Annotated in this window: 55 protein-coding genes (1 of these 55 running past the window's edge); 35 read left to right on the forward strand and 20 right to left on the reverse strand. The window is 60.3% G+C overall.

The annotated features are described in order from the left end of the window. Positions 1-336: 336 nt before the first annotated feature. A complete protein-coding gene (locus C5750_RS21995) occupies positions 337-528 on the reverse strand; it encodes a hypothetical protein (protein WP_105736811.1) in 192 nt (63 codons plus the stop codon). Between the two features lie 108 nt (positions 529-636). On the opposite strand from C5750_RS21995, the gene C5750_RS22000 reads away from it, so the two are divergent. The 3 genes from C5750_RS22000 (at position 637) to pbpC (ending at position 9,175) form a co-directional block, all read left to right on the forward strand. Continuing rightward, positions 637-1,536, forward strand: a complete 900-nt coding sequence (locus C5750_RS22000) for a LysR substrate-binding domain-containing protein (RefSeq protein ID WP_342588479.1) — start codon at positions 637-639, stop codon at positions 1,534-1,536. A 77-nt stretch (positions 1,537-1,613) separates the two neighbouring features. Continuing rightward, positions 1,614-7,061, forward strand: coding sequence for an alpha-2-macroglobulin family protein (locus tag C5750_RS22005; RefSeq protein ID WP_105736813.1), 5,448 nt, complete (start codon positions 1,614-1,616; stop codon positions 7,059-7,061). A 29-nt stretch (positions 7,062-7,090) separates the two neighbouring features. Then, the gene (pbpC, locus tag C5750_RS22010; RefSeq protein ID WP_105736815.1) at positions 7,091-9,175 is read left to right on the forward strand and encodes a penicillin-binding protein 1C; all 2,085 of its coding nucleotides are present in this window, start codon (positions 7,091-7,093) and stop codon (positions 9,173-9,175) included. Between the two features lie 46 nt (positions 9,176-9,221). Here the strand turns inward: pbpC and C5750_RS22015 are convergent, their stop codons facing one another. The 8 genes from C5750_RS22015 to C5750_RS22045 all read right to left on the reverse strand — a co-directional run bounded on the left by C5750_RS22015 (position 9,222) and on the right by C5750_RS22045 (position 14,200). Continuing rightward, positions 9,222-9,548: an RcnB family protein gene (locus C5750_RS22015; protein ID WP_158531302.1), complete on the reverse strand. Its 327-nt coding sequence runs from the start codon at positions 9,546-9,548 to the stop codon at positions 9,222-9,224. 202 nt (positions 9,549-9,750) lie between these two features. Beyond that, positions 9,751-11,007 (reverse strand): D-amino acid dehydrogenase, encoded by a 1,257-nt coding sequence (locus C5750_RS22020; protein WP_105736818.1) that lies wholly within the window; start codon positions 11,005-11,007, stop codon positions 9,751-9,753. 256 nt (positions 11,008-11,263) lie between these two features. Next, the gene (locus C5750_RS22025; RefSeq protein ID WP_091881096.1) at positions 11,264-11,473 is read right to left on the reverse strand and encodes a cold-shock protein; all 210 of its coding nucleotides are present in this window, start codon (positions 11,471-11,473) and stop codon (positions 11,264-11,266) included. Between the two features lie 364 nt (positions 11,474-11,837). Next, positions 11,838-12,104 carry a hypothetical protein gene (locus C5750_RS22030; protein WP_105736820.1) on the reverse strand — a complete coding sequence of 89 codons (267 nt, stop codon included), beginning with the start codon at positions 12,102-12,104 and terminating at the stop codon, positions 11,838-11,840. A 50-nt stretch (positions 12,105-12,154) separates the two neighbouring features. After that, positions 12,155-12,352 carry a hypothetical protein gene (locus C5750_RS22035; RefSeq protein WP_105736822.1) on the reverse strand — a complete coding sequence of 66 codons (198 nt, stop codon included), beginning with the start codon at positions 12,350-12,352 and terminating at the stop codon, positions 12,155-12,157. Between the two features lie 218 nt (positions 12,353-12,570). Beyond that, positions 12,571-12,711, reverse strand: coding sequence for a hypothetical protein (locus tag C5750_RS26675; protein WP_165401771.1), 141 nt, complete (start codon positions 12,709-12,711; stop codon positions 12,571-12,573). A gap of 46 nt (positions 12,712-12,757) precedes the next feature. Then, positions 12,758-13,024: a hypothetical protein gene (locus C5750_RS22040; protein WP_105736824.1), complete on the reverse strand. Its 267-nt coding sequence runs from the start codon at positions 13,022-13,024 to the stop codon at positions 12,758-12,760. A 246-nt stretch (positions 13,025-13,270) separates the two neighbouring features. Next, on the reverse strand, positions 13,271-14,200 hold the full coding sequence (locus C5750_RS22045) for a LysR family transcriptional regulator (protein WP_105737311.1): 930 nt from the start codon (positions 14,198-14,200) through the stop codon (positions 13,271-13,273). A 119-nt stretch (positions 14,201-14,319) separates the two neighbouring features. Here C5750_RS22045 and C5750_RS22050 point away from each other — a divergent pair, with 119 nt between their 5' ends. The 3 genes from C5750_RS22050 (at position 14,320) to C5750_RS22060 (ending at position 17,378) form a co-directional block, all read left to right on the forward strand. Beyond that, a complete protein-coding gene (locus tag C5750_RS22050; RefSeq protein ID WP_105736826.1) occupies positions 14,320-14,919 on the forward strand; it encodes an NADPH-dependent F420 reductase in 600 nt (199 codons plus the stop codon). A gap of 267 nt (positions 14,920-15,186) precedes the next feature. Beyond that, entirely contained in the window at positions 15,187-16,650 is a 1,464-nt protein-coding gene (locus tag C5750_RS22055; protein WP_105737313.1) for a Ppx/GppA phosphatase family protein, read from the forward strand. A gap of 20 nt (positions 16,651-16,670) precedes the next feature. Then, entirely contained in the window at positions 16,671-17,378 is a 708-nt protein-coding gene (locus C5750_RS22060) for an RlmE family RNA methyltransferase (RefSeq protein WP_105736828.1), read from the forward strand. 8 nt (positions 17,379-17,386) lie between these two features. Here the strand turns inward: C5750_RS22060 and C5750_RS22065 are convergent, their stop codons facing one another. Further along, positions 17,387-18,787 carry an MFS transporter gene (locus C5750_RS22065; protein WP_105736830.1) on the reverse strand — a complete coding sequence of 467 codons (1,401 nt, stop codon included), beginning with the start codon at positions 18,785-18,787 and terminating at the stop codon, positions 17,387-17,389. A gap of 249 nt (positions 18,788-19,036) precedes the next feature. Between C5750_RS22065 and C5750_RS22070 the strand changes: the two genes are divergently transcribed. Next, entirely contained in the window at positions 19,037-20,020 is a 984-nt protein-coding gene (locus tag C5750_RS22070) for an MBL fold metallo-hydrolase (RefSeq protein ID WP_105736832.1), read from the forward strand. On the opposite strand, the gene C5750_RS22075 is transcribed toward C5750_RS22070, so the two are convergent. Further along, positions 20,005-21,375 carry a chloride channel protein gene (locus C5750_RS22075; RefSeq protein WP_105736835.1) on the reverse strand — a complete coding sequence of 457 codons (1,371 nt, stop codon included), beginning with the start codon at positions 21,373-21,375 and terminating at the stop codon, positions 20,005-20,007. The genes C5750_RS22070 and C5750_RS22075 overlap by 16 nt on opposite strands. A gap of 128 nt (positions 21,376-21,503) precedes the next feature. Here C5750_RS22075 and C5750_RS22080 point away from each other — a divergent pair, with 128 nt between their 5' ends. The 3 genes from C5750_RS22080 (at position 21,504) to C5750_RS22090 (ending at position 24,161) form a co-directional block, all read left to right on the forward strand. Next, entirely contained in the window at positions 21,504-21,923 is a 420-nt protein-coding gene (locus C5750_RS22080) for a lysozyme inhibitor LprI family protein (RefSeq protein ID WP_199538021.1), read from the forward strand. Between the two features lie 176 nt (positions 21,924-22,099). Continuing rightward, positions 22,100-23,605: an IMP dehydrogenase gene (guaB, locus tag C5750_RS22085; RefSeq protein WP_105736837.1), complete on the forward strand. Its 1,506-nt coding sequence runs from the start codon at positions 22,100-22,102 to the stop codon at positions 23,603-23,605. 16 nt (positions 23,606-23,621) lie between these two features. Next, positions 23,622-24,161, forward strand: a complete 540-nt coding sequence (locus C5750_RS22090; RefSeq protein ID WP_105736839.1) for a DinB family protein — start codon at positions 23,622-23,624, stop codon at positions 24,159-24,161. Between the two features lie 17 nt (positions 24,162-24,178). Here the strand turns inward: C5750_RS22090 and C5750_RS22095 are convergent, their stop codons facing one another. Next, complete coding sequence (locus C5750_RS22095) at positions 24,179-25,225, reverse strand: SDR family oxidoreductase (RefSeq protein ID WP_245421206.1); 1,047 nt, start codon at positions 25,223-25,225, stop codon at positions 24,179-24,181. Positions 25,226-25,360: 135 nt separating this feature from the next. Between C5750_RS22095 and C5750_RS22100 the strand changes: the two genes are divergently transcribed. Then, the gene (locus C5750_RS22100; protein WP_199538020.1) at positions 25,361-26,242 is read left to right on the forward strand and encodes a LysR family transcriptional regulator; all 882 of its coding nucleotides are present in this window, start codon (positions 25,361-25,363) and stop codon (positions 26,240-26,242) included. Positions 26,243-26,297: 55 nt separating this feature from the next. Further along, the gene (locus C5750_RS22105) at positions 26,298-26,723 is read left to right on the forward strand and encodes an MAPEG family protein (protein WP_105736845.1); all 426 of its coding nucleotides are present in this window, start codon (positions 26,298-26,300) and stop codon (positions 26,721-26,723) included. A 34-nt stretch (positions 26,724-26,757) separates the two neighbouring features. Here the strand turns inward: C5750_RS22105 and C5750_RS22110 are convergent, their stop codons facing one another. Beyond that, positions 26,758-27,687: a hydrogen peroxide-inducible genes activator gene (locus tag C5750_RS22110; protein WP_105736847.1), complete on the reverse strand. Its 930-nt coding sequence runs from the start codon at positions 27,685-27,687 to the stop codon at positions 26,758-26,760. 146 nt (positions 27,688-27,833) lie between these two features. On the opposite strand from C5750_RS22110, the gene katA reads away from it, so the two are divergent. The 11 genes from katA to C5750_RS22165 all read left to right on the forward strand — a co-directional run bounded on the left by katA (position 27,834) and on the right by C5750_RS22165 (position 36,840). After that, complete coding sequence (gene katA / locus C5750_RS22115; RefSeq protein ID WP_105736849.1) at positions 27,834-29,330, forward strand: catalase KatA; 1,497 nt, start codon at positions 27,834-27,836, stop codon at positions 29,328-29,330. 115 nt (positions 29,331-29,445) lie between these two features. Further along, positions 29,446-30,735 carry an RsmB/NOP family class I SAM-dependent RNA methyltransferase gene (locus C5750_RS22120; protein ID WP_105736851.1) on the forward strand — a complete coding sequence of 430 codons (1,290 nt, stop codon included), beginning with the start codon at positions 29,446-29,448 and terminating at the stop codon, positions 30,733-30,735. Between the two features lie 43 nt (positions 30,736-30,778). Beyond that, complete coding sequence (locus C5750_RS22125; protein WP_105736853.1) at positions 30,779-31,237, forward strand: TspO/MBR family protein; 459 nt, start codon at positions 30,779-30,781, stop codon at positions 31,235-31,237. A 1-nt stretch (position 31,238) separates the two neighbouring features. After that, positions 31,239-31,883, forward strand: coding sequence for a 5'-methylthioadenosine/S-adenosylhomocysteine nucleosidase (locus C5750_RS22130; protein WP_425350505.1), 645 nt, complete (start codon positions 31,239-31,241; stop codon positions 31,881-31,883). A 188-nt stretch (positions 31,884-32,071) separates the two neighbouring features. After that, positions 32,072-32,164, forward strand: coding sequence for a hypothetical protein (locus tag C5750_RS26985; RefSeq protein ID WP_342588481.1), 93 nt, complete (start codon positions 32,072-32,074; stop codon positions 32,162-32,164). Positions 32,165-32,169: 5 nt separating this feature from the next. Further along, positions 32,170-32,490, forward strand: coding sequence for a type II toxin-antitoxin system HicB family antitoxin (locus C5750_RS26990; protein ID WP_105737319.1), 321 nt, complete (start codon positions 32,170-32,172; stop codon positions 32,488-32,490). A gap of 129 nt (positions 32,491-32,619) precedes the next feature. After that, a complete protein-coding gene (gene guaA, locus C5750_RS22145; RefSeq protein WP_105736855.1) occupies positions 32,620-34,182 on the forward strand; it encodes a glutamine-hydrolyzing GMP synthase in 1,563 nt (520 codons plus the stop codon). A gap of 213 nt (positions 34,183-34,395) precedes the next feature. Then, the gene (locus C5750_RS22150; RefSeq protein ID WP_245421208.1) at positions 34,396-34,713 is read left to right on the forward strand and encodes a PadR family transcriptional regulator; all 318 of its coding nucleotides are present in this window, start codon (positions 34,396-34,398) and stop codon (positions 34,711-34,713) included. A gap of 2 nt (positions 34,714-34,715) precedes the next feature. Continuing rightward, on the forward strand, positions 34,716-35,084 hold the full coding sequence (locus C5750_RS22155) for a DUF1048 domain-containing protein (RefSeq protein ID WP_105736859.1): 369 nt from the start codon (positions 34,716-34,718) through the stop codon (positions 35,082-35,084). Between the two features lie 34 nt (positions 35,085-35,118). After that, entirely contained in the window at positions 35,119-36,342 is a 1,224-nt protein-coding gene (locus C5750_RS22160) for a serine hydrolase domain-containing protein (protein ID WP_105736861.1), read from the forward strand. A 144-nt stretch (positions 36,343-36,486) separates the two neighbouring features. Next, a complete protein-coding gene (locus C5750_RS22165; RefSeq protein WP_105736863.1) occupies positions 36,487-36,840 on the forward strand; it encodes a hypothetical protein in 354 nt (117 codons plus the stop codon). 15 nt (positions 36,841-36,855) lie between these two features. Here C5750_RS22165 and C5750_RS22170 read toward each other — a convergent pair whose 3' ends face one another. Then, positions 36,856-38,505, reverse strand: coding sequence for a hybrid sensor histidine kinase/response regulator (locus C5750_RS22170; protein WP_245421209.1), 1,650 nt, complete (start codon positions 38,503-38,505; stop codon positions 36,856-36,858). A 193-nt stretch (positions 38,506-38,698) separates the two neighbouring features. Here C5750_RS22170 and C5750_RS22175 point away from each other — a divergent pair, with 193 nt between their 5' ends. Continuing rightward, positions 38,699-39,361, forward strand: coding sequence for a response regulator (locus C5750_RS22175; RefSeq protein ID WP_105736867.1), 663 nt, complete (start codon positions 38,699-38,701; stop codon positions 39,359-39,361). A gap of 21 nt (positions 39,362-39,382) precedes the next feature. Here C5750_RS22175 and C5750_RS22180 read toward each other — a convergent pair whose 3' ends face one another. Next, positions 39,383-40,000: a LysE family translocator gene (locus tag C5750_RS22180; protein WP_105736869.1), complete on the reverse strand. Its 618-nt coding sequence runs from the start codon at positions 39,998-40,000 to the stop codon at positions 39,383-39,385. Positions 40,001-40,341: 341 nt separating this feature from the next. Between C5750_RS22180 and C5750_RS22185 the strand changes: the two genes are divergently transcribed. After that, a complete protein-coding gene (locus tag C5750_RS22185; protein ID WP_105736871.1) occupies positions 40,342-43,101 on the forward strand; it encodes an autotransporter domain-containing protein in 2,760 nt (919 codons plus the stop codon). Here the strand turns inward: C5750_RS22185 and C5750_RS22190 are convergent. Beyond that, positions 43,084-44,064: an AraC family transcriptional regulator gene (locus tag C5750_RS22190; RefSeq protein ID WP_105736873.1), complete on the reverse strand. Its 981-nt coding sequence runs from the start codon at positions 44,062-44,064 to the stop codon at positions 43,084-43,086. The two genes, C5750_RS22185 and C5750_RS22190, sit on opposite strands and share 18 nt — an antisense overlap. Before the next feature lie 124 nt (positions 44,065-44,188). Here C5750_RS22190 and C5750_RS22195 point away from each other — a divergent pair, with 124 nt between their 5' ends. After that, positions 44,189-45,082 (forward strand): SDR family oxidoreductase, encoded by an 894-nt coding sequence (locus tag C5750_RS22195; RefSeq protein ID WP_105736875.1) that lies wholly within the window; start codon positions 44,189-44,191, stop codon positions 45,080-45,082. An 18-nt stretch (positions 45,083-45,100) separates the two neighbouring features. Here C5750_RS22195 and C5750_RS22200 read toward each other — a convergent pair whose 3' ends face one another. After that, positions 45,101-46,090, reverse strand: a complete 990-nt coding sequence (locus tag C5750_RS22200) for a zinc-dependent alcohol dehydrogenase family protein (RefSeq protein ID WP_105736877.1) — start codon at positions 46,088-46,090, stop codon at positions 45,101-45,103. A gap of 102 nt (positions 46,091-46,192) precedes the next feature. On the opposite strand from C5750_RS22200, the gene C5750_RS22205 reads away from it, so the two are divergent. Then, positions 46,193-47,092, forward strand: coding sequence for a LysR family transcriptional regulator (locus tag C5750_RS22205; protein WP_105736879.1), 900 nt, complete (start codon positions 46,193-46,195; stop codon positions 47,090-47,092). Between the two features lie 9 nt (positions 47,093-47,101). Here the strand turns inward: C5750_RS22205 and C5750_RS22210 are convergent, their stop codons facing one another. Beyond that, positions 47,102-47,719: an NAD(P)H-dependent oxidoreductase gene (locus C5750_RS22210; protein WP_105736881.1), complete on the reverse strand. Its 618-nt coding sequence runs from the start codon at positions 47,717-47,719 to the stop codon at positions 47,102-47,104. 92 nt (positions 47,720-47,811) lie between these two features. Between C5750_RS22210 and C5750_RS22215 the strand changes: the two genes are divergently transcribed. After that, positions 47,812-48,429, forward strand: coding sequence for a TetR/AcrR family transcriptional regulator (locus C5750_RS22215; RefSeq protein ID WP_105736882.1), 618 nt, complete (start codon positions 47,812-47,814; stop codon positions 48,427-48,429). 93 nt (positions 48,430-48,522) lie between these two features. Then, positions 48,523-49,113: a 2'-5' RNA ligase family protein gene (locus C5750_RS22220; RefSeq protein ID WP_158531301.1), complete on the forward strand. Its 591-nt coding sequence runs from the start codon at positions 48,523-48,525 to the stop codon at positions 49,111-49,113. 24 nt (positions 49,114-49,137) lie between these two features. Here C5750_RS22220 and C5750_RS22225 read toward each other — a convergent pair whose 3' ends face one another. After that, a complete protein-coding gene (locus tag C5750_RS22225) occupies positions 49,138-50,085 on the reverse strand; it encodes a PLP-dependent cysteine synthase family protein (protein ID WP_245421210.1) in 948 nt (315 codons plus the stop codon). A gap of 94 nt (positions 50,086-50,179) precedes the next feature. On the opposite strand from C5750_RS22225, the gene C5750_RS22230 reads away from it, so the two are divergent. From C5750_RS22230 to sbmA, 6 genes are all read left to right on the forward strand, one after another. Beyond that, positions 50,180-50,623, forward strand: a complete 444-nt coding sequence (locus C5750_RS22230; RefSeq protein WP_105737321.1) for a MarR family winged helix-turn-helix transcriptional regulator — start codon at positions 50,180-50,182, stop codon at positions 50,621-50,623. 253 nt (positions 50,624-50,876) lie between these two features. After that, the gene (locus C5750_RS22235; RefSeq protein ID WP_105736888.1) at positions 50,877-51,551 is read left to right on the forward strand and encodes a response regulator transcription factor; all 675 of its coding nucleotides are present in this window, start codon (positions 50,877-50,879) and stop codon (positions 51,549-51,551) included. Next, the gene (locus C5750_RS22240; RefSeq protein WP_105736890.1) at positions 51,551-52,921 is read left to right on the forward strand and encodes a sensor histidine kinase; all 1,371 of its coding nucleotides are present in this window, start codon (positions 51,551-51,553) and stop codon (positions 52,919-52,921) included. Before C5750_RS22235 ends, C5750_RS22240 begins: the two co-directional genes overlap by 1 nt. 400 nt (positions 52,922-53,321) lie before the next feature. Next, positions 53,322-53,912 (forward strand): class I SAM-dependent methyltransferase, encoded by a 591-nt coding sequence (locus tag C5750_RS22245; RefSeq protein ID WP_105736892.1) that lies wholly within the window; start codon positions 53,322-53,324, stop codon positions 53,910-53,912. A gap of 107 nt (positions 53,913-54,019) precedes the next feature. Beyond that, a complete protein-coding gene (locus C5750_RS22250) occupies positions 54,020-55,171 on the forward strand; it encodes a YbfB/YjiJ family MFS transporter (protein ID WP_105737323.1) in 1,152 nt (383 codons plus the stop codon). 107 nt (positions 55,172-55,278) lie between these two features. Continuing rightward, a complete protein-coding gene (sbmA, locus tag C5750_RS22255; RefSeq protein ID WP_105736894.1) occupies positions 55,279-56,529 on the forward strand; it encodes a peptide antibiotic transporter SbmA in 1,251 nt (416 codons plus the stop codon). A 21-nt stretch (positions 56,530-56,550) separates the two neighbouring features. Here sbmA and C5750_RS22260 read toward each other — a convergent pair whose 3' ends face one another. Continuing rightward, positions 56,551-56,897 carry the end of a polysaccharide deacetylase family protein gene (locus C5750_RS22260; RefSeq protein WP_105736896.1) on the reverse strand. The gene runs 694 nt beyond the window's last position, so the window shows 347 of its 1,041 coding nt (coding positions 695-1,041); its start codon lies beyond the right edge, outside the window; it ends in the stop codon at positions 56,551-56,553.

The raw sequence follows: 56,897 nt of genomic DNA on the forward strand, positions 1-56,897 counted from the left end.
GAAAGCTTTGCCGTCAGCGGCCAGCCGATTGCCGCCGACACCGCGCTCATCGAAGCCGGGCTTGCCTTCGATGTCGGCAAGGCCACCACCATCGGCCTCACCTATACCGGCGCGTTTTCCAGTCAGGCTAACGACAATGCGGTCAAGGCTGATTTGACGATAAGGTTCTGAGGTGTTTCTCCAAAGCCCTGCGCAGGGACGATATTAGGGAGATGTCAATCCTCAATCCTAGTTGCTGACGCCAGTCTGGTCGAATGTCGCCATATCACTGTTCCGCTCCGATACGGTTGACGGACAGGCTCCGTTCGCGGGGCCTGTTTGCATTTTGAACCCCGGTCAGCAGCTGCGCAGGCCGCAGGGGTCGAAGGGCAGGTCGGCCAGTTCATCCAGGCACATGGCTTGCAGCGCCGGATGAGAGAGCGGATCACGGCGCCAGTGATCCAGCGCATCATGATCGGCATGGCTGCTCTCCTCGCTTGGCGGGACGAGAGCCTCTGCGAACCATTTTATTAGCCAGAAAATCTTCATTGTATATGTCCAAGTACTTGAGGAGTGTGCTATTTTGTGCCCGTTTCTTGTGCGCGGCAATCAAGAATGGCGATATCTTGATGTAGAAAAACTGGATGAAGAATTTGCATGATGAAGAATTTGAATAGGGTTCACATCAACGGATTGCGTGCCGTCGAGGCAATCGGGCGGCTGGGGTCATTGCCGAAAGCCGCCGCCGAGCTTGGCGTTTCGGTCAGTGCGGTCAGCCAGCAATTGATCCGCACGGAAGCACAGATCGGCCACGCGGTGTTCGACAGGACGCGGGCGGGGCTGGTCCCGACCTTCTTCGGCAAGGCTTTCATCGCCCGGCTTGAAGAGGGTTTTCAGCATCTGTCGCGCGCCGTGGCACTGGCGGACGATGTCGAGCAGACCCTGCTTCTTTCCGTCGCCCCGACCTTCGCGTCAAAATGGCTGGTGCCGCGTCTGGGACGGCTGCGGGCAGCGCATCCAGAAATGAAAATCCGCATCGATCCTTCGCCTGGCGTGCTCGATCTGAAGAGTTCCGACATCGATCTCGCCATCCGGCTTGGCAGCGGCGAGTGGCGGGACGGCACGCCGGAATGCCTGCTGCCGCAAAGGATGTTCCCGGTCTGCACGCGCGCCTTTGCCGAACGCCTCACCGGACCGGCGGACATTTTCCGCCAGCCGATCATCTGTTACGAGAACCCCATGTTCAGCTGGGACGAATGGCAGGCCGCTGCCGGGCTCGATGGCCCACTCGCCTTTGACGGGCCGACATTCTCCGATCCATGGCTGGCGATCGAAGCAACGATCAGCGGGCAAGGCATCATGCTGGCCTGGGAACTCTTCGTCGAGGACACGCTGGCGGATGGCCGGCTGGTGGCGCCGTTTCCGTTGCGTGTACCCTCAAATATCGCCTATTGGCTGGTTTCGCCGAAAAACCGCAAGCCAACCCAGCAAATGCAGCATTTCCAGGCCTGGATCCGCGCTGAAATCGCCGAAGACATCCGTGCGCCCACCGCATGATCTGTTGACAAGTTATACTGAAGTTTGAACAGTGCGGCTCACCACCACACGGGTTGCGTTGGGAGGACTTCATGTCTATGCGCGCGGTTATCGGCTTTTCAGCTTTTCTTCTCTCGGCCTTGGTTTCAGGGGCGCCTGCCGGTGCCGCCGAAACGAATCGCGACATTGTCACGACCAAGGACGGGGACTATTTCGGTTTTGACCTGCGCACCGAACAGGACGTGACCCTCGACCAGTGCGAGGCGGTCTGTCTGGCCGAGACAAGCTGCAAGGCCTTCACCTACAACCCCAAGGTGAAATGGTGCTTCATGAAGTCCGACTTCAATGAATTGCACAGTTTTCCCGGTGCCATCGCCGGCAAGGTGGTTGAAACCACGAGCGAGCCGGACATCGGCGCTCCCTCAAGACTGGCATTCCTGTCCGACCAGCTTGTGCAGGATGCGCGCCAGGTCAAGGCACGGCTCGCCCTGACGAACGAGCAGAAGGGGCAGGGCGCCGCCAGCCTGAAGGAAACAGCGCGTGCGCAGCTTGCCGCCGGCAACATCGAAAATGCACTGAATGCCTTCAAGGGCGCGCTGGCGGTTTCGCCTGATGATGCGGATCTGTGGGTGGAGACCGCCCGCGCGGCCAACCGCGCCGACAAGAACACCTATGTTGCCGGTCAGGCGGCGCTGGCGGCCTATAATGGCTATCTCCTGACGCGCACCACCCAGAGCCGTGCCGATGCCCTCGCCGTGCTGGCCACCGCGTTGCAGAATGCCCAGAACTACCGTGCTGCGCTCAACGCCTACAAGGCAAGCCTTGCGCTTGTCGATGCCAAAACCGTCAATGCAGCCTATCTCGATCTGAAGGCCCGCCAGGGATTCCGTATCGTCAATCACACCATCGATGCGGACAGCGCCGCGCCGCGCGCCTGCGTGCAGTTCTCCGAGCCCCTCGTCAAAATGGGTACGGATTATGCGCCTTTCGTGACGCTGGACGGCGCCGCACCCAAGGCGGTCGAAGCCAAGGGCAGCGAGATTTGCGTCGAAGGCCTGACCCACGGCCAGCGTTACAAGCTGGCGCTGCGTGCCGGCCTGCCGTCTTCTGTCGGCGAAGCGCTGGAAGGCCAGGTGGATCTCGACATCTATGTCAAGGACCGCTCGGCGGTCGTGCGCTTTACCGGCGATAGTTTTGTGCTGCCCAGCACCGCGCGCCGCGGCATTCCGATTGTCTCGGTCAATACCACCAGCGCCAAGCTGAAGCTGTACCGGATCGGTGACCGCGGCATTGCTTCCCTGCTCACCAGCTCGCAGTTCCTCACCCAGATCGATGGCTACAACGCCCAGAAACTCCAGGATGAGTCGGGCGAACTGGTCTGGGAAGGCGCGATCGATATACAGTCGGACCTCAACAAGGATGTGGTCACCAGTTTCCCGGTGGACGAGGCTTTGCCGAAACGCAAGCCGGGCGTCTATGTCCTGACTGCTGTTTCCGCCGACGCTCACAACAATGAATGGGATTCGCAGGCAACCCAGTGGTTCGTCGTTTCCGATATCGGGCTCTCCACCTATACCGGGACCGATGGGCTCAATGTCTTTGCGCGGTCGCTCGCAACCGCCCAGCCATTGATCGGCGTGGAACTGCAGCTCCTGGCCAAGAACAATGAGGTTCTCGGTACGGCGATCACCGATACGGACGGGCGTGCGACATTTACCGCCGGATTGCTGCGCGGCACGGCTGCCATGACACCGGCTGTCATCACCGCCAAGAACGGCGATGCGGACTATGTCTTTCTTGATATGACGCGGGCCGGCTTTGACCTGTCCGACCGCGGCGTTACCGGCCGCACGGCGCCCGGCGCGATCGATGTGCTCGCCTGGACGGAGCGCGGTATCTACCGCGCCGGTGAAACCGTGCACGCATCGGCACTCGCCCGCGATATCGGTGCCAAGGCGATCGAGAATCTGCCCCTGACCTTTGTATTCCGCCGCCCGGACGGCGTCGAAGACCGCCGCATGGTCAGCGACGGCGCGGCCCTTGGCGGCCACACGCTTGATCTCGCCTTGCAGGCCAATGCCATGCGCGGCACCTGGAACATGCAGATCTACACCGACCCGAAGGGGTCGCCCATCGCCGAAAAGTCCTTCATGGTCGAAGATTTTGTTCCCGACCGGATCGAGTTCGACCTGACGAGCGAGGCAAAGGCCATTGCTGTGGGCACGCCCACGCCGGTCAATGTGGATGGCCGCTTCCTCTATGGTGCACCGGCCGCAGGCCTTGCGCTGGAGGGCGAGGTCAGCCTCAAGCCGACGCACGAGGACGCCAATTTCAAAGGCTATCGCTTTGGTCTGGCCGATGAACAGGCCAACCAGGACACGCGCATTCCGCTCGAGGATTTGCAGGCGCTCGATGAGAACGGCAAGACAACGTTCGACGTGACGCTGAACGAAGTCCCGTCAACGACCCAATTGCTCAACGCCAATATCGTCGTGCGTATGCAGGAGGCGGGCGGGCGGGCCATTGAACGCAATTTGACTTTGCCGGTGAAATCACAGGGCGCGAAAATTGGTATCAAGCCCGAATTCGACGGCGATCTGGCTGAAAATGCTGTCGGCAAATTCCACGTGATCGGCGTTGACAACAATGGCCAGAAACAGGCCATGAGCGGTCTGAGCTGGAAACTTGTTGCCGTCGAGCGCAATTACCAATGGTACCGGGATGGCAGTTCGTGGAAATATGAGCCCATCATTTCGACCAAGCTGGTTGCCAACGGCACGGTCGATGCAACCGCCGATGGCGCGGAGATTTCCGTTCCCGTTACCTGGGGCCGTTTCCGCCTGGAGGTCGAAACGGCTGATGTGGAAGGCCCGACATCCAGCGTCGAATTCGACGCCGGCTATTATGTTGCCGCCACCTCGACCGAAACCCCGGACGGGCTGGAGATCGCCCTCGATAAACAGAATTATGCGCCGGGCGACACGGCAAAGCTAAAGGTATCGTCGCGTTTTGCCGGCGAGCTTCTGGTGACGGTCGGTGCCGAGAGCCTGGTGACGACCAAGCGCCAGAGCATTCCTGCTGAGGGCGGCGAGGTGGAAATTCCGGTCACGGCGGACTGGGGTGCCGGTGCCTATGTCACCGCAACGCTCTACCGTCCCGGCAATGACCGCGACAGCCACATGCCGATGCGCGCCATTGGCGTGAAGTGGCTGGGGGTCAATCCGGGCGACCGCAATCTTGCGGTGAAGCTGGACGCGCCCGAGAAAACATTGCCGCGTCAGCCGCTGAACATTCCGGTTCAGGTGACCGGCGCCGGTGTGGGTGATACGGCCTATGTCACGGTTGCCGCCGTCGATGTCGGTATCCTCAATCTCACCCGTTACGAGGCACCCAATCCCGATGGCTGGTATTTTGGCCAGCGGCAGCTGGGTCTGGAAATCCGTGATCTCTATGGCCGCCTGATCGATGGCTCGCAGGGTGCCGCAGGCCGTCTGCGTACCGGCGGCGATGGTGCACAGATGCCGTTGCAGGGCAGCCCGCCCACGGAAAAGCTCGTTGCGTTCTTCTCGGGCCCCGTCAAGCTTGACGCTGGGGGCAAGGCCAATGTGAGCTTTGATATCCCGCAGTTCAACGGGACGGCGCGGGTCATGGCCGTTGCCTGGTCCAAGGCCGGTGTCGGCCACGCGAGCAAAGATGTGATCATTCGCGATCCGGTCGTGGTGACGGCAAGCCTGCCGAAATTCCTGGCGCCCGGAGACAAGACGGCGCTGCGGCTTGATATCGCCAATACGGATGCCCCGGCAGGCGATTACCAGTTGCAGGTGACGAGCAATCAGGCCGTCAGCGTCGAGCAGCAGGCGGCAGCACAGACCGTCAAGCTGACGGCAGGCGGAAAGTTCGACCTGACACTGCCGCTGAAGGGTCAGCAGCCGGGTGACGGTGTTGTCTCGGTCAAACTGTCAAACGCCGCGGGCATTTCGCTGGAGCAATCGCTGAACATTCCGGTCCGTCCGGCATCACTGCCGATCACCGTGCGCAATCCGATCAAGATTGCCCCCAACAGCACGCTGAAGATCGACCGCGAACTTTTGGCAAGCAGCCTGCTCCAGGGCGCATCGGTCAGCCTCAACGTGTCGCGGTCTTCGGCCTTCGATATACCGGCCTTGCTCATGACGCTCGACCGTTATCCCTATGGTTGTGCGGAGCAGACGACAAGCCGCGCCATGCCGCTGCTTTATCTCAGCGAACTGGCCAAGCAGTCGGGCCTTGCCGACGATGGCGATGTGCAGAAGCGGGTGCAGGAGGCAATCTTCCGTGTCCTGTCCTACCAGTCCTCTTCCGGCAGTTTCGGCCTGTGGGGTCCGGGTTCGGGTGATCTCTGGCTTGATGCCTACGTCACGGACTTCCTGACCCGCGCCCGCGAGCAGAAATATGACGTGCCGGAAAAGGCGCTCGTTCAGGCGTTGGAAAACCTGCAGAATTCGCTGAGCTATGACGTGAATGTCAAGGATCAGGGCAATCAGATCGCCTATGCGCTCTATGTTCTGGCCCGCAACCGCAAGGCTGCCGTCAGCGATCTGCGCTACTACGCCGATACGAAACTGTCGGAATTCCCGACGCCATTGTCGCGTGCCCATCTGGCGGCGGCCCTGGCGCTTTACGGGGATGCACAGCGGTCGCAGAGCATCTTCACCAATTCGTTGCAGATGTCGACGAAGGCCACAAATGTCAGTCTCGTGCGCTCGGATTATGGCTCGTCCCTGCGTGACGATGCGGCGGTTCTGGCGCTCGCCGCGGAAAGCCGGCCGGTCCCGGCCATCATTCCGCAGCTGTCGCAGATCGTTGCCAAGGAATGGGAGCGGAAGGTCTATACCAGCACACAGGAACAGACCTGGATGCTGCTGGCGGCCCGCGCCATTCAGGGCGGCGACAACGATCTCAAACTTGCCATCAATGGCGTGGCGCATACGGGCGGCTATGCCGCGCGGATGACCGGCGACGAGCTGATCGCCCAGCCGGTCAGCATCACCAACGGATCGAGCGAGGCTGTTTCGGCTGTCGTGACGACCGTTGCCGCACCGGCCCAGCCTTTGCCCGCTGGCGGCGATGGCTTCAACATCCAGCGGACCTACTACGCGCTCGACGGATCGGAAGCCAATGTCAGCGAAGCCAAGCAGAATGAGCGCTATGTCGTTGTCCTCAAGGTCACCGAGAACAACAACTGGCCGTCGCGGGTGCTGATCACCGATCTCCTGCCGGCCGGTTTCGAGATCGACAATCCCGGCCTCGTCAACAGTGCGCAACTGTCGAATTTCGACTGGATCGGCGAAGTCGAAGCGGCCCATACGGAGTTCCGCAGCGACCGCTTTGTTGCCGCCTTTGATCGCAATACAGGCGACAACAGGGAAATCACCCTGGCCTATGTGGTCCGGGCCGTAACGCCGGGTACCTATGATCATCCGGCAGCCAGCGTTGAGGACATGTATCGTCCGCAATTCTCCGCGCGCACGGCCACCGGCCGGATGGAGGTTGTCGCGGCACAGTAAACAGCCTTGGCTCAAGACCGGTTGATCCGATGATCACGTGGCGCACATTCTGTATCGGCATCTCCGCCAATCTGGTGGTGGCGACGGCGCTGGCCTTCGGCCTTGATCTTGCCGACAGGAAATTTCCGCCGCCGCTGGACAAGGCGCTGGAAGTGTCGCCGGAGGTGATCGATGCCAATGGCCAGTTGCTCCGCGCCTTCGCCACCTCGGAGGGGCGCTGGCGCCTGCGGACGACGGCTGCGGATGTCGATCCGCAGTTCATTCGCATGCTTGTCGCCTATGAGGATCAGCGCTTCTTTCAGCATCGCGGCGTCGATCCGCGCGCCGTCGCCCGCGCCGCGCTGCAACTGGTCCGCAATGGCCGCATCGTCTCCGGCGGTTCAACCCTGTCCATGCAATTGGCGCGGCTGATCGAACCGCGCGAAGGGCGCTCGCTCAGCGCGAAATTTGCCCAGCTGGTGCGGGCGCTGCAGATCGAACGGCGTCTGACCAAAGCGCAGATTCTCGATCTCTATCTCACGCACGCACCCTATGGCGGCAATCTTGAAGGTATCCGCGCCGCAAGCCTTGCCTATTTCGGCAAGGAGCCGCGGCGCCTGAGCGTATCTGAATCCGCCTTGCTTGTGGCGCTGCCGCAATTGCCGGAAAAGCGCCGTCCCGACCGCAATCTCACGGCGGCAAAGACGGCGCGCGAGCGGGTTCTTGACCGCATGGCCGTTGCCAAGGTGGTGGGTGAGGGTGAGGCCGAGCGTGCCGGGCTGATACCCATTCCCTCCCGCCGCCTGCAGCTTCCAGCCTATGCCGCGCATCTGGCGGAAGCCGCCTTGCGCCGGGAGCCGCAGGTCAACCGGCACCAGACGACGCTGCGCCGCCCGATCCAGCAGGGCCTTGAAGCCGTTGCCAAGACTGCGGCGGCCAAGCTCGGTCCCAAAGTATCGATTGCCATGGTCATGGCCGATGCCCGTACCGGCGAAATCGTTGGCGAAGTGGGCTCTGCCGACTATTTCGATGCGAGCCGCTCCGGCTGGATCGACATGACGCGGGTGATGCGCTCGCCCGGATCAACGCTGAAACCCTTCATCTACGGCCTGGCGTTCGAGGATGGGCTTGTTTCGCAGGAGACGATCATCGAGGACCGTCCTGCCGACTTCTTCGGTTACCGGCCGCGCAATTTCGACATGAGCTATCAGGGCGATGTCAGCATCAGGCAGGCGCTGCAACTGTCGCTGAATGTGCCTGCCGTCCGCCTGCTTGACGCGGTAGGCCCGACACGGCTGCTGGTCCGCTTCCGCCGGGCGGAGGTGAGGCCCGTGCTTCCCGCCAATGAAGCGCCGGGTCTGGCGATCGGCCTTGGCGGTGTCGGCATCACGCTGAAAGACCTGGTGCAGCTCTACGCCGCGCTGGCCAATCGCGGCAGGCCGGTGCTGCTGGGGGATGGTATTCAGGGCAAACCGCAGCCCATCGAAGCCGAACCATTGCTGGAACCGGTGGCCGCGTGGCATGTCGCCGATATTCTGTCGGGCGTCATGCCGCCCCTGGGCGCTGCGCAGCGCGGCATCGCCTACAAGACGGGGACAAGTTACGGCTATCGCGATGCGTGGTCGGTTGGTTTCGATGGCAATTACGTGCTTGGCGTCTGGGTCGGCCGTCCGGACAATGGCGCTGTGCCGGGTATCACCGGTTTCGGCACGGCGGCACCGATCCTGTTCGAAGGATTTGTCAAATCCGGTGTGCCGGTCACGCCGCTGCCGCGCGCGCCGGGCGGGGCGGTGCGCATCGCGCAGGCGCAACTGCCGATCAGCCAGCGCCGCTTCACCCGGACATCGAACGGTCTGCTCGCCGCAACGACGCGCGAACCGGCACCGCAGATCGTCTATCCGCCCGAAGGCGCGCGGATCGAGCTTGGCGCGAAGACCGGCGGGGCACTGTCACCCCTCGCACTCAAATTGCAGGGTGGCCGGGCGCCGTTCCGCTGGCTGGCCAATGGCAAGCCGCTGCCTGACATGTCGCGCCGCCGCGATAACCAATGGGTGCCGGATGGAGCGGGTTATTCGACCCTGACGGTTATCGATTCTGCCGGCCGCGCCGCCAGTGTGCGTATCTTTGTCGACTAGAAACAAAAGGCGGCGCCGAAGCGCCGCTCTGGTTTGACCGGGATTATTACCGGCCCTGGATCATCGATGCGATGATGCCGGATGCAATGCTGACCATGACGTAGTCATTGTTGACGCGCACCCAATGATAGCCGCGCGGCGGTGTCTTCAGGTGATAGCGATGATAGTCGCGCACGACGTTGCGGCGATAGTTGCCGGGCAGCTTGTGGCCGCGCACCCAGCGCGTCTTCTTCACGACGGTGCGTTCGTTGACGATCCGCTTCTTGACCATCCGGTCCTGCTGCTGGTGGCCGTAGCCTTGCTGCTGCTGCGCAAAGGCTGCAGGCGTGGCAATCAGGGAGAGGGCAAGGGCTGCCAGGGCGATCTTTTTCATGTTGGTTCCTCGTTCATTGCAGGGTTTATGATCAAACACCATGCTGTTTTACGAGGGGCGAGATGAACCAAAACTGAACGTCAACCTAAACAATTTGTAATGTTTTAAATGGCTTAGCTGGCGTATGGATGGTGACTTGAATTGAGTTCCCTCCGCCCGCGGACATGCATGCACGGGGCGGAGGACACCTGTGTCACCGTCTTCAGGCGTAGCGGTTGATGCCAAGTTCCGATGCGTCGACATCCGGCGTCTTGCCGGAAACAATGTCAGCCAGCACCCGCCCGGAACCGCAGGACATGGTCCAGCCAAGGGTGCCGTGGCCGGTGTTGAGATAGAGGTTCTGGTATCTGGTGCCGCCGCCGATAATGGGCGGGCCATCGGGCGTCATCGGGCGCAGGCCGGTCCAGAAGGTTGCCTTCGACAGATCGCCGCCGCCGGGGAAGAGATCACCGACCGAATGCTGCAAAGTGGCTTTGCGCGCATCGCGCAAGGTCAGGTCATAGCCGGAGATTTCCGCCGTGCCGCCGACGCGGATGCGGTCGCCGAGCCGGGTGATTGCCACCTTGTAAGTCTCGTCCATGACGGTGGATTCCGGTGCGCAGCTGGCATCGGCGATGGGTATGGTGATGGAATAGCCCTTGATCGGGTAGACCGGCACCGGTACGCCGATGCGGCGCAGCAGGAACGGCGAATAACTGCCGAACGCAACCACATAGGCATCCGCCGTCAGTTCTTCCGTCTCCGTCGATACGCTGGCAATGCGATTGCCGCTGGTATTGATCGAGGTAACAGTGGTGTTGTAGCGGAAGGTCACACCCTTCTCCGCTGCAAGGGCCGCCAGCTTCTCCGTGAAGATCTTGCAATCTCCGGTTTCATCGCCGGGAAGACGCAGCCCGCCGACGAATTTCTCCCGCACATTGGCAAGGGCCGGCTCGGCGGCGATGCAACCTGCGGGATCAAGGAGTTCATAGGGCACGCCGAACTGCTTGAGCACTTCGATATCGCCGCCCGTGCCGTCATACTGGCTCTGCTTGCGGAAAAGCTGCAGCGTGCCCTGGCTGCGCTCGTCATAGGCAATCCCGGTTTCGGCCCGCAAGTCACGCAGCGAGTCGCGGCTATATTCGGCGATGGGGACCATGCGGATCTTGTTGCGCGCGTAGCGTGCCGATGTGCAGTTGCGCAGCATGCGCACCAGCCACAGCGCCATATAGGGGTCGAATTTCGGCCGCACGACAAGCGGGCCAAAATGCATCAGCATCCATTTGATGGCTTTGAGGGGAACGCCGGGACCCGCCCATGGCGAGGAATAGCCGGGCGAGATTTCACCGGCATTGGCAAAACTCGTCTCCAGAGCCGGACCGGGCTGCCGGTCGACCACCACCACCTCGTGGCCTGCCTGGGCGAGATACCAGGCTGACGTGACGCCAACGACGCCACTTCCAAGGACGAGAACTTTCATAAGCGGAACGCTCCTTCAAACAACGCGAGAGAAGCCAGCTGTGTTTGTCGCCAGCATAAGAGTGACTCGCACTGTGGGATGCCGCAGAAATTCTTTCCAGAGTTTTCTTGGGGAATGCGCTGAAATGTCTTGGTTTTTTGGAGTGTGCCCTGAATTCAGGACAAAATAAAAGGCCGGGTAAACCCGACCTTCTCAAATTCATCTCTGCTGTCAGTGCCAGTACATCCGTGGTCAAAGACGCGAAGACGAATTATTTTTAGCCAGCCTGAAGCTGGTCAGCAGTCATCTTGCCGGACTTGTTGTCACGAACCAGCTCGAAGCTGATCTTCTGACCGTCGTTGAGGCTGCGCATGCCAGCGCGCTCTACTGCGGAGATGTGAACGAACACGTCTGCCGAACCATCGTCTGGCTGAATGAAGCCGAAGCCTTTTGTGGAATTAAACCACTTTACTGTTCCAGTGCTCATAATGAACCCTTTCAAGGAATATGTTTTGGTCACCTATCATGCGACTGCACGATAGTTTTAGCTCGATTTTTGAAGAAGGATCGTTGAGAGCGCTTTGGCGCAATAAAACTAATAACAAACTACCAAATACCGATGGGTCATACATAGTGTCTGGGAGACATTCCGTCAATGCTGCAGCAGAAAAAATAATTTAATTATAAAAACTTAGCCGAATTCAACTGGTGATTTTGATGTTTTTATTGAACAATATTTCGCCAATACCAGCGATCATTTTATGAAGCGCAAGCATTTCCCGATACGGGTAAACGGGTTCGCACGCGGCCGCAAGGCCTCGCCACGAACCGTGCATGTTTGTCGTGGAGCGCTATTTGCCCTTGGTCGCGAGCGTCACCTTTGCCTTGGCCTTTGCCGGTTTCTTGGCTGGCTTCAGGGCATTCTCCGCTTCTTCTTCCGCTTCCTTGGCCAGACGCAATGCCTTCAGGCGTGCGGTCTTGCTTTCCCACTTTGCCGTCTCGTCATTGATAATGGCGGATGCAGCTGCGGTTGTGGCCAGGCTTTTCTGTTCCGAAGGACTGAGAACCCGCTTCGGACGGACACCAACTTCAGGCAATTGTTTTGGACTGTGTTTCATCGTGTCTCGCATTTTTGAGCCACAATCATCGCATGCGGCGGTCCACAAGTCTATCGTGCATTCCGATTGTGTCCCGGTGTCCAGCCTCGCGCAAAGCCATAGGACATGGCCAGGGACGCGTATTCAATCTCGCGCAGCAGGAACTCGCGCTCGGCCAGAAGCGCCGCTATCGTCGCCCGGACATCGCCCTGATGATAAGCCAATGCCTCGTCAATTTCGTCGTCCGGTTGTTTCAGGATTGCATTCATCGGATTCTCCTTTGCAATCAAGAATGGCACAATCCGGCGCACGTGAAAAGAAATTTGTTCTTGTTTTGTTCTAAATTTGCACTTGACGCGTGTTCTGGATTGTATTGCCGGAACGGGGAGAATGCTGCGGGTAAGATGGTATCCATATGCGATGCGGCGCAATCCCTGGGGATCGCGCCGCATCTGAACACTCGGGTATCGCTGTGCCGGGCATGCCCTTAGCTCTTGGGCTTGCCCTTGCCGATGACTTCCGTCTGTTTGCCGATCGAGCTGGCAAACGGAACGGCGGCTTTCACTTCAACCTTGTCTTTCTTTGGCTTGCGTACTTCGCGGTTGCTGCGCTGTTGACCTTTGGCCATGGTGGTTCTCCTTCAGGTTTCGGGTAGGGATCGGGGCGGGACGTGATTAGCCGGGGCGGGACTGATCCTCGAGAAGCGCAGCTTCCAGATCGAAATGGTCGATCGGGAAAACCTGCCGGGTGCCGAGCTTCGACGACCGGGCCGGAACATGGATGTAGGTGGCCACGCGGCAATAGGCGGCGCGGGACAACCCGTCGATGAGTTCTTCATCCTGATCCACGTCGTAATCACCGGCGGGTAATGTCTTGTCCACCCCCTTCAGCGCAAAGGGTGCGTCGAAGTGGACGATGGAATGTGTGGTACGCGTGAACATGCCAATCCTCCTTTGGAAGTGGCAAGCAGCGGAAGCTGGCCTGCTGTGTTCTCATCCCGGCGGGTGCCGGAGATCAGTCGTCATGCAACGTTCAAAAAACCGTCGCCATTTTGGAACGAGATTGGCGGGTCGAGAACCTCTGACGCCGCGAAGAGCCAAATCTGAACCGAGGATATCCAAAAGGCGATAGCAAAACAATCGTCATGATTTGCGGCGTAATTGCGGGTGCCGTTTTCAAAAATCGTTCTATCCCAGAACGCCCGCGAAGCTTTTCGTCAATTTTCCCTGCCGGAACGCCTCGGCAATGAAATCAACGAATACCCGCGTTTTTGCCGGCAGCAGCCTGCGGCTGGCATAATAGATGGATAAGGTTCCGACATCGGCATGCCAGTCCGGCAAGAGACGCACGAGCTCGCCATTTTCGAGGTGCGGCAGGGCTACGGGCGCCGAGAGGATGGTTACGCCCAGACCAAGCAAAGCTGCCTGACGCATGGCAGCGGGATCGTTGACCACAATCCTGTCCCGGATATGCGCCGGCATTTCCATTCCGGCGCTGTTGCGCATCATGCGGACGGGAATGCGCCCCGTGCGCTGCTGGCGAAGCACAATCCCGTCCATGGCGGCAAGCCCTGCCGGGTCTGCCGGAAATGCGCGTCCCCGCATGTAGCCCGCAGACGCCACGGCAATGAGATGCAGGGGCGCGAGCGAGCGTGAAACAACACCGGGCAGAAGTTCGAAGCCGCCGCCGATGGCGGCATCGAACCCTTCCGCGATGAGATCCACCTGCCGGTTTTCAAAGTGCCATTCCGGCCGGATCAATGGAAAGCGCTCGAGAAAGGCCGGAAGCAGCGGCAGGACAAATCCGATGCCGAGCGTCGGGCTCATGCTGACCTTGAGCACGCCGGCCGGTTCATCGCGATGCGCAGCAACATTGGCGATTGCCGCCTGCAGATCGTCGAGGTTTGTGCGGACGGCCTGCAGGAAGCGCTCGCCTTCCTCGGTGAGGGTCAGGTTGCGCGTGCTGCGATGAAACAGCCGCACCCCAAGATTGCGTTCCAGCATGGCCACGTTCCGGCTGACTGCCGCAGGTGTCAGCGACAGGCGCCGCGCCGCTGCGGAGAAACCGCCGGATTCCGCGCTGCGCACGAACGACTCCAGATTGGCGAGGGTTTCCATATCCATACCTTCAACTGATGATTGAAAATATTTAAAGCCATTACCTGCTTCACGTCAATGAATGCCTGTCCCATTTTCAGGCCATGCAACTCCATGCATTCACAAAGAGGAACAGGATCATGAGCATTGGTATTATCGGAGCAGGGCTGATCGGTTCAGCCTTTGCGCGGGCGCTGGCCCGGGCCGGGATCGAGGCGATCATTTCCAACAGCCGCGGACCGGACTCGTTGAAGGAACTGGTCGGTGAACTCGGACCGTCCATCAAGGCAGGCACCGTAGAGCAGGCGGCGAGTGCGGATATTGTGGTGATTGCCGTCAACTGGTCGAAGCTGCCGCAGGCTCTGGCCGGCCTGCCCGCCTGGAACGGCCGCATTGTCATCAATGCCAACAATGCCATCGAGGCACCGGCCTTCAAGCCTTTTGACCTCAAGGGGCGCCTGTCGAGCGACGTCGTTGGCGATCTCGTGCCGGGTGCGAAACTGGTGAAGGCGCTCAACCATTTGCCGGCAGCCTTGCTCGCGGGCGACCCGCAAGCCGAAGGTGGCCATCGTGTCCTGTTCTATTCGGGCGATGACGCGGACGCCAAGGCAAAGGTCGGCGCCCTGTTCGAAAAACTTGGCTTTTTCGCCCTCGATCTGGGCAGCCTTGCGGCGGGTGAGAAGATGGCGGCTTTCCCCGGCGGGCCGCTGGCGGTTCTTAATCTGGTGAAGTTCGGCTGATGACCGGAGAAGGGCCTGCCCATCGGCAGGCCCTTGCAGAATTATGTGGCCGCAAGGCGGCGCCCCGCATCGGACTGGGGCTCATTGCCGCCGATATCGGGTGCATGGAAATGCCCGGTTCCACCTCTCAACATCCTGTCCTGGCCGCCTAATTTGCCTCAGGCACTTTTATATTCGGCAAATGATGTTACATTGGCTCCAACGTTAATGAACAAGCGCCTTGCCTGCGTCCTCCAGAGGTTCGCGCGGCGCCCGAAGGATAAGATTTTGAAAGACCCCGAATCGGACGCCCGCAAAGCGTCGAATGAAGGGGCGTCTGGCGGTCATCCGGTGTCAAATGGCACTGCAGGTCCCGCCAAGAACGGACCCGGACCACAAGGGGATTCTGCGCATCAACCGCAGGAGAGCCGGTCCGATTCCCAGGAAGGACGCTTCGATAAGAACCCCAAGAAACGGGCGCGCCGCCGTCGGCGCGGCAAGTCGAAACACGGTGCTGTTTCGGCGCAAAATCCTGTTGCCGCTGACGCGCCTGCGCATCCAGCGGGAGAAACCGGTGCCGCCGCGCAGGCGAAAACCGGCAAGAAGCGCCGCCCCAACCGTCACAGGCGCCGGGGCCGGTCCAAGGCAGGCCAGCAGGAAGCTGTTATCGCGGCGGCTGTGGAACAGAGCAATCCAGCCAAACCTTCCGAGCCTGACAATACACGGCGCGAACCCCGATATGCCGGCGCTCCGCTCTATGCCGCGCTCGATCTGGGCACGAACAATTGCCGCCTGCTCGTGGCAACGCCGACGCGGCCGGGCCAGTTCCGTGTCATCGATGCGTTTTCGCGCATTGTCCGTCTTGGCGAGGGGCTGGGTGCAACCGGGCGCCTGAGTCCGAATGCCATGAGCCGTGCCATCGAGGCGCTGAAGATTTGCCGCGACAAGCTGGAAAATCACGATGTACGGCGCGCGCGCCTCATCGCCACCGAGGCCTGCCGCCAGGCGGAGAACGGTGCGGAATTCCTGCATCAGGTCAAACACGAGACCGGGCTTGATCTGGAGATCATCAACCGCCAGACGGAAGCCCGCCTTGCTGTTTCCGGCTGCGGCACGCTGGTCGAACGTGAAACCGATGCGGTTGTCCTGTTCGACATCGGCGGCGGGTCCTCGGAAATCGCCCTGATCGACCTGTCCGAGCGGCGTTCCCCGCGTCTGGCCGAGCACATCATTGCCTGGACCTCGCTGCCGGTCGGCGTCGTCACGCTGGCGGAGCGTTTTGGCGGCCGCGATGTGACGACCGACAATTTCGCCGTCATGGTCAATCATGTGGCCGAACTCCTCAATGATTTCTCCGAACGGCACAAGCTCGGCGATCTCGTCAACAGCCAGAATTTTCACCTGCTCGGCACCTCCGGCACGGTGACGACGCTTGCCGGTATCCATCTTGGCCTGGATCGCTATGACCGGCGGCGGATCGATGGTATCTGGATGCAGAATGACGATGTGACCGAGATGACAAGCAAGCTCCTGTCGTGGAGCTTTGACGAACGGGTTGCCAATCCCTGTATTGGCGCTGACCGGGCGGATCTTGTTCTTGCCGGCTGCGCCATTCTGGATGCAATCCGCAATGTCTGGCCCAGCCAGAAGCTGCGTGTGGCTGATCGCGGCCTGCGCGAAGGTATTTTGACTGAACTCATGTCGCGCGATGGCGCGTGGCGCAATCGGTGGTTTCGCGCCAATGTCGCGTAAAAGAGGGGCGTAGATTCCCAATGGCTAAGACAACAACAGGCGGGCGCGGCGGTACGGGTACGCGCGGCCTGCATACCAAGATCAAGAAGAAGGCGGGCACGATCAAGGAATCGTCGCGCCGCTGGCTCGAACGTCATATCAACGACCCCTATGTGCAGCGGTCGAAGGCCGATGGCTATCGTTCGCGCGCGGCCTACAAGCTGATCGAGATCGATGACCGCTACAAGATCCTGAAAAAGGGTCAGCGCATCATCGATCTGGGTGCCGCTCCCGGCGGCTGGAGCCAGATTGCAGCCGGGATTGTCGGCTCTCCCGAGGAAGCGCCGACGGTTGTCGGCATTGACTATCTGCACATCGATCCCTTGCCGGGCGTAACGTTGCTCGAGATGGATTTCCTGGACGATGCCGCGCCGGACAAACTCATCGAAGCTCTGGGCGGCCAGCCGGATATCGTGTTGTCGGATATGGCTGCTCCAACCACGGGGCACCGCCGCACCGACCACATCCGCACGACACATCTGTGCGAAGTGGCAGCGGACTTTGCGGTTTCCGTGTTGCGTCCAGGCGGTCATTTCCTGACCAAGACCTTTCAGGGCGGCACTGAAAATGAAGTGCTGACCCTGCTCAAGCAGCACTTCAAATCCGTGCATCACGTCAAGCCGCCAGCCTCACGTGCCGAATCCGTGGAGCTTTACCTGCTTGCCCGTGATTTCAAAGGCAGGTCTTAGACAGCGATCTATTCGGCAGGCGCGGGCTTCGCATTCGGGTAATGTCCGGATACTTCGGCGCCCGCATCCGGCTTCAGGCCGACGAATGAGAAGAATGCCAGCGACGATATGGCGGCGACCAGAAAGAACGCCGTGTGGAAATCAGAGAGCTGCAACGGCCCGCCATGCATGCTGGTGGATACTTCCAGAATGCCGCCTGCCACCGCGACGCCGAGCGCTATCGATATCTGCTGGGCGACGGATGCGATGGGGGTAGCGAGGCTGGTCTGCTCATTCGGCACTTCCGCATAGCCAAGCGCATTGGTGCCGGTGAAGAACAGCGAGCGGAAAAAACCCGCAACGAGCAGCAAACCGAGAATGAGAGCCGTCGGCGTTTCCGGGGTGAAGAAGCCGTTCATGGCAATGAAGCTTGCGGCAATCAGCGATCCATACATCAGCGCATTGCGGAAACCCGTCTTGCGGAAGAACCACTTGGTCACGAACTTCATGCCGATAGCGCCGGCAGCCGATATGAAGGTCATGAGGCCGGATTGGAACGGTGTCATGCCAAAGCCGATCTGAAACATCAGCGGCAGCAGGAACGGTGTTGCACCAACGCCGATCCGGAACAGGCTGCCGCCGACAATCGAGGCGCGGAACACCTGGTTCCTGAAAAGATCGAGCGCCAGCAGCGGTTCTGCCGTGCGCCTGGCATGAATGAGATAGAGCGCCGTCGAGACAAGCCCGATTGCAAGCGTCGTCATCCCGACCCATGCGGGGAGTGCCGGCAGGCTGACAACGGAAAGCCCGAACACAACGCCGGATGCGGCGATGCCGCTGAGGAAGAAACCGGGCACGTCCAACTTGCGCTGGATCAATGTTTCGACATCCGGCAGATAGCGTGTTGCGAACCAGATGCCGAGCATGCCGATGGGCACGTTGATCAGGAAAATCCAGTGCCAGGTGAAATAGGTGGTGAGAAACCCGCCAATGGGCGGTCCGACCAGCGGCCCGACCAGTGCCGGCACGGTCAGCCAGGCCATGGCGCCGACGAGTTCGCTGCGCGGCGTCGAGCGCACCAGCACGAGCCGTCCAACCGGCGTCATCATGGCGCCGCCGACCCCCTGCACGAAGCGCGAGACGACGAATGCCAGCAGGGAGTTGGACACGGCGCAGGCAACCGACCCCAGCACGAAAACCACGATGGCCGCTCGGAACACATTCTTGGCCCCGAAACGATCGGCCATCCAGCCGCTGACCGGGATGAACACCGCAAGGGAGACGAGATAGGCGGTCAGCGCAAGCTTGAGCGCAATGGGGCTCGTCCCGATATCGGCGGCAATGGCGGGCAGGGACGTGGAAATGACGGTCGAGTCCATCTGTTCCATGAACAGAGCGACAGCAAGCACGAGCGGAACAATGCGATTCACAATGAATTCCAGTTCTCAGTAAAGAGCGTCGTCAGCAATCGGGGTCCGTCGCGGGACTCAGAGTAAAAAGCAACCCTTGCTGGCGCTGCGATAGCACCAGTGTGACGGGTGCTCAAGCACCGATCAATCAGATGTGATCCAGCGCAATACGATTTTCCGCTATGCAAACGGAACAGCCCGGCAGCCACGGCGTTGCCCATGCACGATCTCAACCGCAGCCCCCCAAGACTGCCAGACGGAGACGAACCCATGACATCATACGAGATTTCCCGCCGCGACCTGTTTCTGGCGTCGAGCGCCATAGCCGGCGGCCTTGCCATGTCGCAAGTCATACCGGATTCTGCTGCCGCCGCAGTTCCGCTTTCCAACATCAGATCGCCGGGCTTCAAGCGCTTCAAGCTGGGTGAATTTGAGGTGACCACGCTTCTCGATGGCCTGCGCCTGTCCGAGGGCCCGTTTCCCACTTTCGGTGCCGATCAGTCGCAGGAGAAGGTGGCGGAGTTGATGCGCGCCAATTTTCTGCCGGAAACGAAATTCGTCAATGGCTTTGCCCCTGTTCTGATCAACACCGGGACTGAGCTGATCCTGTTCGACACCGGTTTTGGCGTTGCGGGGCGCGACAACGGTTTTGGCCAGCTGGAAGCCAATATGAAGGCGGCGGGCTACACGCCCGATCAGGTGAGTATTGTCGTCATCACCCATATGCATGGTGATCACATTGGCGGCCTGATGAATGGCGAGACGCCTGCCTTTGCCAATGCGCGCTATATTGCGGGGCAGATCGAATATGATTTCTGGACCGATCCGGCTCGGGCAGGCACGCCTGCCGAAGGGGGTGCCAAAGGCGTTGCGTCCAAAGTAAAACCGCTGGCGCAAAAGACCACGTTCATCAAGGCCGGGGATGCGGTTGTCTCCGGTATCACCAGTGAAGCGGCTTACGGCCACACGCCCGGCCACATGATTTTCCACGTGGAGTCCGCGGGCAAACGTCTGGTGCTGACCGCCGATACCGCCAATCATTACGTCGCAGCCCTGCAGCATCCGGAATGGGAGGTGGCTTTTGATGCGGACCGTGCCAAGGCCATCGAGACGCGCAAGCGGGTGCTCGACATGATCGCCACCGACCGCGTGCCGTTCATCGGCTATCACATGCCGTTCCCATCCGCCGGCTATCTCGACCGGCAGGGAAGCGGCTACCGTTTCGTACCGGTTACCTATCAGTTCGACGTCTGATCCTGTTCCGGCACGGCTGATGCGGCTTCGGCGCGCTTGCGCCGGATCGTATCGGCAATGAACACCCGTGACAGGGCATGGTAGAGCGGTTCATGCGAGATGATGCGCGCCGTGCCGTAACCGAGCATGGACGTGCACATCAACGCAATGACGCTGTCATGGCTGCCGGTCATTTCCAGAATGATGACAAAGGCCGTCATCGGCGCTTGCACGACCCCGGCAAAGTAGCCAGCCATGCCGAGCACGGCAGCAAGGCCGATATTGCTGCCGGTCAGCAAGCCGACCGAACTGCCGAAGCTTGCGCCAACGGAAAGAGATGGGGCAAAAATGCCGCCGGGAATGCCGGAGACCATGGACAGGAAACTGGCGAGCAATTTTTCCAGGAAGAAATACCAGGGCAGGGCATGGCCCTCCACGGCGCCGCGCGCCTGTTCGTAGCCCGTGCCGAAGGTTGTGCCGCCTGAAGCAACCCCGATCAGCGCTACGGCAAAACCGCACACAGCGGCAAGCAGCAAGGTGCGGCGAAACGGATCGGGCGCCGTCCAGCGCTTGATCCTGCGCAATGCCCTGACGGCACCGGCACTGAAGCAGGCGCCGAACGCACCGCCGCCCACGCCGCAGAGAATGACGAGCAGCCAGTCGGAAAAGCCCGTGGCGGCTGCCGCCGATGCGCCGAAATAGGTGTAGTTGCCGACAAGTCCGATGGCGGCGAGGCCGGAGAGGATGACGGCTGTCAGGACAAGGCCGTTGGTGCGTGCCTCGTAGGAGCGGCCCATTTCCTCGATGGCAAAGACGATGCCGGCGAGCGGTGTATTGAAGGCTGCGGCAATCCCGGCGGCGGAGCCCGCGAGAATGAGCCCGCGCGCCTGCGCCATGCCGCCCCAGCGCGCCACCTGCAGCATCAGCGATGCACCGACCTGGACGGTTGGACCCTCGCGGCCGATGGAGGCGCCGGAGAACAGGCCGACGACGGTCAACAGGATCTTCCCGAAAACCATGCGCAGGGAAAGCAGCCGGACGCGGTCTTCGTGATCATTGAGATGCCGGGCGGCGATGGCCTGCGGAATGCCGCTGCCCTGGGCATTGGGGAAGAAGCTGTAAGCCATGTAGGCGCAGAAGATGAAGCCGAGCGGCGTGATGATCAGGGGCAGGAATGTCGTCCAGCCGCTTGTCCCTGTCACGCCATGAAACGTTTCCTGGGCGATATCCGCCAGCTTGGCGAAGAGGACGCTGACGACACCGATGGCGAGCGCACCGGCCCAGAACACCAGACGCGGGCGCCAGACCCGGGTGTTGCCCCACATGGCACGCGACCGGCGCAGGAAGGAAACTTTTCGGTAAATCGGGCGCACCATATCTCCTGTGTTGAGCCGTCCAAGGGATCGTGTGCTCCTAACATGCGGGAAAACGATGGGCCAGTCTCAACAATTCGCCCTTTTCCTGCCAAGATGCACAGGGCATTTTGACACCCAGGGAGGACACCATGAAACGATTCTTTGCCATGCTTTGTGTCTCGCTGTCGCTCGGCGCAGTGTTGCCGGCGGCCGCTGCTTCGCCGAAGGAAAAGGTCGATCCGATCGACAAGGCTGCAACCGAATGCCTGAACAGCCCGGCAGGGCAGACGACGGCAGGAATGGTCGATTGCTCGCACAAGGCGTTCCTCGCCTATGACAAGCAGATGAACGAGGTTTACAAAAAAGTCCTGGCATCCGTCGATCCGGAATCAGCCAAGCAGATTCGCGATGCGCAGCGCAAATGGGTGGCGTGGCGCGAGGCCCAGATCAAGGCCGACAACGGCCCATGGCGCGCCGACCGGGGTTCCATTGCCAGCATGGATATCGAGGCGCTGAATGTGGATGCGGTGCGGGCGCGCATCAAGGAACTTCAATATTATGCGCAGTAGAGCCGGTTTCCATCCACCCCTAGCGGGAGGTCGTGTATCGCTGATTGCGGAATAAATACGTTTCCACCTTTCCAAACCGACATATCCATGTTACCAGCCCGTGCCAATTCACCGGAACATTACTGACTCGGCGCACCGCCATCGTGGTGCGCTTGTCGCATTTTAAGGAATTGGTTATGGCAAAAATTGTTGAATCCGCGACGGGCGCGCTGGCACTGACATTTGACGATGTCCTGCTTCAGCCGGGTCATTCCGAAGTCATGCCCGGCCAGACTGACATTCGCACCCGCATTGCTCCCGATATCGAACTGAACCTGCCGCTGCTCTCCGCAGCCATGGACACCGTTACCGAGTCGCGCCTTGCCATTGCCATGGCTCAGGCTGGCGGCATGGGCGTCATCCACCGCAATCTTACGCCGGAACTGCAGGCCGAAGAGGTCCGGCAGGTCAAGAAGTTCGAATCCGGCATGGTCGTCAACCCGGTCACCATCGGTCCGGACGCAACGCTTGCCGATGCGCAGGCATTGATGCGCGCCCATGGCATTTCCGGCATCCCGGTGGTTGAGAACGCCGGTGAGGGCAGTCGCAAGCCGGGCCGTCTCGTTGGCATTCTGACCAACCGCGACGTGCGTTTTGCGTCCGATCCCAGTCAGAAGATTTACGAACTGATGACGCGTGAAAACCTCATCACCGTGCGCGAAAACAATGTCCAGCACGAAGAAGCTAAGCGCCTTCTGCACCAGCACCGCATCGAGAAGCTGCTGGTGGTCGACAGCAAGGGGCACTGCGTCGGTCTGATCACCGTCAAGGATATGGAAAAGTCGCAGCTGAACCCGAATGCCGCCAAGGATGCGCAGGGTCGCCTGCGGGTTGCCGCTGCTTCCAGCGTCGGTGAAGACGGTTTCGAGCGCGCCGAGCGGCTGATTGCTGCCGGTGTCGACGTTCTCGTCATCGATACCGCTCACGGCCATTCGCAGCGTGTTCTGGATGCGGTCACCCGCGCCAAGAAGATGTCCAACGCCGTGCGCATCATTGCCGGTAACGTTGCAACGGCAGCGGGCACGCAGGCGCTGATCGATGCGGGTGCCGATGCGGTCAAGGTCGGTATCGGACCGGGCTCCATCTGCACCACGCGTATCGTTGCCGGTGTCGGCGTGCCGCAGCTTTCCGCCATCATGTCGGCAGTGGAAGCCGCGCACAAGGCCGGTGTTCCGGTCATCGCCGATGGCGGCATCAAATATTCCGGCGATTTCGCCAAGGCACTGGCCGCCGGTGCCGCTGCTGCCATGGCGGGTTCCGCCCTTGCCGGGACCGAGGAAAGCCCCGGCGAGGTCTATCTCTACCAGGGCCGTTCCTTCAAGGCCTATCGCGGCATGGGTTCGGTTGGCGCCATGGCCCGCGGTTCGGCGGATCGCTACTTCCAGGCGGAAGTCCGCGACGAGTTGAAGCTCGTGCCGGAAGGCATTGAAGGCCAGGTGGCCTATAAGGGGCCTGTGTCGGGGGTCCTGCACCAGCTCGCCGGCGGTCTTCGTGCGTCGATGGGCTATGTTGGTGCCAAGAACCTGGAAGAGTTCCGCGACAAGGCGACCTTTGTCCGCATCACCAATGCCGGCCTGCGGGAAAGTCACACCCACGATGTGACGATCACGCGCGAAAGCCCGAACTACCCAGGCGGCAACTGATCGGGACGCGGAGGCCATGTCTGACAACGCCCTCCGCGACCATTTTTCGGCCATGGCGCGCAACAGCGCCTGGTCGAACCACCGGCTGCTCGGCGCCTGTGCCGGGCTGACGGCGGCGGAATTTGCGCAGGAGCGGGTCAGTTTCTTCCCGTCGCTGCAGATGACACTCAACCACAATCTCGTTGTCGATCACATCTATCTGGCTGACATGACGGGTGCCGGGCGCAAGAACATCAGTCTTGCCGGCGATATTCCCTTTCCAAAACTGGCCGATCTCAGACAAGCTCAGGAAACCTTCGACGCCGATCTGATCGCCTTTTGCGACGGTTTGAGTGCGCCGGATCTTGACCGGATCATTATGATCGAGTGGCATGACGGGCAGGCTTCACAGGAGCCGCTGCACCGCGTGCTGTCGCATCTGTTCGTGCACCAGATCCATCATCGCGGACAGGCGCATGCAATGCTGGCGGGAACAAACGTGCCCCCGCCGCAGCTTGACGAATTTTTCCTGAACTATGATATCCCGCGCCGCAAGGGCGAACCTTTCGCGACTTGACCTCCTGGATGGTCAGTTCACGGAATGATCTTCCGCGCCCGCAGATCCCGAAAGACGTTCAGGAACATTTCTTCCGTATCGACATATTCATGGAAGCCGGCGCGGCGCAGTTTGCTGCCATCGGCGAAGAAATCATAATTCCAGCCGAATACCGCGTCGCCAAATCCCCATGACGAGACATCGCTGTAGGGGATGGCCGCAAGTTTGTGCTTCGCAACCATTTTATCCCAGAGCGGTTCCTTGTCGGCCATCACCACATTCAGCGACATGGGCAGGGGCGGGGCAACCTCCAGATCGAAAAACCGGGCAATTTTCGGCCACATCTCGCTCCAGCGGAAGAGGTCGCCATTGTTGATGTTGTAGGCCTGATTTCCCGCCGCCGGGTGGGTGGCGATGAACACCGTCGCCCGCGCCAGCAGACCGGCATCGGTCATTTCAAGCAGGCTGTCATAGGCGCCGGGCTTTCCCGGAAAGCGCAGGGGAATGCCGAGTTCCCTGGACATCGAGGCATAGACAGCGATCACCGAGGCGAGGTTCATCGGGTTGCCGAGCGCATATCCGATAACGACGGACGGACGCAGCGCGGACCATGTCCAGCTCTTTCCCCTTTGGGCTGCTTCGAGAAAATCCTGCTGGTCGATGTTGAACTCCGGCGGCATGTGATTGGCATCGCTTTCGCGCGCCGGTGTCTTGAACGGGCCGAGATGCGCGCCGTAGACCTTGTATCCCTGCATGAGGCTGATGTGCCGGAGGCCGCGTGCGACGGGTTCGATGGCATTGACGACATTGACCAGCATGGCAAGGTTCGGCGGTACCAGCTCCGCCCACGTCGGGCGGTCCTGATAGGCCGCGTAAAAAACATGAGTGACATCGGTGAGGTGTGCGAGTTTTGCCTTGGCATCGGCCGCATCAAGCAGATCAACGGCGATGTGGCTGACCCTGCCATCCGCAATCCCGCCGCGCCGCGACAGGCCGACAATTTCCCAGTCACCCAATTCCTTGAGATGTGCAATCAGATTTCCGCCGATGATGCCATTGGCACCCACAATCACGGCTTTTTTCATGTCCTCTATCATTTCAACAGCTCCATTTCGTTGGTGCTGCCAGCATCATCCATTTGTATGTGTTTGCGTAGGCGATTGATGATGATATTATTCATAAGAAAATATTTGAGGTGGCAGGTGGATCGTTTTGCGGCAATGAAGACCTTCATACGGGTGGCGGAGCTTGGCTCGCTGTCGGCGGCGGCACGGGAACTCGGGCTCACACAACCGGCTGTCAGCCAGCAGATGGCGGCACTGGAGCGCCATCTGAACATGCGGCTGCTGCATCGCTCGACACGCCAGCTGGCCCTAACCGACAGCGGCGAGACCTACTACCAGCGGGCGCGGCATATCCTGCAGACCGTCGACGAGGCGGAAGAGGCCGTGACTGGCCTTGCCACGTCGGTTCAAGGCAACCTTCGCGTGCATGCGCCCGTCGGGTTCGGCCAGATGCATCTGACGCCGATGCTGATCGATTTTCAGTGCCGGCACCCGGATTTGACCGTTGAACTCATTCTGGATGACCGCTTTGCCGATCTGGTGGCCGAGGGCGTCGATGTTGCCATCCGTTTCGGTGCCTTGGCCTCGTCTGGCCTGGTGGCGCGGAAACTGGCCACGTTCGAGCGGATTCTTGTGGCTTCGCCTGAATACATCGCGCGCCATGGCAGCCCGCTGCTGCCGGAAGAACTGTCGGCGCACCGGCATGTCAGGTTTATCTGGTCGCCACTGGGTGAGGCGGTGCCGCTGATCGGGCCGGACGGGCCGATTGTCGTGCCGGTTAAATCGGGCTTTCTCGCCAACAACGCTTTTGTGCTCAATCAGGCATTGCGAGCGGGCGTGGGAATTGGCGGGGCGCAGGTGCCGCTGGTTCAGCCGTTTCTCGATGACGGCACGCTCGTCCGTGTGCTGCCCGCTTACCGCTACGCGTCCATGGATATCCACGCGGTCTATGCCTCGGCCAAGTTTCTGCCGCGCAAGGTAAGGGCATTTGTGGACCATCTGGCGGCTGGGCTGTCCGGAATTCCCGGGTTGAATTAACAGCTTGCGGAAAAAATGAACGTAGACGTAAGATGCGTCAACGTTGGAGGAACCCATGCCGCAGACCGCAATTTTCTGGCCGATGATCGCGCTGACCGCGCTGGTCTATATTGTCTACGGCCTTGTGTTCCTTCGCCGGATGGAAGCGGTCAAGAGCGGCCAGGCCTCGCCTCGCGATTTCAAGCTGCCGCTCAAGGAGCCGGAGACGAGCGCCACGGTGATCCGCAACCTGATCAATCTTTATGAGCTGCCGGTGCTGTTCTATGCGGTCTGCATCTCGCTCTATGTGGTCAACGGCGCATCGTTCCTCGCTGTCATCGTTGCCTGGTTGTTTGTGGCAGCACGCGTCGCCCATACTGTCGTGCATGTGACGTCAAACCGTTTGAGGCTGCGCCAGCCGATTTTCACCATCGGGTTTGTTCTCAATGGCATTTTGTGGGTCATCCTCGCGTTGCATCTGGCGATACCCGCAACGGCTTAGGATCGGCGAAGGGATTGCCGGGAACGGTCAGGAACTAGGCCGCCAGATCGTCCAGCTCATCGGCTGAGATCAGCAATCGTCTGCCGCAATCGACAATCGTTGTGGCCAGGGCTTCGAAATCCTCGCGCCGTTCGCTTTGCCGGCGCCAGATCAGGCCGATCTCGCGCGAAGGTTCAGGATCGGCAAAGGCAAGGATGCGCACATTGTTGCGGCTGGCCTCCGTGCGCACGGCGATTTCCGGGATCAGCGTCAGGCCCATGCCGTGGCTGACCATCTGCAGCAGCGTCGCCATGCTGGTGGCGCCATAATTGACCAGCTGCCGCTGCTTGACGCTGGTGCACACCGCCAGGGCCTGATCGCGCAGACAGTGGCCTTCCTCAAGCAGCAGCAGCCGTTCCAGCGCCACGCTCTCCTGGGTCATCGGCGAGGTGAGGATGTCGATGTCATTGCTCGATGTGGCAATCAGGAAGCGGTCGCGGAACAGCGGCTTGGCGGCAATGCCGTCGCTGTCGATCGGCAATGCTGCGATCAGCGCATCGAGATCGCCGAGCCGCAAATCCTCGACCAGCTTCGACGTCACCGCCTCGCGCAACTCGATGGTCAGTTCCGGGTAGGCAGCGCGCAATTCCGGAATGAGAATGGGCAGGAGATAGGGCGCTATGGTCGGGATGATCCCCAGCCGCAGGCGGCCCTGCAAAATGCCGCGCCGCTGCGATGCCAGTTCTTCCAGCGAGCGGATGCCGTTCAGAATGCCGCGAACCCGCGGCAGAAGCCGCTTGCCCATATCGGTCAGAACCACCGTGCGGCGTGTCCGCTCGAACAGGGGCGTTCCAAGCCGCTGCTCCATTTCCGCGATCTGCGCCGAAAGTGCCGGCTGCGAAATACGTGCGAGTTCTGCCGCCTTGCGGAAATGCAGGGTGGTGGCAAGGATATCGAAATAGCGCATTTGGCGGACGGAAAACATGATAACCAAATCCTATCAATAATAATTCTAAATTCAATTGGAAACTATGATTGGAATAGTTCTATGGTTGCCCCGAGATCGCAGAGAGCCCGCGCGCCGTGCGATTCTGAAAATAGTGTCAGAAAACGAAATTCAAGGAGAAGCCAATGGCTGACCGTCCGACGTTGACAACTACTGCCGGTGCACCGGTATCAGACAATCAGAATTCGAGGACTGCGGGTGAACGTGGTCCGGTTCTCCTGGACGACTATCAGCTGCTCGAAAAGCTTGCCCACCAGAACCGTGAACGTATCCCTGAACGGGTTGTTCACGCCAAGGGCTGGGGCGCATTCGGCACGTTGAAGATCACCGGCGATATCTCCCGTTACACCAAGGCCAAGGCCTTGCAGCCGGGCACCGAAACACCGCTGCTGCTGCGGTTTTCCACGGTTGCCGGTGAACTTGGCGCCGCCGATGCCGAGCGCGACGTGCGCGGTTTTGCCCTTAAATTCTATACGAGCGAAGGCAACTGGGATCTGGTCGGCAACAATACGCCGGTGTTCTTCGTGCGCGATCCGCTGAAGTTCCCCGATTTCATTCACACGCAGAAGCGCCATCCGCGCACCAACCTGCGTTCAGCCACCGCCATGTGGGATTTCTGGTCGCTGTCGCCGGAAAGCCTGCATCAGGTCACCATCCTGATGTCGGATCGCGGCCTGCCGGTCGCGCCGATGTACATGAATGGCTACGGTTCGCACACCTATTCCTTCTGGAACGACAATGGCGAGCGCTTCTGGGTAAAATTCCACTTCAAGACCCAGCAGGGCCACAAGCATTATACCAATGCGGAAGCTGAATCGCTGATCGGCAAGTCGCGCGAAACCTACCAGGAAGAGCTGTTTGGCGGCATTGAACGCGGTGAATTCCCGAAATGGACCGTACAGGTTCAGATCATGAGCGAAAGCGACGCGGAAAAGACCTCCTACAATCCGTTCGATCTGACCAAGGTCTGGCCGCATGCTGAATTCCCGCCGATCGAAATCGGTGTCATGGAACTCAACCGCAACGCCGACAACTATTTCGCCGAGATCGAACAGGCTGCCTTCTCGCCGTCGAACGTCGTTCCCGGCATCGGTCATTCGCCGGACAAGATGCTGCAGGCACGTGTGTTCTCCTATGCGGATGCGCATCGCTACCGCCTCGGCACCCACTATGAAGCACTGCCCGTCAACCAGCCGAAGTGCCCGGTCCATCACTACCACAAGGATGGCCAGATGAATTTCTTTGGCCAGAAGACCGGCAATGTCGATGCCTATTACGAGCCCAACAGCTTCTCGGGTGCCGTCGAGCAGCCATCGGCAAAAGAGCCGCCGCTGGCCCTTTCCGGCAATGCGGATCGCTACAACCACCGCATCGGCAACGATGACTACGTGCAGGTAACAGCACTGTTCAACCTGTTCGACGCTGGTCAGCGTGCGCGCCTGTTCTCCAACATCGCCGCGGCAATGGGCGGTGTTCCCGGTGCCATCATCGAGCGCCAACTGGCGCACTTCAAGCTTGTTCATCCCGCGTATGAAGCCGGCGTGCGGGCTGCCCTCAAGGAAGCGCATGGCTATGAAGCCAACGCGATTTCCAACGAAGAAAAGCACGTCGCGGCCGAGTAATCGCTGCCTGAAACAACTTTGTTGTTCAATGTGAAAGCCGGAGCAGGATGCTCCGGCTTTCTTTTATTGGCTTTGCAATGTATGCGAAGCCGGTAGACAAAAAGAAGGAATTCCCATGCGACTTGGCGGACGCCTGCAGGCGGCAATCGAAGTACTGGACGATATTGAGACCCGCAAACGCCCGGCTTCCGATGCGCTCAAGGATTGGGGACTGTCGCACCGCTTTGCCGGTGCCGGTGACCGCGCGGTCATCGGCAATATCGTCTATGACGCCTTGCGGCGCAAATTGTCGCTTGGCTGGCGGATGGACAGCAATGCGGCCCGTCATATTGCCTTCGGCGTGCTCCTGTCCGATGCCGAGCTGGTTATCGATGAGATCAATGCTGCGCTGGACGGCGATAAGTTTGCACCTGCACCGCTTGAAGCCGATCGCATGGCCATCTGGCTGGAGCGTGACCTCGCGGCTGCACCCGATCATGTGCGCGCCGATGCACCCGAATGGTGTGTACCGCATTTCCAGGCGATTTTCGGCGAGGCCTGGGTGGCTGAAGCTGCTGCCCTCAGCGACCGCCCTCCGGTCGACCTGCGCGTCAACACGCTGAAGGCTGATCGCGAAAAGGTACTGAAGGAACTGGTTCGCGCCGGAGCCAGCGCCGCGCCGCTGCTGGAAACGGCCGTCCGGGTGCCGCCGCTGCGCGCCATGGGCCGTCATCCGAACGTGCAGGCGGAACCGGCATTCCAGCGCGGGCTTTTCGAAGTGCAGGATCTCGGCTCGCAGATCGCCGCCAAACTCAGTGGCGCCAGGCCGGGCGAACAGGTGCTCGACTACTGCGCCGGAGCTGGCGGCAAGACGCTGGCGTTGGCGGCGCAGATGGGCAACAAGGGGCAGATTCACGCCTATGACGCGGAACGTGCCCGGCTTGCCCCCATTTTTGACCGGCTGAAACGGGCAGGGGTGCGCAATGCCCAGGCCCACGCCAATTCCAGCGAACTCACCCCGCTTGAAGGCCAGATGGATCTCGTGCTGGTTGATGCGCCTTGCACCGGTTCCGGCACCTGGCGGCGCAGGCCGGACGCGAAATGGCGCCTCAGCGAGCAGCAGCTGGAGCGGCGCGAGGTGGAACAGCGCGAGGTGCTTGACGCGGCCAAGGCCTATGTGAAGCCGGGCGGGCGGCTGGTCTATATCACCTGTTCGCTGTTTGCGCCGGAAAACGGTCAGCAGGTCGCCGCCTTCCTGCAGGCAAACCCTGATTATGCCGCGGCCGATACCCGCCCCATGTGGCAGGAAGCGGTCTCGGCAAGCGATGGTCTCGGGCCCTTGTTCAAGGATGGCAATACGATCCTGTCGCCGCTGTCGACATCGACAGACGGCTTCTTCATTTCTGTTCTCAGACGCGAGAAATAGCGGTACAACCATCCGCGACATTGTCCGCAGGAAAGGTTCTACCATGTCCCGGTCCGTAGGGTTTCTCTTGTTTCTCGTGCTGACTGTCGGTGGCGGGCTTGCCATCGGCTATATCACGCTGCCGGGCGAGTGGTATGCCGGGCTGGTCAAGCCTTCGTTCAACCCGCCGAACTGGATTTTCCCGCCGGTCTGGACGATTCTGTATGTGCTGATCGCCGTCGCCGGCTGGCGGGTGTGGGATCGCGACTTGACCTCGGCCCAGCAGTTCTGGTGGGCGCAGCTCGTCCTGAATTTCCTCTGGTCGCCGGTGTTTTTCGGCTTTCAGCAGATGGGCGTGGGGCTGCTGGTGATCGTGCTGTTGCTGATCTCGATCATCGGCTTCATCCGTGTCGCCTGGGAGCCCGAACGGCCAGCCGCGCTGATGTTCATTCCCTATCTCGTCTGGGTGGCGTTCGCCACGCTTCTCAACGTGTCGCTTTACCTGCTCAATCCGGTGTCCTGACATGAGCTTGCCCTATGATCTGGCCGCTATTGGCGGCAAACAGGTGCTGTTCGTCATGGCGGTGGATGCCGAATATGGTGCACATCTGCAGCGGCTGTTCCGGCCGCTGATGACCGGCGTCGGTCCGGTGGAGGCGGCGGTCAGCCTTGCCGCCAATCTCGCGGCGCTGGAACAGAGCGGCATTGTGCCGGACCTCGTTGTATCGCTCGGATCAGCCGGCTCGCGCACGCTGGAGCAGACCGAAGTCTATCAGGCAACAAGCGTCTCCTATCGCGACATGGATGCCTCGCCGCTGGGCTTTCCCAGGGGGGGAACACCGTTTCTCGATCTGCCGGTCACCGTGCCTTTGCCGCTACGCATCCCCGGCGTGAAGGAAGCGTCGCTTTCAACCGGCGCGAACATCGTCTCGGGCAGTGCCTATGACCGGATCGATGCGGATATGGTTGAGATGGAAACCTTCGCCATATTGCGCGCCTGCCAGCGTTTTGGCCTGCCGTTGATCGGGCTGCGCGGCATTTCCGATGGTGCAGCCGAACTGCGCCACGTCGGTGACTGGACCGAATATCTGCATGTGATCGACGAAAAACTGGCGCAGGCCGTGGAGGCCATGGGCCAGGCGCTGGAGACCGGAGCGATCACGCTATAATTTTTTCGATTTTCTTATTGTATATTTTATTGATACTGAAAAGTGATATCATTATATGGGTCTCAACCGGAAGCATCGGGCGACGCTTGCCGCCATTTTCGCCGAACCCGTCCGGGCTGGTATTCATTGGCGAGATTTCGGAAGGGCAGGGCTCGCGCGTTCGTATCGCCCTGAATGGCATTCGTGCGGTGTTTCATCGACCCCATCCGCAAAAGGAAACGGACAAGGGCGCGGTGAAATCAGTGAGGCGCTTTTTGCTGGAAGCGGAGATAAGACCATGAGCACGATGCATTACAAAGGCTATGAAGCGGTTATAGAATACGATGAAGAGGCCGGCCTTTTCCACGGCGAGGTTATCAATCTTCGCGACGTCCTTACCTTTCAGGGAACGTCCGCGGCAGAGCTGAAGCAAGCGCTTGCCGGCTCCATCGAAGATTATCTGGCGTTTTGCGCCGAGCGTGGAGAGGAGCCGGAAAAGCCATTTTCCGGGCAGTTTGTCGTGCGTGCCGAACCCATTCTGCACAAGGCCATTTCCAGTGCCGCGCGCCGCGCCGGGGTGAGTCTCAACAAATGGGTTGTCATGACGTTGGAGCGGTCGTTGCGTTAGAGGTTCGGACGCGAACAAACACCACAACACAAGGATGATTCCTTCCAAATTGTGAACAAATGCAATTGGCATCCGCGTGTGGTGGAGTGACCCATTGCATCGACTCGGCAATTGCTTTAAAGGCCCGCCATGAACACACCCACTCATCCCGATACAATCCTCATCGTCGATTTCGGCAGCCAGGTAACGCAGCTGATTGCACGCCGTGTGCGCGAAGCTGGTGCCTATTCCGAGATCGTTCCTTTCCAATCCGCTGACGAAGCATTCCGCCGCATCAAGCCGAAGGCGGTCATTCTGTCCGGCAGTCCGCATTCCACCGTGGATATCGGCAGTCCGCGCGCGCCGCAGGCCGTGTTTGAATCGGGCATCCCGGTTCTCGGCATCTGTTATGGCGAGCAGACGATGTGCGCGCAGCTTGGTGGCAAGGTCGAGAGCGGCCATCACCGCGAGTTCGGCCGCGCCTTCCTCGACATTCAGGAAGAGTGCGCCCTGTTCGACGGCATCTGGGCCAAGGGAACACGGCATCAGGTCTGGATGAGCCATGGCGACCGCGTGGTCTCCATTCCCGACGGTTTCAAGGTTGTCGGCACATCGACCGGCGCGCCGTTCGCGGCCATCGCCAACGAAGCCAAGAAATTCTATGCTGTGCAGTTCCATCCGGAAGTGGTGCATACGCCCGACGGGGCCAAGCTCCTGCAGAATTTCGTGCACCGCATCGCCGGCATCAAGGGCGACTGGACCATGTCCGCCTATCGCGAACAGGCCGTCGCTGCGATCCGCAAGCAGGTTGGCGACAAGAAGGTGATTTGCGCCCTCTCGGGCGGCGTTGATTCCTCCGTCGCCGCCTTGCTGATCCATGAAGCCGTTGGCGATCAGCTCACCTGTATCCTCGTCGACCACGGCCTCATGCGCAAGAATGAGGCAGCCGATGTCGTCTCCATGTTCCGCGAGCATTACAACCTGCCGCTCATTCTTGTGAACGCGCAGGATCGCTTCATCGATGCGCTGGAAGGCGAATCCGATCCGGAGAAGAAGCGCAAGACCATTGGCCGCCTGTTCATCGAAGTGTTCGAGGAAGAAGCCAAGAAGCTCGGCGGCGCGGATTTCCTCGCACAGGGAACACTCTATCCCGACGTGATCGAAAGCGTTTCCTTTACCGGCGGTCCGTCGGTGACGATCAAGTCGCACCACAATGTCGGCGGTCTCCCCGAGCGCATGAACATGCAACTGGTCGAGCCGCTGCGTGAGCTGTTCAAGGACGAGGTGCGCGTGCTTGGCAAGGAACTCGGACTGCCCGATTCCTTCATCGGCCGCCACCCGTTCCCCGGTCCCGGTCTTGCCATCCGCTGCCCCGGCGGCATCACCCGCGAAAAGCTGGAAATTTTGCGCGAAGCCGATGCTGTTTATCTCGACGAAATCCGCAAGGCGGGTCTCTATGACGTGATCTGGCAGGCTTTTGCCGTGCTTCTGCCGGTGCAGACTGTCGGTGTCATGGGCGATGGCCGGACCTACGAGTTCGTCTGTGCCCTGCGCGCCGTGACCTCCGTCGACGGTATGACGGCCGACTTCTATCACTACGACATGAGCTTCCTCGGTCAGGCTGCCACGCGGATCATCAATGAGGTCAAGGGCATCAACCGCGTCGTCTATGACGTCACGTCAAAGCCGCCGGGGACGATCGAGTGGGAATGATTTAACCCACTTAGCTACCCGTGCTTGACGAATTTTTCAAAGCACCGTCACGGCCATAGAGGCGCGCGGCGGTGCTTTTTGCTTTGACCCATTGAAAAAAGAAATTTGCCGCTGCGCCCGGCCCGTCGCGCTTGACGATATCTATTTAGTGATGCTATGTACTGGTAGTCAGTATAACTTAGTAGCATGAAAAGGTCTTCCATGAGTAAACAGATGACGGAGATGCTCAAGGGCACGCTGGAGGGGATCATTCTTGCGATCCTGTCCGCGCAACCTGCATACGGCTACGAGATCACGGCGCGGTTGCGGGAGCAGGGCTTTTCCGACATCGCCGAAGGCACGGTCTACGCCCTGCTCGTCAGGAACGAGCAAAAGGGTCTCGTCGACGTCGAGAAGGTCCCGTCCGAGAAGGGGCCGCCGCGCAAGGTGTATTCGCTCAATGCGCGAGGGCAGGACTATCTCGAAGAGTTCTGGAGGACGTGGAGTTTCCTCACGGAACGGCTCGAACAACTGCGCACAGAAAGGAAATAATCATGGCCAACGGATGGATTGAACAGATTACAGGCTCGATCGAGCAGAAGAAGCGCTACCGCCAGTACAAGGCGCGTGCGGAACAGCTTCCGGAGAACCATCGCACGGCGATCGCGGCGCTGGACCGGTATCTGATGTACTTCGGATCGATATCGAAGGGTGACACCCTGGTGACGATGCTGGAGGATCTTGCTGATCTTTTCGAGCAGAGCGCGGCGAACGGAACCCCGGTGCGTGCGATCGTCGGGGAGGACCCCGTCGAGTTCGCGGAGACGTTTCTGCAGAACTACGCTGAGGGCCAGTGGATCAACAAGGAGCGGAAACGGCTGGTCGACGCCATTGACCGCGTCGCAGGCAGCAAACCGGTGTGAAACCAGCACGGATTTCCGTAGGAGACACGAAGCGATGCGTAATATCGATGGTGTGGTCGAGAATGGCTGGGAACTGGTGGCGGACACTTTCCGTGCCAATTTCCGGGAAGGAAAGGACCTGGGCGCTGCCTGCTGTGTCTATGTTGACGGGCGCGCCGTGGTCGATCTGTGGGGAGGATTGGCAGACCGCGCGAAGAAGCGCCCGTGGGAACGCGATACGGTCGTGGCCGTGGCGTCGACAACGAAGGGTGCGACCGCAATGTGCGCCCATCTTCTTGCCGAGCGCGGCCAGCTTGATCTCGACGCTCCCGTCATCCGCTATTGGCCGGAGTTCGGCGCGGCGGGTAAGGAGGAGATCCCGGTCAGGTATTTGCTCTCCCATCACGCCGGGCTGGCATATGTCGACACGACGGTGACATTCGAGGAGGCGTGCGCCTGGGAACCGTTCATTCGTGCCCTGGAGGCACAGAAGCCACTCTGGACGCCGGGGACGGAGCATCTTTACCACGCTGTCACCTATGGTTTTCTTGTCGGAGAGGTTGTCAGGCGCATCACGGGAAGGTCCTTGGGCACATTTTTCGCCGAGGAAATCGCCGGTCCTCTCGGGCTATCCGCCTGGATTGGCCTGCCCGAAGAGATCGAGACACGGCTTGCCCTGATCGAGGCGGCACCTTTCCCGTATAATTCCATGGAAGACCTGGTGGCTGATTTTGCCAAGCTCATGCGGCTGGACCCCGCCGTGGCTGCGGCCCTGGTGAAGGATGTCTATGGACCAGGTTCGGCTTTCATGAAGGCGGGGGCAGCGGGCGGCCTCACCGAAGAGAATGTGCAGTCGCGGACTTATCGGGCTGCGGAGTTCCCCGCCGCAAACATGTTCACCAATGCCCGCTCGCTGGCCCGCATGTATGCGGCAACGGTGAGTGCTGTCGATGGAGCCCGTCTGCTGCAGCCCGATACGGTGGCGGCGATGTCGGTCGTCCAGACCGACCGCACGCGCATGCACGGCGTGCCGGCAGAACTGCTGCCTTACACGAAGAACCTGTTCAGAATGTCGCTGGGCTTCTGGCGCGCGACCCCGCCCATCCATGCACTGCTCGGCCCGGCGTCATTCGGCCATCCGGGCAGCGGAGGCTCGCTGGGCGCCGCCGACCCCGAGGCTCGCGTTGGCTTCGGCTATGTCACCAATCTATGGGCAGCCGCTCTGGTCGATCCGCGTGCCATCGGGCTGACGGCGGCGGTGAGAAAGTGCCTCGGCTAGGCGGGGCTCGCCGGCAGCCCGGATGTTACAGGTTGTATCGGCAATCGGTCAGGAGTAAGAGGAAATCGCTGGCCGTAAGGTCGCCCCTCGCGGGCATGACATGAAACCTGACCCTAGAGTTCGGCACCAGACGAAAGAGCAAACATGAACGAGTCCGAACAGGATATTGCTGAAATAGCCAGGAATTTTGAGGCCATGGGCAATTTCATCGAGCATTTTGGCATCAACAGGGATCGGGGCGAGCGCTGCCGTTTCGATGCCGATGTCATCTTCCAGAGCACGCGGCTGGCGCACGAACACACCCGGGTATATCTCAGTTTTCGCGACGACGATGTTTCGTCGGTGCGGTTTGCCGAGAAGGGCGAGCTCAACCCGGTCTTTGTCCATACGGAATTCCGGGTCACCTCCTCGCATATGCAGTTTGAGAACAATGAGCTGCAGATCACCGGCGCCTCCCCGAAAGTTGGCGCATATAAGGTCCGTATCATACCCTCGTAGCTGATCTGAAGAGGCTTAGCTGGAACGAAGCATGTTCCGCTGCACGGCTTTGTCGATAGCGGCCTGGAGCGCGTCGCCATCGACGGGTTTGTTGAGCATGTACAGGCCGCTCTCGGATATCTGTTTCAAGACGGACGGGGATGTGTCGCCTGTCAGCAGAAATGCCGGAACCGTATAGGTCAGGTAGGTGAACAGGTCGGCAATCGCCTCCAATCCGGTTGTACCGGCCGCCAGGCGGTAATCGGCGATGATCAGGTCCACCGGTGTTCGTTCCGGTGCCGAAGCATGGAGCCGCATCAGCGCCGCTGCCGACTTTCCCGCATAAACCGTGTGCCCCAGAACCGTCAGCAGCTGATTGATGGCGTCGAGAATATCCGGTTCATCATCGACCACCATGATGCAGAGCGCACCGGAAACCGAAGCCAGCCGTGCGGGGAGAGGACTAGGCGGGCGTAACGTCAGCGGCACAAGGATCGAGAACATCGAGCCGTGGCCTTCCCGTGACACCAGCCGCAAGGGATGGCCGAGCAATTGCGCCGTGCGGCGGACGATTGCCAGACCAAGCCCCAAGCCCTTCTCGCGATCCCGCGCCGGATTGTTCAACTGGTAGAATTCATCGAACACCGTTTCCTGCTGGTCGGAAGGAATGCCGATGCCGGTATCGAGCACCTGTATCTCGACATTTGAACCACGCTTGCGGCAGCCCAGAAGGATTTTCCCCCGGTCGGTGTAGTTGAAGGCGTTGGTGAGCAGGTTGGCGAGGATGCGCCGCAGCATCATCGGGTCGGTATAGACCCAGAGATCCCGGTCAACCAGACGCCATTCGAGATTGCGCTCCCGCGCGGTTCCGCTGAACTCGTCATGCAGATCATCGAACAAACGTGCAAGTGAAACGGGTTCTCTTGCGGTTGTGACGATGCCGGCGTCCAGGCGCGACATGTCGAGCAGGGCATTCAGCAAGCCGCTGAGATTCCCCGTGATCGATTTGACCCTCCTTGCCAGCGTGCGCGCGTCTTCGCCGCGAACGTCGCCGCGTTCGCCCAGCGTGGCCAGCGTCGAGTTGAAGAGGCTGAGCGCGTGCAGCGGCTGGCGCAGGTCATGGCTTGCCGCAGCCAGAAAACGCGATTTGGCGCGATCGGCCGCCTGCGCCCTGTCCCGCTCTTCCTTCAACTGCGCAATCAGTGTCACATTCTCAAAACGCAGCAGAACGGTCTCGACCATCGATTTGTAGGACACGCGGCTGTAGTAGAGATTGACGCCGGCAAGGCAGACAACAAACACCAGGTAGACGTCGTTGATGGCTGCTTCCGCTGTCACGGCGCGGATGGCCATGGGCAGCAGCATGGCAATCAGCGACCCCGCATAGGCCGGCGGAAAAGCAGACAGCGATGGAATGGCGCCGCATACCAGGCCGGTGAGCACGATCGTGGTGAAGGCCTGCATTTGCGGTTCTGCCGATAAAAACCCGAACCAGCCAAGCAAACCCCACAATGCGCTCGATGCCCAGGACAGGATTGTGAAGCGCCAGGCCCAGGCCGATAAAGCCGCGCCGGATTGTTCCACGCCGGATTTAGGGCGCCCGAAATAGCGTCTTGATGTCAGGACGCGGGCGATCGTCAGGCAGTAAATGCCTGCTATCCACGATAGAAGAAGCCAGTTCTCCACAAAACTCCAGAGAACATAGAGAACCGGGACTGGGATAATGAAGTTGGCAAATAAGACTGCGTAGGATTGCCGGTATAAAAGATCGATAAGATGGGGTTGTAAACGTTGATCAATTCTCATTGTTGTTTTAACTCTGGCCCGGAAATGCGAGCATGATGCACGCCGTCGGGTTTTTAACAAGAAGGTACACCTTATGCTGGAGCTTTCGCGGGTCATCCTTGCTGACGATCATGCTATCGTGCGTGAAGGGCTCAAGCTTCTTCTTTCGACGGTCGACGGCATGACGGTTGCGGGTGAGGCTGCGGATGGTGACACGGTCGAGCGCCTGCTTCGGGAAACGGCCGCCGATCTTCTCATTCTTGACCTCGGCATGCCGGGCGTGAACGGATTTCAGTTCATCAGGAACGTGCGCGCCGCCTGGCCGGGGCTGAGGATTCTGATTGTGACGGCAAATCTGGAACCGCGTTCCGTTCGTGCAGCCTTTGAAGCCGGGGCGAATGGTTACTTGACGAAAAGCGGCGATGCGGTGGAGTTTCTGGCAGCCATCGACGCCATGCGCTGCGGCGAGCCCTACGTTGCCGAAGAGGTGCGTTTTGCCGTGGACCACCATGGCAGGCAGGACGGCTTCCATGAGCCGAAACCCTCCATAGCATCTCCCGTCGAACTGACGCGGCGCGAGCAGCAAATCCTGACCCTCATCCCTCACGGCATCTCCACCCGTGATATTGCCGAGCGTCTCGGGATCAGCCCGCTCACAGCGCGCAAACATCGTGAAAACCTCATGCGCAAACTCAATCTGCATAGTGGAGCCGAACTGACGGCCTACGCCATCCGTCTTGGCCTGTCCGCGGGCTGAGCACTGGCATGGCCGACCCCATCAGATATTCCTGCTGGCCAATGTGACGCCCAGGCCAATCAGAATGGAACCGCAGACCTTTGGAACAATCCAGCCTGATCCGGCCTTTGCCATGCGGCCGAACGTGACGGAGGCAATGCCGACCGCCGCAACATCAGCCGCTGAAAAGGCCAGATTGACGATCATGCCGAGCAGCAGGAACTGCAGCCAGACCGGAGCACTCAGATTGGCGTCGATAAACTGCGGCAGGAATGTCAGGAAGAACAGGGCCGTCTTCGGGTTGAGGATCTCAACGACGACACTATCGCGGAAAACGCCCGGACCCATGGCAATGCTGTCCTTGTGCCGCTCTTTCCCGCCCATGAACATGGTGATGCCCAGCCAGACGAGATAGGCGGCACCCGCGAACTTGATAATCGTGTAAAGCAGCGGCGCACTGTGGAGGAGCGCCGCAAGGCCGAGCGCGGTCGCGACAATATGCACGTAACAGCCAAGATGAATGCCGCAGGCCGCCTTCAGCCCGGCATTGGTTCCATGCGTCAGCGTCTGTGCCGTCATATAAAGAATCGCCGGTCCCGGCATGCAGGCAAAGAGCAGGGTTGCCAGGATAAAGGGCATCAATTGGTCGAGCGGCAGCATGGCAATTCCTCCAGCAGATGGGACCGCTCTCATGTCCGGAGCGATTTTGGACGATCAGGAGTGATCGAACCAAGCGATGACATCATGCGGAGGGACAATTACGCCCGGAAATGCGCAGGGAACATACGGCACTCGCCGTACTTCGACAGCACAGGCGCTGGAACAAATCGGCAGGGTTAACAGTCTGCACCGGAAGACGCGCGGGGCTTTCCCTTCCTATGCCGGGCACGAAATACGGCAAATGCCGTATGGCTGATTGAATCGCTGGACTATATCCCTCCAACAATCAGAAGTTGTGCTGTCGTTCCCAGGGGGGCACGGTGGAGTTGGGGGAAACGACCATGAAACTTGCCAGCAAGTGCCGGCAGCACGTCGCCGTGTTGTTTTTGAGCGTGTGCTTTTCCGGGACAGCGTTCGCGCAAACGGCAGGCGATCCCACCGATCCAGAGACATGGCGGACACCGGAGTACAAGGCTCAGTTTTGGCTCGATTACATTTTAGCCAATTATGCCTATGCCATGGGCGTGGACGGCAGCGGCGTCAAGGTTGGCGTTATCGATTCAGGCTTTGCCAGGGATCACCCCGAATTTGCCGGACGCTATGATGAGGGTATCACCGTCCAGCCCGACAAGCCCTGGTATGTCGATTCAAGCTCGGTGACACATGGTTCTGCGGTCGCAGGTGTGATTGCAGCAAACAGGGATGGCAAGGGAATGCATGGCGTTGCGCCAGGCGCGACGATCGTTGCCGTGAATGCTGAAGAGGAAGACGGGTATATCGATACAAAGGCTGCCATCGCGGGAATATATGGTTTGGTTTCCCGCAACGTGCATATCATCAACAACAGCTACGGCTTAGAAGCTGCAATCACGGATTATGCGCCGGATGTCATCTCGTCGAGGTACAAGGCCGAAATCGCCGCGTACAGGCACGCCGTAGCCAACGACACCCTGCTGATCTGGGGAACCGGCAACGACAGTCGTAGCCAGCCCTCCATGAACGCTGGGTTGCCCTATCTCATTCCGGAGCTGGAACGCGGCTGGCTGGCAGTCACCGGTTATGATTATGAATATGGCAATCAGTGTGGTGTTGCCAAAAACTGGTGTCTGGCCGCGCCCGCAGACGCCGTCATGACCGTAGACGGAAGAGGCGGGTATCAGGAGATCAGCGGAACGTCCTTTGCGGCGCCGCACGTTGCCGGTGCCGCAGCCCTGGTCAAACAGATGTTCCCCTACATGACGATGGATCAGGTCAGGCAGGTCCTGCTAGGGACCGCCTTCGACATTGGCGCTCCCGGCGTGGATGATGTCTACGGATACGGGCTTCTCGATGCCGGTCGCGCCGTGCTCGGGCCGGGGAAATTTGATTGGGGCGATTTCAACGTCAAATTTGACGGTGGTCAGAGCCGATGGTTTAACGACATTACCGGTGCAGGCGGCTTGGTCAAATCAGGCGATGGCGCGCTGTTGATGTTTGGCGACAGCACCTATGCCGGCAAAACCCGGATTGATGGCGGTACTCTGGCGCTGGCAGGCAGTATCGCATCCGATACGCTGGTAGGCCGTGGCGGGGCCCTTTCCGGAGACGGCATCATTTACGGGAATGTCGACAACCAGGGCATCGTCTATGGCGGCTGGGGCGGCGCCGGTGGCACGCTGACAATCGATGGAAACTATCACCAATCCGTGGATGCCAGCATGCGGGTCAAGATCGGCGCAGCGGAGGGTACCAGCCGTGTCGACGTGACCGGTGCGGCGCAGCTCGACGGCGGCACGGTTGATGCTTTTCTCAATCCGGGCACATTTCGCGGTGATGCCCGATACACGATCCTTGCTTCCGGCGGGCTCACCGGAACGTTCGGCCGTGTCCAGGCTGACTATGCCTTCCTCGACCTGACACTCGGCTATGACGCCACCAATGTCTATCTGAGCGTTTTGCGGAACAAGACGGCTTTTGCCGATATTGGCACGACGAAGAACCAGAGATTGGTGGGCGCCGCTGTGGAAAGTCTCGGCGGGCTGGTGCTGTCCGGTACTGCCGGGACAGACAATCCCGCCGCATCCATCTACGACCTGATCATCGGGGCGAATGCCCATGATGCGCGGACAATATTCGACTCGCTCTCCGGTGAAATCCATTCGAGCGTCAAATCGGCAATGCTTGACGAAAGCCGGTTTGCCCGGGATGTCATCTCCACGCGTCTGCGCGCGGCGTCGGGGGATGGCGCCCCCGCGTCAATGCCGCTTCTGGCCTATGGGCCGGGTGGCCAGATTCCCGCCGCACCCGATGCTTCCTCGGCTGTCTGGGGGCAGGCCTATGGTTCATGGGGACATCTGTCGGGCGATGCAAATGCGGTCAAGCTTGAGCGCTCGTCGGGCGGCTTTTATATGGGGGCCGATGGCGAATTCGGACAGTCATGGCGCGCGGGCTTTGCCGGAGGATATGGCAGCAGTACGCTCGATGCTCCGGCGCGCGCGTCGTCGGCATCGGTCGATAGCTACACGATCGCTGCCTATGCCGGAACCAAGGCGGATGCTCTGGCCCTGCGTTTCGGCGCGGCCCATACGTGGCACAAGGTGGAAACAAGCCGCTCCACGGCCTTTGGTGCATCCGCAGCCGACTACGATGCGAGAACGGTGCAGGTTTTCGGTGAGGCTGGCTACGCCTTCCATTACAATCGTGTGGCGCTTGAGCCCTTCGCAAATCTCGCCTATGTGAACCTTCACACCGGCAACATTGGGGAAAGCGGCACGGCAGGGCTCAAATCCCGCAGCGATAATGACGACAACGTCTTCACGACGCTGGGCCTGCGCGCCCGAACGGATATTCCCGTCGGTGACGCGGCAAAGCTGACCGTCAGGGGAATGCTCGGCTGGCAGCATGCCTTTGGCGATATGTCTCCAGGCACGACAGCCACCCTTGCCGGCGGGGCGCCATTCCAGGTCGAAGGTTCGCCCCTGGCGCGGGATGCCCTTATCGCCGAAGCCGGACTGGATTTCTCGGTGACGAAGACTGTCACGCTGGGTGTTTCCTATACCGGTCAGATGTCATCGGCGGTGCAGGCGCATGGTGTGCGCGGGGATCTAAGCTGGCGATTCTGAAAGGGCAGGCTGCATGAGAGGGAAGCCGAGGGGGCTTTCCTGCGATGAGGCGGCATTCCCGTCACGGCTATATTGGCGCGGCGAACAGCCCATGACCCGCTTGAAGGCCGTGCTGAAGGCGCTTTCGGAGTCGTAACCCAGCGAAAGCGCAATGGCGGAAACCGGGTCGCTTGAATTCTGCAGTCTGTCCCCAGCCAGCAGCATGCGCCAGCGTGTCAGGTAGTCCATGGGGGACTTTCCGACGGTCTGCTTGAATTTAAGGGCGAAGGTTGAGCGCGACATGCCGGCCCGTTCCGCCAGCGTCTGCAATGTCCAGTGGTGCGCCGGTTTCTCATGCATGGCAGCGATCGCCGCGCCCATCTGCCTGTCCGCCAGAGCGAACAGCCAGCCGACACCGCCTTGCAATCCTCCGGCCAGATGCAGCCTCAGGGCATCGATCAGCATCATATGAGCGAGGTGCTGCACCAGGAGAAAGCCGCCCGGCCGCCGTTCGCGCAGCTCCCGCATCATCAGTTCCACCGGCCAGCGCAGCCCGGACTGATCGGTGTCTTTGCGGATATGCACGATCGGCGGCAGCATCCCCAACAGCACACTTGCATGATTGCCGGTCAGGGCAAAACGGCTGCTGACAAGAAAGCAATCGCCGCCGCCTTTGTGCACGGCGATGCCACCATTGCGCGCAGCGGAAAAAACCGTGACGGCCTCGACGGACGATAAAGTCAAATCGCTTGCCAGGCGAAACGGCCGCCCGTGCGGCAACAGGAAGCAGTCTCCCGTGTCCAGACGCACGGGATCGGCGACATCGTCCACGGACAGCCAGCATTGGCCGGAGACCACGGCGCCACATTTGATGCTGTCCCGGCTTTCGGGGAACTGGACCGACCATTCGCCTCCGGCATCGAAACCGGCGGACATATGATTGTGCGGTTTTAGCAGCGACAGCACATCGGAGAGCGGATCCATGGTCATTCCGGACGATTGCGAAGATAATGCGGACAATACAGCATAGATCGTATTTCTCCAAACGCCTATCTTCTCGACAACGGGCCGCGACTGCGGCGATTTCATACTAAAATGGAGAAGTGGAATGCGTGTCTTCGTTACTGGCGCCACGGGCTTTGTCGGTTCTGCTGTCGTTGAGGAACTCGTCAAGGCCGGACATCAGGTGCTGGGCCTTGTCCGCACGGACGTGGCTGCCAAATCGCTTGCCGCCCTCGGCGCGCAGGCGCACCGCGGTAATCTCGATGATCTGCAAAGCCTGCGCGATGGCGCTGCTGCCGCAGATGGGGTGATCCACACCGCGTTCAATCATGATTTCTCGAAATTCGCGCAGAACTGCGAAATGGACCGCCGTGCCATCGAAACGCTGGGCGCGGTGCTCAAAGGTTCTGATCGCCCCTTGCTTGTCACCACGGGAATGGCGCATCTGGGACGGGACCGCCCGGCGACTGAAGAAGATCTGCCCGGCCCGGCCTCCGCGGCTGTGCCCCGCGTTTCGGAAGCGACCGCAGCGGCACTGGCAGCGGATGGCGTGCGGGCGTCGGTGGTCCGTCTTCCGGCGTCGGTCCATGGCGATGGCGATCATGGCTTCGTACCGCACCTCATCAGCCTCGCGCGCGAAAAAGGCGTGTCGGCCTATGTCGGTGAAGGGCTCAATCGCTGGCCTGCGGTGCACCGGCTGGATGCTGCCTGCGTCTACCGGCTTGCTCTTGAGCGGGGGACCGGCGGCGACCGTTATCACGCGGTTGCCGAGGAGGGCGTGCTGTTCAAGGACATCGCCACCCTGATCGGCCGCCGGCTGAATGTGCCTGTTGTGGCCAAGACCCCCGAGGCGGCGGCCGAACATTTCGGCTGGTTTGCCGCCTTTGCCGGTATGAATGCGCATGCTGTGAGCACGCGCACCCGCGAATTGTTGAACTGGCAGCCCAACCGGCCCGGGCTGATGTCCGATCTCGACCGGCTGCGCTATTTCGAAACGTGAGGGAGGAGCCATGTTTGCTCAAACCGTCACGACGATCTTGCCGAACTGCTCGTTCGATTCCAGAAAGCGATGCGCATCGACGATCCGGTCGAACGGAAAGGTTCTGGCGATGACCGGCTGCAGGGCGCCTGATGCCAGCCCATCCAGGATAAAAGCCTTGGCCGCTTCCAGCCGTGCGGGGTCACCGATGATCTCGTGCACGAGATAGCCGCGCAATGTCAGGGACTTGCTCAGGACGGTAAACAGCGGGAAGGGTGTCGGTTCCGGGCTCAAGCCACCATATTCCACAAGGATGCCACCCGGCGTCATGGCGCCCGTCAGCGGGCCGACTATAGGGCCGCCGATGGGATCGAGCACCACGCGCACGCCGTTCGGCCCGGTGATGTCCTTCAACCGCGTCTCCAGGTCTTCTTCGGCGGCAGCAATGACATGGGCAGCACCGAAGGCCAGCAGCTCCTCTCTCTTGCCGGAGCTGCGCGTCACCGCGATGGCCGTCGCGCCCACCCTGTTGGCGATCTGGATCGCCGCAAGTCCCACGCTGCTTGAGGCCGCGGTAATGACGACGAAATCTCCCCGGTGCAGTTTCGCGATGTCGATCAACGCGCCGTAAGCGGTCAGGTAGGGCATCCACAGGGCCGCGGCCTTTTCCCAGCTGAGTGCTCGCGGGTGTTTGACGACAGATCCGGCGGGGAAGGTCACCAGCTCGCCATAGGCGGGCCAGCGAACCATCGATTTGGGCGGTATGATGCTGACCGTATCACCCGGTGCAAAGTTTTCCACGCCGTCGCCAACCGATTCCACGATGCCCGCTGCCTCAAGGCCGAGACCGGATGGCAGAACTGGCGTCTCGATGTAGGTGCCGGTACGCAGAAGCGCTTCGGCGCGGTTCAGCCCCAGGGCCTTGACGCGGATTTGAACCTCGCCGGGGCCGGGCTGGGGAATCTCGACATTCTCAATGCGCAAAACCTCGGGGCCGCCGAATTCATGAAAGCGAATGACACGTGCCATAGCAATAACTCCAAACCATTTGAACTGAATAACCTATGCCAGCGGCAGAAATGCGGATAAATAGCGCCTGATGAAGTTCTGTAGAAACCAGGAGTTTCGAATATGGATCGTCTCGCCAGCATGGCCGTGTTTGTCAGGGCCGTTGATCTCGGCTCCTTTGCCGCCGCTGCGGACGCGCTCGGCCTGTCCGGTCCCATGGTCGGCAAACATGTCCGCTTTCTGGAAGAGCGGCTCGGCATGCGCCTGATCAACCGCACGACACGCTGCCAGAACCTGACCGATTTCGGGCGTGCCTACTACGAGCGCTGCCGGGTGATACTGGCCGAAGCGGATGCGGCGGATGCGCTTGCCGATGATCAGTTTTCGCAGCCGCGCGGCCGGTTGCGGGTGACAATGCCCGCGCATTTCGGCCGCCACTGCGTCACCCCGGTGCTGCTCGGGCTGGCCCGGCAATATCCCATGCTGGAACTTGACCTGTCGCTAAGCGACCGCTTCGTCGATCTGGCCGAGGACGAGTATGACCTTGCCATCCGGACCGGCAATCCCGACGACAGGGGCGGCGTGATTGCGCGGCGCATCGCCCGCCAGCATATGGTTGTCTGCGCTGCGCCCGCCTATATCGCGAACCATGGCGAGCCGCGGACGATCGGCGACCTTGCCGGGCACCAGGCCATCATGTATCGCCGGTCGGGCCGCATCCGCCCATGGCTGTTCCCGCAAGGCGACCAGCCGCCGGCCGAGGCGATGCCGGTCAATCGCGTGCGGCTGGATGATCTCGACGCGATTGCCGACGCTGCCATGGCGGGCATGGGGCTGGCCTGGCTGCCGTCCTGGCTCATCCGCGACCGGATTGCCGCGGGAACACTTGTGCAATTGCTGCCGGATCAGCAGGATTATCTCTACGACGCCTATGCATTGTGGCTGCCGGTGCCGCATTTGCCGCTGCGGGTCCGCCTTGTCGTGGATGCACTGGCCGCTGCTTTGCCCCGGCTGATGGGGTGAACGGCGTCCTCAGGCTGCCCGTGCCCCGCATTGCGGCGATGCTTCAAACAGCCGGCTGCCGATGGTCCGCGCCCTGTCGAGGTGTATGGCCGGATTCTGCGTTTCCGAATCGAGCAGCAGCTCTGACGTGACGACACAGGCACCGCAATAATCGAAGATGCCGTGATCGATCTGTGTCTTCATGACGTCGAAGTAACCGCGCCGGGTATAGGTTCGCGCATCGGCACCGCCAACGCCGATGAGATGCACCTTGAGGTGGCGGAGCTTCTTTTCCAGCCCGCCATCCAGGCTGAAGTCGAAGGCCCAGCCATTGGAAAAGACGCGGTCGATCCATCCCTTGAGCAGTCCCGGCATCGACCACCAGTAGACCGGAAAGACCAGCACCACGGCATCGGCACGGTCGATCCGCGCCTGTTCGGCTGCGACATCGGCGGGCGGTGCCGCCCGGGTGCGGTGGACGGCGAGATCGGCAGCGGAGAAACGCGGATCGAATGCTTCGGCCGCAAGGTCGGCGATCTCATGGCTATTGCCGGGACCGGCCAGCGACAAACCCTGCGCGACCTCAGCGGCGATGGCGTGGGTGAGGGAGGAGGGTTCGGGATGTGCGACAACGATGAGGGCGTGCATGACAAAACTCCTGTCAACGGATTGCAGATGGCGGGTGAAAGTTATATACTTTTAGTAAGTTATGATTTGTAAGTTACTTTTGGTATATAGCGATGTCAAGCATGCAAACGAAGAATGAAACGGCGGCTGTCCGTCCGCGCCGGCGGTTGACGCGGGAGGACCGCTTCCGCCAGCTTCTCGACGCTGCCTGGCGGATTGTCCGGGACGAGGGTACAGAAGCCTTGACGCTCGGCTGGCTTGCCGAAAAGGCTGAGGTGACGAAGCCTGTGGTCTATGATCATTTCGGCACGCGTGCCGGCTTGCTGGCAGCACTCTACCGGGATTTCGATGCCCGCCAGACGGCACTGATGGATGCTGCGTTCACCGCGAGCAAACCGGCGCTGGCGGATCGGGCTGCGGTCATCGCCTCGTCCTATGTGGACTGCGTGCTGGTGCAGGGGCGCGAAATCCCCGGTGTGATCGCGGCCCTTACCGGAGCGCCTGAACTGGAGAAGATCAAGCGCGAATATAACGGTGTCTTCATCGAGAAGTGCCGGGTGATGCTCGCGCCGTTTGCCGGAGCCGGGACCATTGCTTCAGCCGGGTTGTGGGCGATGCTCGGTGCCGCCGAAGCGCTGTCCTATGCCGCTGCCACTGGCGATATCACCCCTGCGCAGGCGCAGCACGAACTCTTCGAGACCATCATTGCCATGGTCGCCAGGAACAGGTGACCAGACGTGCATTCGCAAAAATGCTTGCGGATTGTTCCCTTTTTGTTCTAATGTGTCCGATCGGAAATGCGGTTGCATTTCGGGAGGCTGGCCATGCAGGGCGAATTGAATCTGGGCGATAATTGGCAAAACCGGCCGAAACGGCCTGTTCTGCAGGCGCGGCTTTTCTTCGGTATCATGCTCAATGCCGATGTGCAGGAGATTGTCGATGCCCGCAGGACCGGCCTAATCAACGATTATCGTTTGACGCGAAGGAGCCTCATCGGGTCTTGCCGGTTTCACATTTCGCTGCACCACCTGGGGGATTACCCGCGTCTGCCCAGTTCTATCCTTTTCGCGGCCGAGCGGGCTGGAGCTGCGGTATCCATGCCGCCATTTGAAGTAACGCTTCATTCGGTGCGGAGTTTCGAAGGCGGAAAACCGGATCGCAAGCCGTTGGTGCTGATCGGCGAGGGGGAGGGACTGACCCGGCTCCACACCATCCTCGGCGCCTGCCTAGCGCGCAATGGCCTGCCCGGACAACGCGGCGCATTCACCCCGCATCTGACGCTTCTCTACAATTCCCGAACGATCGGCGAACAGCCGATTGAGCCGATCCGCTTTGTCGTCAGGGATTTTGTGCTGATCCACAGCAAACGCGGGCTCTCCGAATACGAGATATTGCAGCGCTGGACGCTGCATTGAAGTGTTCCGTTGCGGTTCGCCCCCTTATTTCCTGCTCAGATATTTCATGCCCGTATCGCACATGACGGTGACGACGGTTGCACCAGGGACAAGCGTGTCGGCCAGCCGCAGCGCCGCAACCACATTGGCTCCGGTCGAGGTTCCGGCGAACAGGCCTTCTTCGCGGGCCAGCCGCTTTGCCATGGCAATGGCTTCCTCCGTCGACACCTGTTCTATGCTATGGGCGATGTCGTCCTGCCAGAGCGGCACGATATAACCGGCGCCAATCCCGTCAATTTTATGGGCGCCGGTCTCGCCGCCGGACAGGACAGACGATTCCGCCGGTTCCACCGCAATGATACGAATCTTGTCATTATACCTGCGCAAGGCCTCGCCCGTTCCCCTCAGCGATGCGGCAGTGCCGACACTCTGCACGAAACCGTCGATGCGCCCGTTTGTCTGGTCCCAGATTTCCGCTGCCATGGTGTGATAGGCTGCGAGCTGATCCCTGTTGTTCATCTGATCGGTCCAGAAACTGCCCGGGATTTCGGCCGCAATGACACGCGCCGCTTCGATCATGTCGCGCGTCAGTTTTTCCGTCATGCGCCCGCTGTCGCTTGGCACGATGTGCAGCTTGGCGCCGAGAATTGTCATGTGATCGAGTTTTTCCCGGGCAAAGGCATCCGAGGTGACGATGTGCAGGGGATAACCCTTGACCGCGCAAACGAGTGACAGGGAAACGCCAGTGCTGCCGCCGGTATATTCCACCACGGAGCCCGTGGCAGCAAGCCGTCCGTCCATTTCCGCCGCCTCGATCATAGCAAGCGCCATGCGGTCCTTCATGCTGCCGGTAGGGTTTTCACTTTCAAGCTTCACGAGGATGCGGGCGCCGTTGGCGGGACAGATGCTCCGCAGGGCCAGCAGCGACGTGTGGCCGATGGTGTCAAGGATTGTTCGTTGCGAGGCGTGCATGGTCTCAATACTCCGCGTCAAACTGCACAATCCGGATCCGGTTGGGGTGCCGGGTATGCAAAAATCATTTTCCATGTAGATACATATTATGTATATGCATATATCCATGAACCTGATGAAACAACCGAAAAAAACCTTGCGGACCGACGCCCGCGCGCTGGTCGAGAGTTGCGCGGGCTGGAACAGCCGTCTGGCGGCGCGCCGCATCACGGCTTTTCTGGACCGCGAACTGGCGGGTCTTGGCCTGACCGCGGCGCAGCTCGGCCTGATGGCGCAGATTGCGGCCCTTGCCGATGATACGCTGGGCGCGCTGGCCCAGCGCAGCGGCCTGGAGCAATCGACCCTGTCGCGCAATTTGCGCACGCTCGAGCGCGAGCGGCTGATCGAAATCACCCTGGTGGAAACCGATCTGCGCCGCCGCGCCGTGTGGTTGACCGAAACAGGCGCGCGCCGTCTCGAGGCGGCAATACCCGTGTGGCGCAAGGCGCAGGACAAGCTGGCGCACAGCCTGGCCCCCGAACTGGTTCGCGAGCTTGCGGTGCAGAGCGAAGCGCTCTGAGACGGAAAAAGCGGCCCGGCACGGGAGGCGCGGTTGCCCTGATGTTGCAGGGCGCAACCTTTGTGCAATGTGAGTGACCTAATTGTGTTACGGCGAATGAAGAGTGCGGGCAGGGCACAGCGATTGTGGCGTATGAAATGGGAATGGGTCTCGCCATGGCGGCCGGAACGGTACTATTTCGCCAAAGCAGCGGCCAGTGTCCCTATTCCTTGTGTCGCCATGTTTTAACCCTGTACATGACTGGTTCTGAATAGTGCGTATTTTGCTGGTGGAAGACGAGCCCGAAATGGCCGCTGCCCTTGGGGAAGCTCTCAAGAATTATGACATGATCGTTGATCATGTGGGAACACTTGCCCATGCCGAGGAGGCGGTGTCGGTCAATGCCTATGCCGCCATCCTGCTTGACCGGCAGTTGCCGGACGGCGATGGCCTGAGCATTGTGCCGCGCTTGCGGGCAAAGGGCGAGGGTGTTCCCGTCATCGTGCTCACGGCGCGCGGCGAGCTGGCGGACCGGATCACTGGTCTCGACAAGGGGGCTGACGATTATCTCGCCAAGCCGTTTGCTGTGGAAGAATTGCTGGCGCGGTTGCGCGCGGTGCTGCGCCGGCCTCTGAACATGCCATCGGAACTCCTGAATGTCGGCAATCTGTCCTTTGACCTGATCAATCGCGAAGCCAGCATCGGCGGCAACCGGCTTGACCTGCCGCGCCGCGAACTTCTGGTGCTGGAAACCCTGTTGCGGCGCATGGGGCGCACGGTGCTGCGTTCGTCGCTTGAGGATGCGGTCTATAGCATTGACGATGAAATCCAGTCGAACGCCCTCGACACCCACGTTTCCCGGCTGCGCCGCAAGCTGACGGAATCCGATGCCGGTGTCGAAATTCACGCCATCCGCGGCGTCGGTTATCTGTTGAAGCGCCTTTCCTGATGGCGCAGGCAAGGCCGCATTCATTGAAATGGCGGCTCGTCAGCCGCCTCGTGCTTTTGCAGGCGGTCATGCTGACGCTGTTTGTGGTGCTGGTGCTCTGTGCGCTCTGGTATACCGGATTTCTCGGATCGATCGATCCTGAAGACACGACCATCAATGCCGTGCGCGATTCCATTGCGCGCGGTACCAACGGCGCTCTTGTCCTGCGTGAGACACCGGCGCTGGCACGCGAACGGGCAACCAGCCCGAGCTTCTGGTTCGTGGCACGCGACGCGCAGGGCCAGACGCTGTCAGAAGGCGATGTGCCGCCGGAATATGCCCGCATCGGCGACGCCTTGAGCGCGGTCGGCCAGGCACGATTCGGCTGGAATCTCGGTGATCCGCCCCGTTCCAACGCCCGGTTCAAACGCGTGACGACCACAGCCGGCGTGGTCCAGATCCTTGCCGGACCCGGAAGCGTGGTTCCCTTCGGCTTTTATCTCTCGGCGCTTGGCACGGTTCTGGCGACCATTATTATCCCGCTCATCCTCGTGATGGCGCTGGCAACGCTCATGGTAACGCCATTTGTCGTGCGCAGGGCCCACAGGGGCCTGGGACACGTGGCGACCCAGGCCGAAAAGATCAATATTGACGAGCGGGGAACGCGTCTTCCGCTGGATGATGTGCCGCAGGAGGTCACGCCTCTGGTGACGGCTGTCAACAACGCGCTCGGCCGTCTTGATGACGGCTATGAGCGGCACAAGCGGTTCCTGCTGGATGCGGCGCATGAACTGCGCACGCCCATCGCCATTCTGCAAACCCGTCTGGAATCGCTCCCGGCGAGCCCCGCCAATGGGCGTCTGCTGGAGGATGTCGCCCGCCTTGGCATTCTTGCCGAACAATTGCTGGATCTGCAGCGGCTGACCCAGAACACAACGCAATTTGCCGCTGTCGATCTTGTCGCCGTCGGGCGGCGTGTGGCGGCCGACCTTGCGCCGCTTGCCATCGCGGCGGGGTATGCCATGTCGTTCGAACCTGAAACCGCACGTGTTGCCGTGCGGGGCGATCAGGCCGCGCTGGAGCGGGCCATGATCAATCTCGTGCAAAATGCCATCCAGCATGGCGGGCGTAAGGGCACCATCACCATTCGGGTGAAGGCAGGGGCGGCCATCCTGGTGGAAGACGAAGGGGCGGGCGTGCCGCCCGATCAGCGCAGCGCCATCTTCGAGCCGTTCCGGCGTCTGCATGCCAGGGATCGCGGCGTTGGCCTGGGCCTCAATCTTGTTCAGGAAATCGTGCAATTGCATCAGGGGCAGGTTATGGTAACAGAGGCACCTGGCGGCGGCGCGTGCTTCACCATGAAGTTTGCTGCCGCATCCATAATGCCGTAATAGCCTGCCGATAATTCAGTCGTGTTTAGGTCGTACACTCACAAATCTGGTCAAAATGGCGCCTGAAACGGCAAGAAGATGCGAGGAGAGATGCGAAGGGCGGGGTCTTCCCCCCGACCGAGCGGCTCGACACGGCAGCTCGCAGCCGTTTCGGCGTCCGCAGGATATGGGCCATTTGCTCGGCTCCATCGTCGCAAAGGCTCGACAATGAACCACATTGCCATCGCCTTCGCTCCTTGTAACCAAACAAATGGCCTCATACCATTTCGATCAGATTTGTGAGTGTACGACCTGAGCCATTTTGCTGTGGGCATGGTTGCCGCAGACAATGCGCGCAATCTTCCCTCAATATTGGCGCGCCATACAGGTGCAGCCTTAAGAACGTTGGAGCTTGATTTTTATGACGACGGGACGTGTTTGGACTTTCGTGCGGGCACTGCTGACCGATCCGTTTCGCGTCAGCGCGATTGCCCCTTCAGGAGCCGCCCTTGCAAGATTGATCACCAGCGAAATCACCCCGGCCTCGGGTCCCGTGCTTGAATTGGGACCGGGCACCGGTGTCTTCACCGACGCGCTGCTTGCCCGCGGTATTCGCCCCAAGGACCTTACCCTGATCGAATACGGTGCCGAATTTGCGCGGCTTTTGCAGGCGCGCTTCCCCGGCATGCGCATCCTGCAGATGGATGCAGCCCAGCTCGACCTGCACGAATTCTTTGATATTCAGCCCGCCGGTGCCGTTGTCAGCGGTTTGCCGCTTCTCAGCATGACACAGGAGAAGGTGGCGGCAATTCTTGGCGGGGCCTTCAGCAATCTGCGGCCGGAAGGCGCCTACTACCAGTTCACCTACGGCTTCCGCTGTCCGGTGCCGAAGCCGGTGCTCGACCAATTGCAGCTGGAGGCCGTCTGCATCGGCCGGGCGTTCCGTAACCTGCCGCCCGCGGCGGTCTACAGGATCACCCGCAGGGGCGTCGCCACACCTGTCGCCATCTGATGCCATCCGGCGGACAGGTGGCGGCTAGTCCGAACGATCAGCAATCGTAATTGGTTGATCAATTTTATTGTCTTGTCATGCTGCATTGCAGCGATAATGTCCGCGGCATGACGTCACCAGCCTCTTCTCCCGTTCGTTACGCCCTTGGCGGATTTGTCACGATGGCAGTCGCAATGGGGATCGGCCGCTTCATTTTCACGCCGATCCTGCCTGCCATGATGACCGATCTTGGCCTATCCCCGGGCGATGCCGGTATCATCGCTTCGGCCAATTATGTCGGCTATCTCCTCGGTGCGATCATTGCAGGCTATGGATGGGCGTCTGGCATAGAGCGGGCCGTGGTTCTGGTCTCCCTGGCAGCCAGTGCGGCACTGTGTCTCGCCATGAGTCTCAGCGGCACCATCGTCGCCTTCTCGATCCTGCGGTTTCTGGCCGGCATGGCGAGCGCATTCATGCTGGTGCTTGCCGCAACCATTGTCTTCAGTCATCTCGCTGCGGCCAACCGGCCGGGTCTGCAGGCGCTGCATTTCGGCGGTGTCGGCGCGGGCATTGCGCTCTCCTCCGTTCTGGTGGCGGCAAGCGCGGCCGAGGGGTATGGCTGGCGGCAGGACTGGATCGGCGCGGCCATCCTCTCCATCCTCGGGCTGTTTGCCGTGCTGTGGCTGTTGCGCGAAGGTCCGGTGCGCGCGGGCGCCGATATCAAGGAGCCGCCTGTCCGCTGGACACCGGCCTTCCTCAAGATCAACATCGCCTACGGGGTTTTCGGCTTCGGCTACATCATCACTGCCACGTTCATCATCGCCATCGTGCGCTCCAGCCATGGCGGCGCGTCTATGGAAGCGCTGGTCTGGTTCGTGACCGGCGTCAGCGCGGCGTTGTCCGTCTGGCTGTGGACGCCGCTATTACGCCGGGTTGGCCCGTTTGCCGTCGTGGCGCTCGGCATGCTGGTGCAGGCCGTAGGCGTGGCCGCCAGCGTGGTTCTGCCGCCGCCTGCGGGCCCACTTCTTGGCGGTGTGCTGTTGGGGCTCACTTTCATCGTTATCACCGCATCCGGTTTTCAGGCGGGGCGGGCCATTCTGCCGCAGTCGCCGCGCCGGGTCATGGCCGTCATGACGGCGGCCTTCGGCATCGGCCAGATCATCGGGCCGCTTGTCGGCGGTTACCTCGCCAATATCACCGGTAATTTTACCATCGCGACCCTTGCCGCCGCCGCCAGCCTCGTCGTTGGGGCGGTTTTTGCGTTTCTTGCACGCGGTTGAACATTACAGCAATTTAATTGCTGGCGTTCACTCTTTGCCCTATTCGTGGTGGTAGGCTCACATCAAATCAACCCTGATTTGTGTGTTTATGCGAGGGTCCATCTACCGTGTTTGTCTCATTTTTTCCCAAACCGAAGCTGTTTTTCATCTCGGCACTTCTGTGGGCCTTGGCTGCAGTCCTGCTCTGGTATGCCGGCGGTCAACAATTTGGTTCCTATGTGGGACTGGCTCCCGCTGACCCGGCGGTACCTCCCATCGTTGGCATCACAGTCTTTTTCACAAAACCCTATCTTTGGGTCTATGCTTATTTTGCTGCATTCATTGGTGTTTTTTATGCATTCTGGGCGTGGTATTCGCCTCATCCGTGGCAGAATTGGTCAATTCTAGGATCGGCTCTTATCCTGTTTTCGTCCTATTTTTCCGTCCAAGTCGATGTTGTTTTGAACAACTGGCGCGGCTCGTTCTTCGACATGGTTCAAAAGGCAATGGGCGGTAAAAATGCTGTCGCTGCCCCCGACCTTTATGCCGGCGTTCTCACATTCGCAGTAATCGCCTGCGTTGCAATTGCGGTAGCGGTCGCAACGCTTTTCTTTACCAGCCACTACGTCTTCAGATGGCGAACGGCTATGAACAGCTACTATATGGAACATTGGGAAAGGCTTCGGCATATTGAGGGTGCCGCACAGCGCGTTCAGGAAGACACGATGCGTTTTGCATCTATCGTTGAAGGTCTGGGTATCACCTTTATACAATCGGCAATGACACTGATAGCGTTCCTACCCTTGCTGGCACAGCTCTCCAGCCACATCGTCGCCTTGCCTGTTGTTGGCGCCATACCACATCCGCTGGTGTTTGCGGCCATTGCTTGGGCAGTCTTCGGAACCGGCTTGCTTGCTCTGGTCGGTGTAAAGCTTCCGGGGCTGCAGTTTCGTAATCAGAGAGTTGAAGCGGCCTACCGGAAAGAACTTGTTTATGGCGAAGATCACGACGACCGCGCCAAGCCGCTTGCCGTAAAGGAGCTCTTTGCAAACGTCCGGAAGAATTACTTCCGTTTGTATTTCCATTACGTCTACTTCAACGTCTTCCGTTACGTCTATCTGCAGGCTGACAATGTCTTTGGCCTTTTCCTGCTTGTTCCGACATTGGCAGCTGGCACCATCACCCTGGGTATCTTCCAGCAGATATTGTCAGCGTTCTCGAATGTGACGAACTCTTTCCAGTTTCTCGTCAATTCGTGGACAACAGTGATCGAACTGCTTTCGATCCAGAAGCGTTTGAAAGCCTTCGAGGCAACATTGGAGGGCGAGCCCCTGCCGTCCATCGATCAGCTTTATCTGGAAACAGGTACTGAACGCTAAGAAAGCTGTGACGGGCGGCGGTCAGATGCCGCTGCCCGTCACCTTCCGGCTGACCGCCGGAACAACGGCCACAGGCGCTTCGGCGCCGGTCTGTTTGAGATAATCGCTATAGGTTGTGCAGCGCACGTCGGGCTTCGTGCACACATCGGATGTGAAGCGTTCCAGTGCCCGCCAATAGGCATCGCCGTTCATCAGCGTAAAATGAATGCCGATCTGGAAAGGAATGCGCTCACCCTTGTACTGGCGCTCGAAAGCGCCCTTGAACGCGTCATAGGCACGGTTTTCAAATTCGTTGAGGTGATCCGCCCGTTCGAAGCCGCCGGAGTGGCGCACGAACATGTTATAGTCCATCGCCACGACCGGGCGGT

Source organism: Phyllobacterium myrsinacearum (assembly GCF_002980555.1).
Classification (GTDB): Bacteria; Pseudomonadota; Alphaproteobacteria; order Rhizobiales; family Rhizobiaceae; genus Phyllobacterium; species Phyllobacterium myrsinacearum.

Coding starts and splice junctions, on each gene's coding strand:
- C5750_RS21995 (WP_105736811.1), bottom strand. CDS start 528: ATGAAGATTTTCTGGCTAATAAAATGGTTCGCAGAGGCTCTCGTCCCG.
- C5750_RS22000 (WP_342588479.1), top strand. CDS start 637: ATGATGAAGAATTTGAATAGGGTTCACATCAACGGATTGCGTGCCGTC.
- C5750_RS22005 (WP_105736813.1), top strand. CDS start 1,614: ATGCGCGCGGTTATCGGCTTTTCAGCTTTTCTTCTCTCGGCCTTGGTT.
- pbpC (WP_105736815.1), top strand. CDS start 7,091: ATGATCACGTGGCGCACATTCTGTATCGGCATCTCCGCCAATCTGGTG.
- C5750_RS22015 (WP_158531302.1), bottom strand. CDS start 9,548: ATGAAAAAGATCGCCCTGGCAGCCCTTGCCCTCTCCCTGATTGCCACG.
- C5750_RS22020 (WP_105736818.1), bottom strand. CDS start 11,007: ATGAAAGTTCTCGTCCTTGGAAGTGGCGTCGTTGGCGTCACGTCAGCC.
- C5750_RS22025 (WP_091881096.1), bottom strand. CDS start 11,473: ATGAGCACTGGAACAGTAAAGTGGTTTAATTCCACAAAAGGCTTCGGC.
- C5750_RS22030 (WP_105736820.1), bottom strand. CDS start 12,104: ATGAAACACAGTCCAAAACAATTGCCTGAAGTTGGTGTCCGTCCGAAG.
- C5750_RS22035 (WP_105736822.1), bottom strand. CDS start 12,352: ATGAATGCAATCCTGAAACAACCGGACGACGAAATTGACGAGGCATTG.
- C5750_RS26675 (WP_165401771.1), bottom strand. CDS start 12,711: ATGGCCAAAGGTCAACAGCGCAGCAACCGCGAAGTACGCAAGCCAAAG.
- C5750_RS22040 (WP_105736824.1), bottom strand. CDS start 13,024: ATGTTCACGCGTACCACACATTCCATCGTCCACTTCGACGCACCCTTT.
- C5750_RS22045 (WP_105737311.1), bottom strand. CDS start 14,200: ATGGAAACCCTCGCCAATCTGGAGTCGTTCGTGCGCAGCGCGGAATCC.
- C5750_RS22050 (WP_105736826.1), top strand. CDS start 14,320: ATGAGCATTGGTATTATCGGAGCAGGGCTGATCGGTTCAGCCTTTGCG.
- C5750_RS22060 (WP_105736828.1), top strand. CDS start 16,671: ATGGCTAAGACAACAACAGGCGGGCGCGGCGGTACGGGTACGCGCGGC.
- C5750_RS22070 (WP_105736832.1), top strand. CDS start 19,037: ATGACATCATACGAGATTTCCCGCCGCGACCTGTTTCTGGCGTCGAGC.
- C5750_RS22075 (WP_105736835.1), bottom strand. CDS start 21,375: ATGGTGCGCCCGATTTACCGAAAAGTTTCCTTCCTGCGCCGGTCGCGT.
- C5750_RS22080 (WP_199538021.1), top strand. CDS start 21,504: ATGAAACGATTCTTTGCCATGCTTTGTGTCTCGCTGTCGCTCGGCGCA.
- guaB (WP_105736837.1), top strand. CDS start 22,100: ATGGCAAAAATTGTTGAATCCGCGACGGGCGCGCTGGCACTGACATTT.
- C5750_RS22090 (WP_105736839.1), top strand. CDS start 23,622: ATGTCTGACAACGCCCTCCGCGACCATTTTTCGGCCATGGCGCGCAAC.
- C5750_RS22095 (WP_245421206.1), bottom strand. CDS start 25,225: ATGAAAAAAGCCGTGATTGTGGGTGCCAATGGCATCATCGGCGGAAAT.
- C5750_RS22100 (WP_199538020.1), top strand. CDS start 25,361: ATGAAGACCTTCATACGGGTGGCGGAGCTTGGCTCGCTGTCGGCGGCG.
- C5750_RS22105 (WP_105736845.1), top strand. CDS start 26,298: ATGCCGCAGACCGCAATTTTCTGGCCGATGATCGCGCTGACCGCGCTG.
- C5750_RS22110 (WP_105736847.1), bottom strand. CDS start 27,687: ATGTTTTCCGTCCGCCAAATGCGCTATTTCGATATCCTTGCCACCACC.
- katA (WP_105736849.1), top strand. CDS start 27,834: ATGGCTGACCGTCCGACGTTGACAACTACTGCCGGTGCACCGGTATCA.
- C5750_RS22120 (WP_105736851.1), top strand. CDS start 29,446: ATGCGACTTGGCGGACGCCTGCAGGCGGCAATCGAAGTACTGGACGAT.
- C5750_RS22125 (WP_105736853.1), top strand. CDS start 30,779: ATGTCCCGGTCCGTAGGGTTTCTCTTGTTTCTCGTGCTGACTGTCGGT.
- C5750_RS22130 (WP_425350505.1), top strand. CDS start 31,239: ATGAGCTTGCCCTATGATCTGGCCGCTATTGGCGGCAAACAGGTGCTG.
- C5750_RS26990 (WP_105737319.1), top strand. CDS start 32,170: ATGCATTACAAAGGCTATGAAGCGGTTATAGAATACGATGAAGAGGCC.
- guaA (WP_105736855.1), top strand. CDS start 32,620: ATGAACACACCCACTCATCCCGATACAATCCTCATCGTCGATTTCGGC.
- C5750_RS22150 (WP_245421208.1), top strand. CDS start 34,396: ATGACGGAGATGCTCAAGGGCACGCTGGAGGGGATCATTCTTGCGATC.
- C5750_RS22155 (WP_105736859.1), top strand. CDS start 34,716: ATGGCCAACGGATGGATTGAACAGATTACAGGCTCGATCGAGCAGAAG.
- C5750_RS22160 (WP_105736861.1), top strand. CDS start 35,119: ATGCGTAATATCGATGGTGTGGTCGAGAATGGCTGGGAACTGGTGGCG.
- C5750_RS22165 (WP_105736863.1), top strand. CDS start 36,487: ATGAACGAGTCCGAACAGGATATTGCTGAAATAGCCAGGAATTTTGAG.
- C5750_RS22175 (WP_105736867.1), top strand. CDS start 38,699: ATGCTGGAGCTTTCGCGGGTCATCCTTGCTGACGATCATGCTATCGTG.
- C5750_RS22180 (WP_105736869.1), bottom strand. CDS start 40,000: ATGCTGCCGCTCGACCAATTGATGCCCTTTATCCTGGCAACCCTGCTC.
- C5750_RS22185 (WP_105736871.1), top strand. CDS start 40,342: ATGAAACTTGCCAGCAAGTGCCGGCAGCACGTCGCCGTGTTGTTTTTG.
- C5750_RS22190 (WP_105736873.1), bottom strand. CDS start 44,064: ATGGATCCGCTCTCCGATGTGCTGTCGCTGCTAAAACCGCACAATCAT.
- C5750_RS22195 (WP_105736875.1), top strand. CDS start 44,189: ATGCGTGTCTTCGTTACTGGCGCCACGGGCTTTGTCGGTTCTGCTGTC.
- C5750_RS22200 (WP_105736877.1), bottom strand. CDS start 46,090: ATGGCACGTGTCATTCGCTTTCATGAATTCGGCGGCCCCGAGGTTTTG.
- C5750_RS22205 (WP_105736879.1), top strand. CDS start 46,193: ATGGATCGTCTCGCCAGCATGGCCGTGTTTGTCAGGGCCGTTGATCTC.
- C5750_RS22210 (WP_105736881.1), bottom strand. CDS start 47,719: ATGCACGCCCTCATCGTTGTCGCACATCCCGAACCCTCCTCCCTCACC.
- C5750_RS22215 (WP_105736882.1), top strand. CDS start 47,812: ATGTCAAGCATGCAAACGAAGAATGAAACGGCGGCTGTCCGTCCGCGC.
- C5750_RS22220 (WP_158531301.1), top strand. CDS start 48,523: ATGCAGGGCGAATTGAATCTGGGCGATAATTGGCAAAACCGGCCGAAA.
- C5750_RS22230 (WP_105737321.1), top strand. CDS start 50,180: ATGAAACAACCGAAAAAAACCTTGCGGACCGACGCCCGCGCGCTGGTC.
- C5750_RS22240 (WP_105736890.1), top strand. CDS start 51,551: ATGGCGCAGGCAAGGCCGCATTCATTGAAATGGCGGCTCGTCAGCCGC.
- C5750_RS22245 (WP_105736892.1), top strand. CDS start 53,322: ATGACGACGGGACGTGTTTGGACTTTCGTGCGGGCACTGCTGACCGAT.
- C5750_RS22250 (WP_105737323.1), top strand. CDS start 54,020: ATGACGTCACCAGCCTCTTCTCCCGTTCGTTACGCCCTTGGCGGATTT.